The organism is Mucilaginibacter pocheonensis, assembly GCF_031456535.1.
GTDB lineage: Bacteria > Bacteroidota > Bacteroidia > Sphingobacteriales > Sphingobacteriaceae > Mucilaginibacter > Mucilaginibacter pocheonensis.
The window spans coordinates 1,094,109-1,151,779 of sequence record NZ_JAVDUU010000003.1 but is presented as its reverse complement, the minus strand read 5'-3'; the positions used below and the strand labels follow the sequence as shown (position 1 = coordinate 1,151,779).

General features: G+C 42.7%; 31 protein-coding genes (1 of these 31 only partly in view). 28 read left to right on the top strand and 3 right to left on the bottom strand.

Annotated features, from left to right (window positions below; genetic code table 11):
* On the bottom strand, positions 1-908 hold the 5' portion of the coding sequence (locus J2W55_RS18105; protein WP_310098820.1) for a gluconokinase. It extends 619 nt beyond the left edge of the window; the window shows 908 of its 1,527 coding nt (coding positions 1-908); the start codon lies at positions 906-908; its stop codon lies beyond the left edge, outside the window.
* Complete coding sequence (locus J2W55_RS18100) at positions 905-1,798, bottom strand: AraC family transcriptional regulator (protein WP_310098817.1); 894 nt, start codon at positions 1,796-1,798, stop codon at positions 905-907. Before J2W55_RS18100 ends, J2W55_RS18105 begins: the two co-directional genes overlap by 4 nt.
* Before the next feature lie 245 nt (positions 1,799-2,043).
* Here J2W55_RS18100 and J2W55_RS18095 point away from each other — a divergent pair, with 245 nt between their 5' ends.
* The 12 genes from J2W55_RS18095 to J2W55_RS18040 all read left to right on the top strand — a co-directional run bounded on the left by J2W55_RS18095 (position 2,044) and on the right by J2W55_RS18040 (position 21,670).
* Positions 2,044-2,997 (top strand): RraA family protein, encoded by a 954-nt coding sequence (locus J2W55_RS18095; protein WP_310098814.1) that lies wholly within the window; start codon positions 2,044-2,046, stop codon positions 2,995-2,997.
* Between the two features lie 26 nt (positions 2,998-3,023).
* Positions 3,024-4,307, top strand: coding sequence for a mandelate racemase/muconate lactonizing enzyme family protein (locus J2W55_RS18090; protein ID WP_310098812.1), 1,284 nt, complete (start codon positions 3,024-3,026; stop codon positions 4,305-4,307).
* A gap of 13 nt (positions 4,308-4,320) precedes the next feature.
* On the top strand, positions 4,321-5,442 hold the full coding sequence (locus J2W55_RS18085; protein ID WP_310098809.1) for a bile acid:sodium symporter family protein: 1,122 nt from the start codon (positions 4,321-4,323) through the stop codon (positions 5,440-5,442).
* A 173-nt stretch (positions 5,443-5,615) separates the two neighbouring features.
* On the top strand, positions 5,616-6,452 hold the full coding sequence (locus tag J2W55_RS18080; RefSeq protein WP_310098805.1) for a fumarylacetoacetate hydrolase family protein: 837 nt from the start codon (positions 5,616-5,618) through the stop codon (positions 6,450-6,452).
* A 44-nt stretch (positions 6,453-6,496) separates the two neighbouring features.
* Positions 6,497-8,212 (top strand): IlvD/Edd family dehydratase, encoded by a 1,716-nt coding sequence (locus J2W55_RS18075; protein ID WP_310098803.1) that lies wholly within the window; start codon positions 6,497-6,499, stop codon positions 8,210-8,212.
* Positions 8,213-8,228: 16 nt separating this feature from the next.
* Positions 8,229-9,545: a gluconate:H+ symporter gene (locus J2W55_RS18070; RefSeq protein ID WP_310098800.1), complete on the top strand. Its 1,317-nt coding sequence runs from the start codon at positions 8,229-8,231 to the stop codon at positions 9,543-9,545.
* A gap of 184 nt (positions 9,546-9,729) precedes the next feature.
* Entirely contained in the window at positions 9,730-12,888 is a 3,159-nt protein-coding gene (locus tag J2W55_RS18065) for a SusC/RagA family TonB-linked outer membrane protein (RefSeq protein ID WP_310098797.1), read from the top strand.
* Positions 12,889-12,900: 12 nt separating this feature from the next.
* Positions 12,901-14,412, top strand: coding sequence for a SusD/RagB family nutrient-binding outer membrane lipoprotein (locus tag J2W55_RS18060; RefSeq protein WP_310098793.1), 1,512 nt, complete (start codon positions 12,901-12,903; stop codon positions 14,410-14,412).
* A gap of 357 nt (positions 14,413-14,769) precedes the next feature.
* The gene (locus tag J2W55_RS18055; protein WP_310098789.1) at positions 14,770-17,130 is read left to right on the top strand and encodes a beta-L-arabinofuranosidase domain-containing protein; all 2,361 of its coding nucleotides are present in this window, start codon (positions 14,770-14,772) and stop codon (positions 17,128-17,130) included.
* 279 nt (positions 17,131-17,409) lie between these two features.
* Positions 17,410-18,345: an alpha/beta fold hydrolase gene (locus tag J2W55_RS18050; protein ID WP_310098787.1), complete on the top strand. Its 936-nt coding sequence runs from the start codon at positions 17,410-17,412 to the stop codon at positions 18,343-18,345.
* A gap of 10 nt (positions 18,346-18,355) precedes the next feature.
* Positions 18,356-18,739: an ester cyclase gene (locus tag J2W55_RS18045; protein ID WP_310098785.1), complete on the top strand. Its 384-nt coding sequence runs from the start codon at positions 18,356-18,358 to the stop codon at positions 18,737-18,739.
* A gap of 489 nt (positions 18,740-19,228) precedes the next feature.
* On the top strand, positions 19,229-21,670 hold the full coding sequence (locus J2W55_RS18040) for a beta-sandwich domain-containing protein (RefSeq protein ID WP_310098783.1): 2,442 nt from the start codon (positions 19,229-19,231) through the stop codon (positions 21,668-21,670).
* Positions 21,671-22,028: 358 nt separating this feature from the next.
* On the opposite strand, the gene J2W55_RS18035 is transcribed toward J2W55_RS18040, so the two are convergent.
* Positions 22,029-25,685: an ABC transporter permease gene (locus tag J2W55_RS18035; protein WP_310098781.1), complete on the bottom strand. Its 3,657-nt coding sequence runs from the start codon at positions 25,683-25,685 to the stop codon at positions 22,029-22,031.
* Between the two features lie 840 nt (positions 25,686-26,525).
* On the opposite strand from J2W55_RS18035, the gene J2W55_RS18030 reads away from it, so the two are divergent.
* The 16 genes from J2W55_RS18030 (at position 26,526) to J2W55_RS17955 (ending at position 56,931) form a co-directional block, all read left to right on the top strand.
* Complete coding sequence (locus tag J2W55_RS18030; protein ID WP_310098779.1) at positions 26,526-30,725, top strand: two-component regulator propeller domain-containing protein; 4,200 nt, start codon at positions 26,526-26,528, stop codon at positions 30,723-30,725.
* Positions 30,726-31,283: 558 nt separating this feature from the next.
* The gene (locus J2W55_RS18025; protein ID WP_310098778.1) at positions 31,284-34,463 is read left to right on the top strand and encodes a SusC/RagA family TonB-linked outer membrane protein; all 3,180 of its coding nucleotides are present in this window, start codon (positions 31,284-31,286) and stop codon (positions 34,461-34,463) included.
* Positions 34,464-34,492: 29 nt separating this feature from the next.
* On the top strand, positions 34,493-36,085 hold the full coding sequence (locus J2W55_RS18020; protein ID WP_310098776.1) for a RagB/SusD family nutrient uptake outer membrane protein: 1,593 nt from the start codon (positions 34,493-34,495) through the stop codon (positions 36,083-36,085).
* Positions 36,086-36,107: 22 nt separating this feature from the next.
* Positions 36,108-37,631, top strand: coding sequence for a glycan-binding surface protein (locus J2W55_RS18015; RefSeq protein WP_310098773.1), 1,524 nt, complete (start codon positions 36,108-36,110; stop codon positions 37,629-37,631).
* A gap of 61 nt (positions 37,632-37,692) precedes the next feature.
* Complete coding sequence (locus J2W55_RS18010; protein ID WP_310098769.1) at positions 37,693-39,162, top strand: cellulase family glycosylhydrolase; 1,470 nt, start codon at positions 37,693-37,695, stop codon at positions 39,160-39,162.
* A 167-nt stretch (positions 39,163-39,329) separates the two neighbouring features.
* Positions 39,330-39,530 (top strand): hypothetical protein, encoded by a 201-nt coding sequence (locus J2W55_RS18005; RefSeq protein ID WP_310098765.1) that lies wholly within the window; start codon positions 39,330-39,332, stop codon positions 39,528-39,530.
* A gap of 237 nt (positions 39,531-39,767) precedes the next feature.
* Positions 39,768-41,372, top strand: coding sequence for a glycoside hydrolase family 43 protein (locus J2W55_RS18000; protein ID WP_310098762.1), 1,605 nt, complete (start codon positions 39,768-39,770; stop codon positions 41,370-41,372).
* A 122-nt stretch (positions 41,373-41,494) separates the two neighbouring features.
* The gene (locus J2W55_RS17995; protein ID WP_310098760.1) at positions 41,495-42,847 is read left to right on the top strand and encodes a glycoside hydrolase family 43 protein; all 1,353 of its coding nucleotides are present in this window, start codon (positions 41,495-41,497) and stop codon (positions 42,845-42,847) included.
* 211 nt (positions 42,848-43,058) lie between these two features.
* Entirely contained in the window at positions 43,059-44,591 is a 1,533-nt protein-coding gene (locus tag J2W55_RS17990) for a glycoside hydrolase family 43 protein (RefSeq protein ID WP_310098757.1), read from the top strand.
* Positions 44,592-44,919: 328 nt separating this feature from the next.
* Entirely contained in the window at positions 44,920-45,135 is a 216-nt protein-coding gene (locus J2W55_RS17985; RefSeq protein WP_310098754.1) for a hypothetical protein, read from the top strand.
* Positions 45,136-45,316: 181 nt separating this feature from the next.
* Entirely contained in the window at positions 45,317-47,473 is a 2,157-nt protein-coding gene (locus tag J2W55_RS17980; RefSeq protein ID WP_310098751.1) for a glycoside hydrolase family 3 C-terminal domain-containing protein, read from the top strand.
* Positions 47,474-47,565: 92 nt separating this feature from the next.
* Complete coding sequence (locus tag J2W55_RS17975; protein WP_310098748.1) at positions 47,566-49,683, top strand: alpha-L-arabinofuranosidase family protein; 2,118 nt, start codon at positions 47,566-47,568, stop codon at positions 49,681-49,683.
* A 70-nt stretch (positions 49,684-49,753) separates the two neighbouring features.
* Positions 49,754-51,184 (top strand): glycoside hydrolase family 43 protein, encoded by a 1,431-nt coding sequence (locus J2W55_RS17970; RefSeq protein WP_310098746.1) that lies wholly within the window; start codon positions 49,754-49,756, stop codon positions 51,182-51,184.
* Positions 51,112-51,327: a beta-xylosidase family glycoside hydrolase gene (locus J2W55_RS17965; RefSeq protein ID WP_310098744.1), complete on the top strand. Its 216-nt coding sequence runs from the start codon at positions 51,112-51,114 to the stop codon at positions 51,325-51,327. The genes J2W55_RS17970 and J2W55_RS17965 overlap by 73 nt, the downstream gene beginning before the upstream one ends.
* A 143-nt stretch (positions 51,328-51,470) precedes the next feature.
* A complete protein-coding gene (locus tag J2W55_RS17960; RefSeq protein WP_310098742.1) occupies positions 51,471-53,333 on the top strand; it encodes a sialate O-acetylesterase in 1,863 nt (620 codons plus the stop codon).
* A gap of 709 nt (positions 53,334-54,042) precedes the next feature.
* A complete protein-coding gene (locus J2W55_RS17955; RefSeq protein ID WP_310098740.1) occupies positions 54,043-56,931 on the top strand; it encodes a T9SS type B sorting domain-containing protein in 2,889 nt (962 codons plus the stop codon).
* Positions 56,932-57,671: the final 740 nt, after the last annotated feature.

Genomic DNA, 57,671 nt, shown 5'->3' with positions numbered 1-57,671 from the left:
ACGCCCCCGTTACTTGTAGGACCGCCAGTGATGATATGCTTCTCAGTAAGTAGGTAATTGAAAATTTGTTGCTTAGGGTCTTCTATTATTTTATCGCCAATGATCCGGAATGCGCCGCTATCTTCAATAGTAATTGTAGCCATACCATTGTCCCATACACCGGCGCCCAGTGTAGCCAGGCAACCATCGCTGGAACCAATCAGGATTTTAACAGTAGGCAATAATTTTAAAACCCTTTGATACTCTTTTTTTAGTGTAACGCCCGAATAGAAAACAGGGTGCAGATCGGGAAGTTCCGCAGGTGTAATTCCTGCAAACTCCAGTGCTGCCTGATCCCAGGATAGATTGTGGATGTTCATTAGCCCCGTTGCAGATGCTATACTATAATCTATTACACAGGCACCTGTAAGTTGTTGAATGATATAGGTTTTTATAGGCATGAATTTCCTCGCCAGACTGAACTTCTCCGGCTCATGATTTTTCATCCAGGCAATTTTTATTAGCGACGACATTGGGTGGATGGGCGTTCCCGTGGCTTTATAAATTTCCTCGCCAAGGTTGCTTTGTTTAAGTTCCGCAGCTTCTTTTTTGCCTCTGTTATCTGCCCAGGTTATAGCATTGCCCAAAGGTATGCCGTCTTTATCTACCGCCAGCAAACTATGCATAGACGAGCCAAAGCAAATACAGGTCACGATGTACTTTTTAGGATATATCTCTTCAATAAGCAGGTTTTTTAATATATAAAGCATGGTAATAAACATCTGCTCGGGATCCTGCTCGCTATGGTCGGGCTGTTCATGAAAGGTAGGGTAATGCCCCTTTGACGAACTGATTAAATTACCGGAAAGATCAAAGGCAAAAACCCGTACAGCGGCTGTGCCCATTTCTATAATGATGATACAATTCATGATGTATGTTGTTGATCTGATGTTTTGTTTTTTCTGAACTCGCTTGGGGTATACCCCGTAAGTTTTTTAAAGGTTGTAGAGAAATGCTGCGACGAATAAAAGCCCGTGTTTAGTGCTATATCTGTAACATTTGCCTGGTTTTTTTTAAGCAGTTTGGTAGCTTCAGTTATCCTGATGTTGATCAAATAGTTCAGGGGTGAAAAACCGGAATAGTTTTTAACCTTTTCAGTGAAAGCGGTAGTCCCCATGCCAATCAGTGCAGCCATTTCTTCCACCGTCCATTGATGGGCCAGGTTTTGTCGCAATGTTTGCTCCAGCTTTAAAAATGTTTGAGGGAAGTCTCTTCTGGAATTGTTTTGCCTGATTAATTGCCGGCTAATCAATACAAAAAGCTCATCGAGCAGCTGGTTTGTCCGGGTGTAAAAGCCTACTTCCTCATTTTGTAATTCTACTTGTAAGTTGTGTAATAGCACTTGCGCATCCTTCAGTTTTAAAACAAGCTGTTGCTTGTTTACCAGTAAAATTTGATTAACAGATAATTTTTCCTTTTTGGTGAGTCCGCTCCATTTGCCCAGTAAAAGCTTTCCGCAATCTTCCGTAGAAATTTTGATCCAAAATAAAGCCCCGATATTTAATATCCCGCTCTCCCCACCAATGCGTTGTCCTGGCAATACTACGGCAAAGTCGCCTGGATATAATGTATGTTCCTGCGAATCAATTATCCAGGTAAATTTTCCCTCTAAAATATAGTACAGGCAAATGCAGTCCATAACACTGCTGGTAAAGGAGTTAAGTTGTATAGTGTTGTTCTTTTTGTGGGCAAACTCCAGAATATGCGGAAAATACGCAAGTTCTTTAGATGCCCCCTGCTGAAGTATCAATTGATTCATTCAGTATAATAATTGGTCTGCGTTGCGCTCAATCCGTATTGCCACGGGTATCAGGGAAGCCCAAGACGTGTCCCTGAAAAGCAAGTTTACATAATATAAAACTAAATTTTGTATAAAAACCATCACTGTTTTTTAATGGTATTTTCCCGGTTTAATATTATCATACTTTGTATACATTATAACCAAGTCCAATAAAAAACCAAGCCGCTACATCCCCCTTATTAGTGCGCATATTAAAATTTATAATGAAAAAATGGTGTCTTCTTTCCCGCACAGCGGGTATTGCATTGCTGCAATGCTGTTTGTTTTTTCATAACGCTTTTGCACAACAAATTTCCAGGGACGAGTTGATATTCCTAACTCCGGAGTGGAAGGGTGAACGCTTTGCAGATGGCCGTCCCAAAGTATCAGATGCAATTTTGGCCCGCATGAAGCAGGTAAGTATTGAAGAAGCCTGGGCGGTTTTGAAAAACGCAGGCTATGGCTATCAGCTTGCCGAGAATTGGTTGGTAATAAACCCAGATAGCGTTCTGGTAGGCCGCGCTGTAACTGCAATTTTTATGCCTGCTCGCCCCGATGTATGGAAAGCGATCGATGACAGGGGAAAAAAAGAGGGCAGAAAAGGACAAAACACCTGGCCCGTTGACTTGCTGGTAAAAGGCGATGTATATGTGGCAGATCAGTTCGGAGCCCACAAAAACGGGCCTACTATTGGTGATAATGTGGGTAATGCTATCTACGCGAAGACCGGTAACGGCATAGTTTATAATGGTGCAATAAGGGATCTGCGCGGATTGAAAGAAATTGGAGGCTTCACATCCTTTGTGGAAAGCTACGATCCATCGTACCATAATCCCCCGGGGGATTTGAATACGATGATTGTAGGCATCAATCAGCCCACCAGAATAAAGCAAGTCACCGTCATGCCGGGAGATGTGGTACTGGGAGAGAATGGCGTAGTGATATTTATTCCGCCGCACCTGGCCGAAAAAGTGGTAACCACCTCTGAAGTTGTCAGGTTAAGGGATATGTTTGGTCACCTGCGGTTAAAAGAAGGTAAATACACTGCCGGGCAAATAGACGCCCGCTGGAGTGCTGATATTGAAAAAGATTTTTCAGCGTGGCTGAACACGCACATCAATGAATTGCCGGTACCCAAAGAGCAAATACAGAACATCCTTAAAAACCGGACCTGGTAAATAAATCTATCGCTAAAATATATAATATGTCAAACCATCAAAACAGGCGCAGTTTTCTTTCGAAAGCTGCAGTAGCCGGTGCCGCTATGCTGGCAACGCCATTAAATAAAACATTTGGGCAAGGGTTGATCGATGCCAAAGACCGTACATCGCGGGCATCGTCTCCATCCGACCTTAAAATTACGGAAGTCAAGTGCGCATATGCGGGCGGTGGACTTTTTGTGAAAATTTATACCAATCAGGATATCTGGGGTTCGGGCGAAGGTGTTGATGCCATAGCTGGAACTTATTACCTGGTTAAACGGCTTGAAAGGATGCTGAAAGGCCGTAGCCCGTTAAACCCAAACAGAATAGCCGAGGAGATCAGAAAAGCGAATTTTTTTGCCGGCGCGCAATCCGGTATGTTTGTTGCAGTGCTTACTGCGGTAGAAGCGGCCCTTTGGGATCTTACAGGCAAGGCATTGGGAGTGCCCGTATATCAGTTATTAGGTGGTAAATACCGCGATAAATGCCGTGTTTACTGCGATACGGAATTGTACACCGCCACAAACCCTAAGCCCGAAGATTATGCAAAGGCTGCCCGCGGCGCGATTGACCGGGGATATACGGCGGTAAAGTTTGATATAGACGATGCCCGCGACCCGAATAAGTTTGACCGCTATAACTGGACTGCCAGTAACGCCGAACTGGACCGAATGTATAATGCCATTGCTGCAGTTAGAAAAGAAGCCGGGCCAAACATTGATATATGCGTGGATATGCATGGCAGGTACGATGCTACAACCGGCCGCCGGGTTGCTAAGATGATGGAACCGCTTAATTTAATGTGGCTGGAAGAACCTATACCCGCAGATAATATTGATGTATATAAAACAATAACTCAGGAAACAAGTACGCCAATTTGTGCCGGAGAGAATTTTTATCTGGCCTATGGTTATACAAGGCTGCTTTCGGAAGCCGGGATCGACATTGTGATGCCCGATCTTCAAAAATGTGGCGGGTTGGGCGAGGGGCAACGGATAGCGAACCTTGCCAATTTATATTACGTGCCGTTTTCGCCGCATATGGTAGGATCTTTCCTGGGCGCTATGGCAACTGCGCATGTTTGTGCCTCGGTACCCAATTTCCATATCATGGAGTGGCAAACACTAAGCGATACTGAGCCCAAATGGAAGGAAATAGTACACTATGATAAACCTTTTATCGAAAAAGGCTTCCTGGTACTGTCTGATAAGCCCGGCGTAGGGGTTGAGATCAACGAGGAAGGATTGAAAAAGTACGCAATGCCCGGGGTTCCTTTTTTTGCTTAATCAGCTACCATGTATGAACATTTTTTATAAAGCCACAACCACACTCACCATTGCTGCATTTGCCGCTGTATTCATCATGCTTTCTAAAGGTTTGTCGCATACAGGGCCTTATGTGCTTGCATTTTTTGTATTGCTGGCCATAAGCCTTTGTGCGTCCTCCAAAACTAAAAGCTTTGCCTATACGGCGCTAATTTTCGGAGCGGCAGCCATGGCGCTATATTATCCGGCGCTTTTTATCAGTTATGGTAATTTCAAATACGCCACGCTTATTATTCCGCTTATACAGCTTATTATGTTTGGTATGGGTACTTCCATGCATTATCACGATTTCCTGGGTGTATTAAAATCGCCCAGGGGAATAATTATAGGAGTGGTGAGCCATTTTATGATTATGCCCTTACTTGGCTTTAGTATTGCTACACTTAGCGTAAAGCTAACCGGGATGCCTGCCGAGGTAGCAGCTGGCATTGTGCTGATAGGCTGTTGCCCAAATGGTATGGCATCTAATGTAATATCCTATCTGGCCAGGGCCAACCTCGCGTTATCTGTTACTATAACCAGTATTTCCACAATGCTTTCACCGGTATTAACCCCCTTTTTAATGAATTTACTTGCCGGGCCGCTCATGAAGATAGACCCCTGGCTTATGGTGGCAGATATTTTTAAAATGGTCATGATACCTATTGCTTTGGGCGTGCTGTTTTCGTCAATAGCAAATGAACGTAGCGGTTGGCTAAAAAGGGTAATGCCTATTATATCAATGGGTGGCATCATCTGTATCATCATTATTATAACTGCCGCCGGCAGAGAAAGCTTGCTTAAAGTTGGCTTGTTGCTGGCAGTATTGGTACTGCTGCATAATATTGGCGGCTATTTACTTGGTTTTTGGTCGGCAAAAGCGTTTGGGATGGAAGAACGGGACTGCCGTACCATTGCTATAGAAGTGGGGATGCAGAACGGCGGCATGGCCGCGGGGCTTGCTAAAGGAATGGGCAAAATTGCTACGCTGGGCCTTGCCCCAGTCATCTTTTCAACTTTTATGAATATTACAGGCTCGTTATTGGCCTCTTACTGGCATAAAAAAACACCCGCTGTGGCTCCTAAGGCTACCTTACCGGATTCAGCCGGGCAGTGAAGTGGCGGCGGTGTTTTGTCCAAAGTTTTTTTGTGCAAAAATCAACGCTGTGTTTTTTTGGAAGCTTAAGCGATTTGCTTTAACATTCTTTGTATATAACCAAGTAACCGATTTGTTACACTTTTTTGATAACGGAATAACTGCCGCATAAACGCGGGCAGCAATAAATAGCTATGCATATATTTAAGACTAACGATAAAGTTATTGTAAAATACGCCGGCCTGTTATACAGTTCGCCGGATTGGGACTGGGACAGTTTTATTAACCGCGAAGCGTTGCATCGTGAGGTTTTGAACGACATCCAAAGTATCACAACCGATCCTTTGCTGGCCAATGATCTGGAAAACATAATTGCGCCTATTGGCAATCAGGAGATCTGGGCATCAGGCGTCACCTATATGCGCAGCAAAGATGCCCGCATGGAAGAGTCAAAGGATGCCGGCGGAGGCGATTTCTATGCAAGGGTTTATAGCGCAAAACGCCCTGAACTTTTTTTTAAATCTTCGGCATATCGTGCAGTTGGGCCTGGCGGTACCGTTCGTATCCGGAAAGATTCGGAATGGAATGTTCCGGAGCCGGAATTGGTGTTGTTCATTTGCAGCGCAGGCACCATTGAGGGATATATGATCGGCAATGATATGTCGTCAAGAGATATTGAAGGCGAAAACCCTTTATATCTTCCTCAGGCGAAGTCATACGACGGTGCAGCCGCCGTTGGCCCATGTCTTTACGCGCCGGCCGAACCTATTTCGCCGGATACAGAAATTCAAATTGAAATATGGAGAGGTGATGTTAAAGTGTTTGCTGATGCCATTTTGATCAGCAGGATGAAGCGCACACATCAGGAGCTTGCCCATTATCTTTTTATGGAGATGTCATTCCCGACAGGAGCATACCTCATGACTGGTACCGGTATCGTGCCGCCTGATTCTTTCACACTTAGTTATGGCGACGTGATAAATATTACTATAGGTAGTATAGGAACACTTACAAGCGGGGTAGGCAAATAATTGAAACACGGCAACGATATAAATTAAATATAAAAGAAAATAAAATGTCACAGTTCAGAAGTTCTGATTGGTTTGGGAAAACAGGTAAAATGGGTTTTTTGTACAGGAGTTGGATGAAAAACCAGGGCATGCCGACCGACCTTTTCGACGGAAGGCCGGTTATCGGAATTTGCAACACATGGTCGGAGCTAACCCCTTGCAATGCACATTTACGCGACTTGGCGGAAGCTGTTAAACGCGGTGTGTATGAGGCCGGTGGTTTCCCGGTGGAGTTTCCCATCATGTCGTTAGGCGAAACTTTGCTTAAACCTACCGCTATGCTTTTCAGGAACCTGGCCAGTATGGATGCCGAGGAATCCATACGCGGCAATCCGATAGACGGGGTTGTATTACTAACCGGCTGCGACAAAACTACACCATCTACCATGATGGGAGCTGCCAGCGTAGGCTTGCCTACAATTGTAGTTCCGGGCGGGCCGATGTTAAACGGTAAATATCGAGGTACTGATATCGGATCGGGAACGGCAGTATGGAAATTAACTGATGACCTGAAAACCGGTAAAATAACCAACGACGAATACCTCGCTGCAGAAAGTTGCATGTCACGAAGCGCGGGCCATTGTATGACGATGGGTACCGCCTCAACCATGGCGTGTATGGTCGAGTCGCTTGGTATGTGCCTTTCACAGGCCGCGGCCACACCGGCGGTTGATTCGAGAAAAAAGGTGTTAGCGCAGTTATCAGGCAGGCGTATTGTAGAAATGGTGAAAGAAGGGTTAACGATATCAAAAATACTTACCCGCGACGCTTTCGAAAACGCTATTAAGGTAAACGCCGCGATCGGCGGTTCTACCAACTTCATTATACATCTTACGGCAATTGCCGGGCGCGTAGGGGTAGACCTATGCCTGGACGATTTCGACAGGCTGGGTAGCAAAATACCCTTGCTGCTCAATCTCATGCCTTCGGGGAAATACCTGATGGAAGACTTTTACTATGCAGGCGGGTTACCGGTTATACTAAAAGAACTAAGCCAGGAATTGGCTATGGATGCTATAACTGTGACCGGTAAATCACATGCAGAAAACATAAAGGACGAAGGTATTTGCTATAATAATGAGGTTATAGCAAGTTATAACAACCCTATTATCCCCGAGGCAGGCATAGTTGTTTTAAAAGGCAACCTGGCTGTTAATGGAGCGGTCATCAAGCCTTCGGCAGCAACACCATCACTGATGCAGCATACGGGCAAGGCAGTGGTTTTTGAAACCATTGAAGATTATCACACCAGGGTTGATGAACCGGAGCTTGATATTGATGAGACCTGCGTGATGGTGCTGAAAAACGTTGGCCCGGTAGGGTATCCCGGTATGCCCGAAGTTGGCAACATGGTGCTGCCAAAAAAACTGCTGGAGAAAGGCATTACGGATATGGTAAGGATATCTGACGGGCGGATGAGCGGCACCGCCTATGGTACCGTTGTGCTCCATGTATCACCGGAATCTGCCATCGGCGGTAACCTGGCACTTGTAAAAAACGGAGATCTGATACACCTCGATGTATCCGCGAGAAGGATAGACCTGCTTGTAGATGAGGTCGAACTGGAAAGACGGCGGCTGTTATGGGAAAAACCAGCTTATCATACAGACAGGGGCTACGTATCTATGTACCAGCGCCATGTGCAGCAGGCTGATAAAGGGGCAGATCTCGATTTTCTTGTGGGGAATTCCGGATCTGTTGTAACCCGCGATTCGCATTAATTAACTGGGGATAACGATGACAATACTTGTATTGATCTTTTGTATTTTACTGCTCATAGCGCTGATCACCTGGGCAAAGGTTAATGCGTTTCTTGCCTTTCTTATCGTAGCGCTGCTGGCAGGCTGCTTCTTCGGCATGCCTTTTACTACAGTTATCGCATCTGTAAATAAAGGGCTGGGTGATACATTAGGGTCAGTAGCAATCATTATTGTATTGGGAGCAATGTTGGGCAAGCTGGTTGCTGAAAGCGGTGCCGCTCAGCGCATAGCCCACTTCATGCACGGGTTGTTTGGTGCCAAATATGTAACCTATGCCATGGCTATAACCGGCTTTATAGTTGGTATTCCCTTATATTATAATGTGGGGTTCATATTGTTAGTGCCCATCATTTTTTCGGTTGCCTCCAGCTACCGGTTGCCGTTGTTATATGTGGGTATGCCCATGCTTACCGCCTTATCGGTAATGCACGGCTTTTTACCCCCGCATCCTTCACCAATGACGCTCATCAGCGTTTTTCATGCAGATGTTGTAAAAACATTTGGCTATGGGCTGATAATCGCTATCCCTGCTATCATTATAGCTGGACCGGTGTTTTCGACTACCCTCAAAAAAATAGGGCCCAACGGTTTGCAATTTGCCGGTAGTTCGGCCGCGTTGCCGGCTAATGAGTTACCGGGTATTATTAACAGCATACTATCATCTCTTTTACCGGTTGTACTGATTTGTCTTGCTCATTTACCGTCTGTGTTTTTTGGGCAAGTTCCCTTTATAAAAAACTTAGCGTCTTGGTTCGCTGAACCCGTTATAGCCATGCTGCTCACCTTAATTATAAGCACCTATACACTTGGTTTGCATAAAGGCAGGCCATTGGCAAAAATAATGGATAGTTATGTGTGTGCCGTAAAAGACATAGCAATGGTGTTGATCATTATTGGCAGCGCAGGAGCACTGAAGCAAATATTTGTAGATAGCCACCTGGGCGATGTGCTGGCCGGTATGCTGGTCAATAGCACCATGCATCCCCTGTTGTTTGCATGGCTGGCAACAGCTTGTTTGCGACTTTGCCTGGGCTCAGCCACGGTGGCGGGTGTAACTGCCGCAGGAGTATTGTTTCCAATCGCCCATCATTCGGGTGTTAACACCAACTTGCTGGTGCTGGCGATCGGGGCGGGTAGCCTGTTTGGCTCGCATGTAAATGATACGGCTTTTTGGCTATGCAAAGAATATTTCGGGTTATCGGTTAAAGAAACACTCCGTTCATGGACGGTAATGGAAAGCCTGGTATCTGTAATAGGGCTTGCAGGCGTCTTATCATTAGATTATTTACTATAAATAGACCTATATCCATAAATGCATATAATCAATTTCAAACAAAAAACCTGCGTAAAATGAAAAAAAAACTACACTAAAACAAAACAACGGCCCTCAAAGTGCCACCTGCAAGAAGCTCTTTCGCAATTACCAATTTTGAGAAAGAGGTTAAATGAAGATTATCAACAGAATTAAACCTAAAATCATGGAAAAAAAAATCAAAGCATCCGGGATGATGTTGTCCATTACAATAAGTGTTCTTTTTACACTTATGTTTGTGGCGGATGTACAGGCGCGGAAAGCCGTCATCGTTAGCGCCAGCACCGAAGCGAGTGTACAAACAGTTACCGGCAAAGTGCTCGACGAAAAAGGTAGTCCCCTTACGGGCGTTAGCGTAAGCGAAAAAGGGACTAAAAACGGCGTTATGACCGACGCAAATGGAAATTACAGGATACAGGTGTCCTCGGATAACGCGGTATTATTATTCAGCTACGTAGGATACCAGTCCAAAACCGAGTCGCTCAACGGGCGCGTTACCCTGAATGTTACGCTGGAGCCAAAATCAAATGCCCTTAGCGAAATAATAGTAACGGCTTTAGGCATAAAGCGCGAATCAAAAAAATTGGGTTACGCAGCTGAAAATGTACGGGTGGGTGAGATAACCACCAACCGTTCAACAAACTTTGTTAACTCACTTGAGGGAAAGGTTGCCGGTTTGGATATATCGCCGCCGGCAAGCGGCCCTGGCGGTAGTACCAAGATCAGGTTGCGCGGGCAGTCTGCATTTCAGGGCGATAATGCTCCGTTAATTGTGTTAAACGGCCTTCCTTTATCGCAAAGCCCATCGAGCACCAACGGTTACACCCAGTCTGTTGATCTTGGCGACAACATGCAGCAGATAAACCCAGATGATATTGAGTCGATGACTGTATTAAAAGGAGCCACAGCTGCGGCGCTTTACGGTTCACGGGCAAGCAACGGCGCGTTAATTATCACTACTAAAAGCGGTAATAAAAATGCAGGTATTGGTATTGAGTTTACCTCCAACTTTACCCAAAATCAGGCACTTGACTTTACTGACTTTCAATATGAGTATGGACAGGGCGAAAATAACGTGCGCCCCAAAACGCAGGGTGAGGCACAAAGTTCAGGCGCATGGAGTTTTGGAGAAAAATTTGATAATGCTCCTACCTATCAGTTTGATGGAGTACAACGTCCCTACGCGCCGGAGAAAAACCGGATCAGTAAATTCTTCAGACTTGCCAATGCATGGACAAATACCATCGCGTTCTCCGGCGGTAATGACAAAGGAAGTTTTAGATTCTCTTATTCAAACCAGGACGCGCAGGGCATAGTACCTAACAACGATTATCACAAAAAAATATTCAATCTTGGCTTGAATTATAACTTTACCCCTAAGTTGTCCGCACAAATCTATGTGAATTATGACCACGAGAATAACAACAATCCGCCGGTAATTGGTATTCAGGGATCATCGGTTACTAATTATATCTACCGTTACTCAAACTCGGTTAGTTTAGATGTATTAAAAGCAGCCGCGGTTGATGCTAATGGCAACGAAACCCCCACATCTCGTTTCACTACCCTTACCAATCCATATTGGATCATGAACAAGCAATTCACAAGACAAACCAGAGACCACCTTTTAGGTACTGCAACCCTGCGCTACCAGTTTTTTGATTGGTTTTATCTGCAGGGTCGTGTGAATATGGAATATAGCACATCGTTTTACGAACAAAACGCGCCAACCGGCACGTTGGCAAATGCTGCTGCGCCTGTTGGCCTTTATAATGGTAGTTATAATTCAAACGACAATAGCTACCGCGCTCTAAATGCCGACTTTTTATTAGGAGGTGGTCACAAATGGGGAGATTTTTCTTTTGACGCTACTATAGGTGGAAATACTTTCCCATCATCATCGCAAGGATATACCGTTACCGCGACAAACTTCTATGTAAGAGATTTTTATACCCTTGGAAATGGCGTAACCAACACCTCGGCCTTTGCAGTGTCTAAATCTACAGTAAACTCCTTGTATGGAACTGCTGAGTTTGGTTATAAATCTTATTTGTTTTTAAATCTAACTGGTCGTAACGACTGGTTTTCGGTTTTAAGTCCCGAACATAACCATTATTTTTATCCCTCTGTAAGTGGTAGCTTTGTTTTTTCGGAATTTTTAAAGAACCCTCCTTCGTGGCTGTCCTTCGGAAAAATCAGGGCGACATATGCTAATGTGGGCAGTGCAAATGGTATTAACCCCTATAGCAATTCGCTAACCTTTACCGTTTCACAAAATGCATTCAATGGCTTTCCACTTGGAAGCATCAGCAATGTTACCACCCCGAATCAGGCAATCAAACCTTACAGCGTAAAAGAGAAGGAGATTGGCTTGGAATTGCGAATGTTCAACAGTCGGGTGAATCTGGATGTGGCTGCATACGACAAGCACACCACAAACCAGATCTTAAGTGTGGCTATTTCCAACGCGTCAGGCTATACCGGTACTATTGTAAACCTCGGCGAGCTGCAAAACCGCGGGATGGAATTTTTGCTTGAGTTAATAGCTATTAGAAAACCGAATTTTACCTGGCGATCCGCGTTTAATACTGCCATAAATTCTTCAAAAGTATTAGCGCTGGCTAACGGTCAAAATCAACTAACCCTTGGTGCAGGGGAATTCTTTGGTTCCATTGTTGACCAGGTAGGCCTCCCCTTAAACCAGATACAGGGTTCAACTTACCGCAGAGATGCCAACGGGAAGATCATCGTATCAGGGGGTAAACCAATGGCCAGTACATCTCCCGCGCTTTTTGGCAGTGCATTACCTAAAGCTACCGGTGGTTGGGTAAATACATTTACTTATAAAAGGTTCACCCTGATGACACACATCGATTATAAAGTTGGCGGTAAGATATTGTCAAGCTCAAACCTTAACTTCCTGAGAGAAGGTTTATCCAAAGAATCGCTGGTTGGGAGGGAAGGCGGTGTTAAGTTTGATGGCGTAAATGCTGACGGCACACCTAACACTACGGCCGTTAATGCCGAGGACTTTTATGCCAATTATCGTTCACAGGGCATCCTGGATCCCTTTATTTATAAGTCAGACTTCATCAAGTTAAGAAACGTTTCTGTAAGCTATGATTTTTCTAAGATGATGAAAGCCAAGTTTATCAAAGGGCTTGTGCTTTCTGCAGTTTGCCACAATGTGCTAATCATCAAGAAGTATACACCTAATATTGATCCGGAAGCAATTTCTTCAAGTGGTGATATCTTAACCGGGTACGAGCAAAGTTCACTGCCCACAACCCGCACTTATGGATTTAACCTTAATGTCAAATTTTAAAAGAGTACGATCATGAAAAATTATATAAAGATCATATTATGTGCTGTCTGCCTGTGTTCGGCAGCAGGTTGCGACAAAGGGTTCAGGGAGTTAAATGTTAATCCAAATAACACAACCAGCCTCGACCCCATGTTCTTGTTTTCCAACGCTGAGCTTTTAACATATTCATCGTTAATGGAAACCGAAGCAACAGTTGTTCAGCAGTTCATCGATCCTTTTGGCGGTGTTACCTCTGCATTCAACTTCAACGTGTTAAATCAAACATATACTGTAATGCGTTGGAATAATGCGTATCCAAACAGTATAAAATTCCTGGAACATATTTTATCGGAAACCAAAAGTGATGCGGCCCGCACTAACCTATACAATGAAGCGAGAATATGGAGGGCATACAATTATATGATGTTGGTGGATACTTATGGAGATGTGCCTTACACCCAGGCCGGACAAGCCTATCTGAACTCGGTTTTTTTGCCTAAATATGATAAGCAACAGGATATTTATAATGATTTAGTGAAGGAACTTACTACAGCAACGGCAGCTTTAGACGCTGCCAGGGATGTTGTAAAAGGGGATGTTTTTTTTGGAGGAGATATTCCGCAATGGAAACGGCTGGGCTATTCACTGTTGCTGCGTATAGGGATGCGTTACTCTAAAATAGATGCTGGCAAGGCAAAAATAATTGTGCAGGCAGCTGTTGCCGGAGGCGTAATGCAATCCAATGCCGACAATTGTTACCTGAAATATAACAATGCTTATCCTAATCCTGTTACACAGCAAATTCAACAGTTAACCAATACTTATTATCTCGCCGAGCCATTTGTGACACAATTAAAATCTACCGGCGATCCGAGGCTGAAGTACATTTCAGCAATGTATGCCGACCCTGGGAAAGCATTATCACTCGTGCCGGATACAATATCTGCCAACCAGTTTGGTTTGCCTATAGGTTACGACAGCGGTACGCTGCCAACCGCTCCAGGATTTCGCGGAGTGAGTGGTTCAGGTTTCAAATATTCGCAGGTTAATTACAGCGTATTTGGTAAAGTGACCGCACCACAATATTTTGTAACGTATGCCCAAACACAACTCTTACTGGCCGAAGCCGCTTTCAGAGGTTATATCAGCGGCACAGCAAGTACTTATTATAACAATGGTGTAAAGGCGGCTATGGATCAATTTGCCAGTTATGATGCTACAGCTGTTATCAGCAGCGATGCACAAAATGCCTATTTAAATAACCCGGTAAATGCATATTCCGATGCCAACGCTTTGAAACTAATTAATACCCAGTATTGGATAACTTCGTTTGGAAACGGTGCGGAAGCCTGGGCCAATTTCAGAAGAAGCGGTTTCCCGGCATTATCGCCCAATACATATCCCGGCAAGCAAATAAAGGGGAACTTTGTACGCAGGTATACTTACCCGCAAACAGAATCGGCCATTAATGCCGACAACTATAGAGCGGCAGTAGCCAGTATGGGAGCAGACGACTTAGATACTCCAGTTTTTTGGGATAAATAAACCGTAGTTTATATGCTATACCCCGGTATTGATTTAATGCCGGGGTTTTTTATTAACCGATCTACATAAGGCGGTTATGATAGTATGACCACGCCGCTCCCAAATTTGATTTTGAGCGAACATTTATCATAAAATATAAATATTTGACCTTGATAGAACCTTCCAATTATCTATATTTGCCTGCAATCAATTATAAGTGTTTTTTTAACAATTAATCGCATTTTCGAAAAGTGGTTATGTACTGGTGCCTTATTGAGCAGATCACTAACTCGGGGATCAGGCTACGCTAATGACATTGCATTGAACCGCAGATTTATAACCTTAAAAGTTTTTTCGGGAGGGAACGTAAAACTATACATGAAAAATAAAACTATTGCAACCATTAAAATACTTACTGTTTTAATATTATCGGGGTCGTCACTGTATGGCCAACAAAGCAAAATGCAGTTATTTAAGTTAGGTAATGTGCGCTTATTGGAAAGCCCGTTTAAGCAGGCCGAACAGGTTGATTTAAATTATATTTTGAAAATGGAACCCGATAGGTTGCTGGCTCCATATCTGCGCGAAGCAGGGCTTGTCCCCAAAGCCAAAAGCTATAGCAATTGGGAAAATTCAGGTTTGGATGGCCATACCGGTGGACACTACTTAACCGCCCTCGCGCAAATGTATGCATCGATCGGCAATATGGAATGTAAGCGCCGACTGGATTATATGGTAAATGAACTGGCCCGCTGCCAAGAAAGCAACGGTAACGGTTACGTGGGCGGTGTTCCGGGAGGTAACAAAATGTGGGCGCAGGTAAAAACAGGTGACCTGAGTGACTTTAATAAAAAATGGGTGCCCTGGTACAATTTGCACAAGCTATACGCCGGTTTACGCGACGCCTATTTGCTTGGAGGCAATGCAAAGGCGAAAGAGGTTTTCATTAAATTATGCGATTGGGCCGATGGAGAAGTAGCCGGGCTGAACACCGACCAGATGCAACGTATGCTGGACACTGAGCATGGCGGCGTGAATGAAGTTTTCGCAGACGCCTATGCCATTACCGGTGATAAGAAATACCTTACACTGGCCGAGAAATTTTCTCACAAGGCTATACTGGCACCGCTGGAGCAACACGAGGATAAGTTGAGCGGGTTGCATGCCAATACGCAAATACCCAAGGTTATTGGCTTTGAGCGTATAGCCGAACTGGGTAACGATACCAGTTTCAGTTCCGCTGCTAAGTTTTTTTGGAATACCGTGGTAAATAAGCGTACCATATCTATTGGCGGCAACAGTGTGCGCGAACATTTTAATCCCGTTAATAATTTTGCTACAATGTTAGAGTCGGAGCAGGGGCCCGAAACTTGCAACAGCAATAATATGCTTAAACTGAGCAAAATGCTTTTTGTTGATGATACACGGCTTGCCTACATTGATTTTTACGAGCGTTTGCTGTATAACCATATTCTGTCATCGCAGCACCCGGTAACCGGTGGTTTTGTTTATTTCACGCCTATACACCCACAGCATTACCGTGTTTACTCAACTGCCGACCAAAGTTTTTGGTGCTGTGTAGGAACAGGTATTGAAAACCATGGGAAGTACGGCGAACTGATCTATTCGCATAAAGGTGACGATCTGTATGTAAACCTTTTTATCCCATCTGTACTTAACTGGAAAGAGAAAGGTATCGAGGTAACCCAGCGCACAAAGTTCCCGGAAGCCGAGAATACTTCCTTGTCGCTTAAATTAAGCCGTCCGGGTAAATTCGCCATCTATATCCGCAAACCCGAATGGCTAAGACACCGTGGCTTTGCTATTACAATAAACAACCAGTCTGTTACATTCAGCGAGAGTGCCGAAGGTTACGTAAAGTTGATGCACGCCTGGAAGACGGGCGACCGTATAACTGTCTCCTTACCAATGAAAAATAGTGTCGAGTACTTGCCCGATAACTCCGCCTGGGTATCATTTCTACATGGACCTATAGTACTCGCCGCACCAACAGACACTACTCAACTTACCGGCTTATTTGCAGACGATAGCCGCTGGGGGCACATAGCAGGAGGGCCGCTGTATCCGTTGCCAAGTTCGCCATTGCTGGCCAGCAACAGCAGGGACTTGGGTACCGCAATTAAAGCGACCGCCGGCACAGGTCCTTTAACTTACCAGATAAGCGATCTGATTGTTCAACCAAATTTTAAAAGCCTTAAACTGATCCCATTCTATAAAGTGCATGACAGCCGGTACATGTTGTATTGGCCGGTAGCAAAACCCGATAGTATACAACAAAAAGAGCAGGAACTGGCCTCGCTTGATGAGCGTTATATAAAGTTGGCCGCTCGCTCGGTCGATGCGGTAGCACCTGGCGAACAGCAGCCGGAGAACGACCATGGCATGATAGCCGAAAAATCTGAAACCGGTATATTCAGAAACATGCATTGGCGCAGCTCGGCCGGGTTCTTCAGTTATCGAATGCGTTCAAATCCCACTGTTAAAACCCTGGGCATAACTTATTATGGCAAGGAAAGTGGCGGGGAGTTTGATATTTACCTGAACGATTTTAAGTTGACGCATGTTTCGCTTGACGGCACTGGACCCGATACGTTTATAACCAAAGAATATACGATATCTGAAAGTGTCAAGGCCAATGCAGGGAGTATTCTGGTGAAGTTTGTAGCTACCCCAGGTAATAAAACTGCTGCTATTTATGGCGTACGCCTGATGCGCTAAAATAAATCTCGTAACGGTATAATTCATTTGCTGATGCCGGCGACGCATGTCTGAAAATGACGATGGTCTTAAAAGAATTGCTCCAGTTAGAAAAGAAAAATGCCGGCCATGAGCTCAGTCTTTATCACACCATAAGAACTTGAAAGAGAAAAATGCTTTCCATAACCCGTTTTAAATAATCAAAAGGAAATCGGAAGATTTCCTATGATGTGCTGCTTACTGTATTTTTGTGTTGTATATTGAAACAGTGGATTGTGTTATGCTATTAAGCTTTTTATTATGACAGCAACAGATCACGATTTTCAGGTTCAACACCATGTTAAGTTTGTTAATACCGATATGCTTCGGATCGCCTACACCGAAAATGGTACTGCAGACGGATGGCCGGTTTTACTCTCCCATGGATTTCCTTACGACGTCCATGCGTTCGATGAAGTGGTAAGCATACTGGCGCGATCTGGAGCAAAAGTCATTACGCCGTTTATCCGGGGATTTGGTCCTACACGGTTTGCTTCCGATCAAGTAATGCGAAGCGGGCAGCAGGCTGCCCGCGGTTTAGATATTCTTCAGTTAATAAATGCTTTGCGTTTGGACCGCCCTATAATAGGCGGTTTTGACTGGGGCGCGAACGCGTCCTGCGTAGCGGCAGCACTTTGGCCGGAACAGATCGGCGGTTTGGTATCTTATGCCAGTTACGATATCATTGATATACAGGAACAGACACATGCATTTGCGCCCTCACTTGAACGTATCTGCTGGTATCAGCACCTTTTCCAAAGTAAACGCGGATACGAGTGCCTGACCAAAAGTCGCCGGGAGCTATGCCGGATACTGTGGAACGAATGGTCACCGGACTGGAAGTTCGATGAGGCCACCTATAACAGGTCGGCCGCTGCTTTCGAAAACCCTGACTTTGTAGATGTAGTCATACATAATTACAGACATATGCTTGGAAATGAAGCAGGAGATCCGGCGTTACAGCACTTTGAGGACATCCTGGTTCAAAAGCCAAAAATCACCATACCTTCGGTAACGCTTGACGGCACAACTGACCCGCTCAAACCTGGTGGTACGAAGGCGCATGCTCCCTTGTTCTCGGGGCGGCACGAACATCTGACCGTAACTTCAGGGCATAACCTGCCACAGGAAGCACCGCATGTATTTGCCGAAGCGGTGCTAAAAGTTCATGAATGGCTGAGCAAAAAGGATATTTAAAATAAAGACCATGGATCTGTCGGAGAACTATCACAACTACATTACATGCATTAATGCCCGGGAACTGCACCGTCTTGGTGAGTTCGTTAGCGAGGACGTGGTTCATAATGGCCGTTCAATTGGATTGGATGGTTATCGCGATATGCTTGCGGGCAATTACCATGATATACCCGATCTCCGTTTTGAAGTCGAACTTTTGGTCGCAGAAACCTCTGTCGTCGCGAGCCGGTTATATTTTAACTGTAAGCCAAAAGCGAAATTTAAGGGCCTTCAGATCAACGGGCAACAGGTCGAGTTTCATGAAAACGTTTTCTACAGGTACAAGGATGGAAAGATCGCAGAGGTTTGGTCGGTGATAGACAAAGCAGAGATCGAAAAGCAACTGGTACCCTGATAAAATAAAGGACTCCAAATAACCGCTATGGGGGACTTTCAAGCTAAACTTATCACAATTAACCGGCGATTGCCGGGCATAATGCACGCAATACAAAATTTATACTTTCATTTTAGCGCTCTTCACTTTGTCGATAGTTCATTTGATTTACCGTCGACAGTGATTTCATATAAATTAACCTATTGTCATCACCTTGATTTTGGGTTGTTAGAAAGAATAATAACCCAAAGCTTTTTTATACCATTTTTCACGATTTAAAAGGTTAATAAGAATACTCATATAACTCAACGCAAATAAGATTTTATGTGTTGTAATACCGGCTGTTAACCGCTACAATCCTCTCTTAAATTTTTGTTTCACTGTAACTTATTAGTTATTGGAAGTGTCATAGTACTATGCATAGCATGGTATTATAATAATGCATACCTCGTTGCGAAGTATAACCCGGTCAATAAACTTCTTTTTCAATTAAATTTTAAATAAAAAGGCATGAAACTAAAATTTATACTCATCATAATCTTCTTTTCAATCGCGATCATCCCGGTCTTCGCACAGACAGTGCCGGTATTGTTTGGAGTTAAAGGAATTACAATTGACTCTGTGTCAAGGAAACCGGTCGGCTACATAACAGTTAATTTGCGCAATACAGCTAAACAGCTTGTGCGCACTGCGGCAACAAAGACAGACGGAATATTCAATTTTGAGAAGCTGCCGCCAGGAAAATACCTGATCTCAATTGTGAGTGTTGGGTATAATTCAGAATCAGTACCTGTTGATCTTACAGATAATACAAAACCTACAATAAACCTGGGAACTATCACTATCAGCGAGCGAATCACGCAGCTCAAAGCAGTGTCTATTACTGCCGATAAGCCAATTATAAAACAGGAAGTTGATAAACTCACTTATGACCTTAAGGCAGACCCCGACAGTAAAAGCAACAGTGTGTTGGAGATGATGAGAAAAGTTCCTCTGTTATCTGTAGATGCCGAAGATAATATCCTTTTAAGGGGGCAAGGTGGTTATAAGATCCTGGTTAATGGGAAACCTTCCAGCATGATGGAAAGAGACGCTAAAAATATCCTGAAAAGCATGCCTGCCTCAACCATCCAGAGCATCGAAGTGATTACCAATCCTTCCTCAAAATATGATGCGGAAGGTATTGGCGGTATCATCAACATTGTAACCAATAAAAAAGTGGATAACGGGTACAATGGCTCCATAAATGTAAGTCATGTATTTCCTGTGGGCGGCCCCAGGGCAGGCGGATCATTCTCTTCCAAACAGGGCAAGTTAGAAGTGTCCGGATTTTTTGGTGCTAATATTGCAAATTCGCCAGTGGTAAGAAATTCAATAGTGAGATTAACTACCGGCAACAACCCTACTAACCTGAGCCAGAATAACGCGCTTGAGTTTAATGGCAAAAACGGTTATATCGAAACAGGGCTTAGCTATGAAATAGATAGCCTCAACCTCATCTCCGGTCAGTTTAACCTCAACGGCAATAACCAGGATGGCACAAACCTACAGAATTCTATCCTGAACGGGACGGGCGGCGTTATCCAACGGTATGATCTGTTTAATAATAATGAGGCTAATGGCAGGGGTATAAATGCCAGTTTAAATTACCAGCTGGGTTTTAAAAGCAGCAAGCAAAGGCTGCTCACTTTCTCCTACCAGTATTTTACATTCAACAACAGGCAAAATGCAGACCTGACCGCATCAAATCGAGTGAACTATACTACGCCTGATTATCGCCAGCAAAACGAAGGGGAGTCTTCTGAACACACTTTCCAGATCGACTATGTGCATCCTGTAAAAAAATTGAATATAGAAGGGGGGATTAAAGCAATTATAAGGGATAATAACAGCGATTTTCAATATCAGTCGTATAATTCAGTTACTGGTAATTTCGAAATTGACCCGGTACGGAGCAATAAGTTCGATAATAATCAAAATGTATTCGGCGCATATAACAGCTATACCTACACCTTAAAAAGTTGGGCCTTTAAGGCAGGCGCACGAATTGAAGAGACTATTATTGACGCTGATTTCATTTCAACGGCGTCGCAATTGAACAAAAACTTCTTAAATATAATTCCTTCTGTAAGTATTAATAAGAAATTTAAGAACATGAGCGCCATCAACTTTGGATTCTCGCAAAGAATCCAGCGCCCGGGCATCTATCAGCTTAACCCCTTTGTTGACCGGTCGAATCCAAATTTTGAATCATCGGGAAATCCAAATCTCAGGCCCGCGGTATCAAATAATGTGCAGTTGGGATACAGCAGATCAAAAAGAGCTTCTCTGAACATAATGCTTGGTTATAATTATTTTAACGACCTCATTATGCCTGTTGTGGTTTTTAATCCGGCCACTAATATTACACGCAGCAGTTTTGACAATACAGGCAAAGCCCGGTTGTTTACCTTCAATGCCAATATCAGTTACCCGATCACCCAAAGATGGAGTTCATCTTTTAACGGAAGAATAGCGCATGGCCGGGTGCAGGGATTGGTAAATGGCGTGCTCGTGAAGAACCAGGGGATTATGTACGGCGCATCTTTAAACAGTGCCTATAATTTTGAAAAAGGCTGGCGCATTAGTGTTAATGCATTTTTAAATGGACCCAACCTGTCTATACAGGGGACTTCAAATCCGTATGCCAGTACATCATTAAGCCTTAATAAAGACATTGTGAAGGATAAGCTTTCGTTTTCTGCGACAGTTAATAACCCTTTCACAAAATACAGGCATAATATCAGAGAATCATTCGGTCCCGATTTCATGCAGACAAATAACAACATCGCCTACTTCAGGGGATTTACTACTAGCCTTAACTACCGCTTCGGTAAATTAAAAGAGGCTATAAAGAAAAACAAAAGAGGTATCAGTAATGATGATGTTCAGAGCACTGGCGCCGGAAATTAACCTCTTATATAGAATTCAGGTCAACATTAACCAGTTTAAATGATAATATAGAAACAACCTGCGTGGAGTGGGGGTGCAAATGAGCTGATCATTATATCTCAACATCCGATTGGGATTGCTGCCAAACATTATCTTAACTTTCTCTATCAAAATTTCTTGGATGGAATTTAGCACATTGACGATCCATTCCATGGCATTTTGATATCTTTTGATCTTTTTTTAACCCGCGGGCTTCCTGTTCTGTATATGAGCATAGCCTCCGTCAATTAAGGCAGCTTTGGCAAATCCGGGTAAAAAACCTGAAACCGGAACGATAAAGGTTTGCATCTTATGAGAAAAACAGATGTATAATATTACCTTATTCACTCCTCAAGCTCTTTGCCGGGTTAGTCAGTGCTGTTTTGATGCCTTGATAGCTCACTGTAAATAAAGTAACAACCAAAGCGCCGATGCCGGTGATTACAAATACCCACCATGATATTGGTGTACGGTATTGATAACCCTGAAGCCATTTCACCATAAAATACCAAGCCATGGGCGCTGCAATTAAAAGCGAGATAATAACCAGCGTCACAAAGTCTTTTGATAATAATCGCCACAATGTAAATACTGTTGCGCCCAATACCTTTCGCACGCCTATTTCTTTGGTGCGTTGCTCAGCCATGAACATCGCCATGCCGAACAGCCCCAGGCAACTGATGAAAATAGCAAGGCCCGAGAAGAACCTTGTCAGCTTGCCAATTTGTTCTTCGGCTGTGAATTTCTTGGCGTATTCTTCATCTGCAAAACTATAGGTAAATGAAACGGAGGGGACGATCTTTTTGAAAACACCCGCTATTTTGGGTAACGCGCTGCTAACGCTTATCTGCGGGTTGATCCTGATAAATATCCAATTCGGATTGCCTCCCAAACGGAAAACGACAGGCTTAACAGCATTGTATGGCGATTCCATCACCATATCTTTTATTACACCAATAATCCTGAAATCTTTATCGACATTATTCCATTTACTTTTCCAATGTATGGTTTCGTTTATCGGGTTTTGCAAGCCCATGTATTTTGCCGCAGCCTCGTTTATGACAAAACTTGCTGAATCAGCACTGAAGTCTTTTGAAAAATCGCGGCCATTCTCAAATTGCCAGCCGACTGTTTTTCCATATTCAGCTGTTACGGTTAGTGTTCCGAATCTTTCTTCTGTACCGGCGGCCTTGCCTTTCCAGGTAAAGCCACCATTATTGGAGGATACTCCGGTAACCGGGCTTTCTGATTCAGCTACTTCGACCACCGCTCCGGTACTTTTCAGCTCGTTACGAAGGACATCCTGTTTTCCCTGGTAGTCTATTGACTGCATTGGTACAATAACCAACCCATCACGGGAGTATCCAACGGGACGGCTTTTAGCAAAAATCAGCTGGTTATACACGATAACAGTGCAAATGATCAATACCATGGAGACTGTGAATTGCACCACTACCAGTACTTTGCGCGGCACTGAAGCCATGCGGCCTGCCCTGAACGAGCCTTTTAAAACTTTTACAGGCCTGAAAGATGACAAATACAAAGCGGGGTAAATTCCGGCCAGCAAACCTGTAAATAAGATAAAACTAAGGCAAGCAAGCCAAAACCATATATTGCTGAACGGTATGTCAATCTGCTTTGCTGACAGATCGTTTAACAATGGCAAAGTAAGTATGGCAAATAACAGTGCGATTGTAAATGCTACAAGAGCCATAAGTAATGATTCACTAAAAAACTGGCTGATTAGTTGCGATCTGGTTGAGCCTATGGCTTTACGTATGCCTACTTCAGATGCTCTTTTTTCGGAACGCGCAGTACTCAAATTCATGAAGTTGATGCAAGCCAATAACAATACAAAGCCACCTATTATACCAACTATCCACACAAACTGAACAGGGCCTTTATCGACAACGCCATCCTTAGTGTTCGAATACAGGTGCCAATTCTTCATGGGATTTAGCAATATTTCCGGGTTCGCAACCACCTCTTGTTTCATATTGTCCATGTGCCTGATCACTTTAAGTTCAGCATCTCTAATATGAGCTGATACTTTGTCAAGGTCAACACCGGGCAGGATCTCGGCATAGATCAAAAAACGATGATCATCCCATGCCATGGTACTTAGACGCTTATCAGCCGTGGCATACAGATCCCAGGGCAAAAAAAACTGCGTTGTGTGAAATCTGGTGTTTTGCGGCAGGTCTTCATATATCCCTGTTACTTTCAAATCAACGGTGGTATGTACGTCCCAGGTGCCACTTACTTTCATCGTTTTATCCAAAGGGTCGGTATCGCCGAAAAGCTTTTTTGCCACAGATGCTGAAAGCAGAACGGAGTGCGGATCACTAAGTGCAGCCCATGTTCCACTGAGCATTTTCAACGTCAGCATTTCGGGGCCAGTGGCTTCAATGTATTGCCCTGTTTGCACTATTTTATGTTCACCCTGAGACAGGTAGAAATTATCGGCCTCCGTGGCGGTTACTATATGTTTAAAATCTTTATGATAATTGGTTTTAAGCACATTAACCAGCGGGTAAGGCATATGGTCCCATACATTGATATTGCCGAGAGACTTTTCCTTTTGCATCACTTGTATAATGCGGTCATAGTTCTGATGGTATCTATTAAATGATAATTCATCCCAAATCCATAAGCCGATGAGCATCGCTACTGCCATGCCCACGGCAAGGCCACAGATGTTAATGAACGATGAGGCCTTGTTTTTAATGAGGTTCCTCCAGGCGATTTTGAGATAATTTCTTAACATATAATTGTGGTTTATTTGTCCAGAATACCACTTTGGCATGGTTTCATTGTTCGAAATTACCACAGCAAATTGAGGATTACGCCTCAAGTTATAGGATGAGACCTCTTTTTTCAGATGAGTTTTATATTCTATGGGACTTCCTCCTGTCATTTGCTTGAATATGCGATTAAAGGTTGCTTTAGAATTGAATCCTGATTCATAAGCAATGCCCAGCAGGGTGATGTGGTCATAAGTTGAATTCTGCATTTTCGCTATTACATCCCTTACCCGGTATTCATTAATAAAGTCACTAAAGCTTTTTTTGAGCGCCACATTGATGATCCGGGATAGTTCGTGGACGGGTATCTTCAGTTTTTCAGCAAGTGAGGGCAGGTTTAATTCCGGATCAAGGTAATAGCTATTCTCTTTAACGGCTTTCCTTAGCAAAATGCTTTTTTGTTTTAGCGCTGCTGCGGCTATTGGTTTTAAAAAAGCCGGCGTATCCGCCGCTACGTTGATTTCTGATCTTAAAAAAGCAATGACTGCCATCCAGATGACCATGACCGCAAAAAGAAAATACAAAGGGAAATAAGCCTGAATGCCTAACCGGTTGTTGTAATAAAAATAGTCCACAGCTATAAAGGGTATCCACAAAAGGCCTAATAAACCAAAACCTGTCAATAAATTACGCAACCAGCGCAATTGGTGCCGGTAGCGGTCGCTCAACTCATTAAATTTTAGCTGCCGGTAAAAGCGATTTATCAGCTTGTGGGATTGGTACAGATAGGTAACGACCGAAACAAAAGCCAGCAACTGTAATACCGGATTAAGTTGCTGAAAGATCCGTGTATCATAAGTGGCCCCACCCGTCCTGAAACCCTCCTTAACCTCCAAAATGTGAACACCAAGTTCCAACAATAACGGGCTGAAATGCAGCATGTTTTTAAACCGGAATTTGTACTCCGGCCGGGTTATTTTAAGCACATAAAAGAAAATCAACGGCCCGAGTGCCAATGAGAACCGGAACGGTACCCAGCTCCAATGCGGAAGATAGGTCCCCAACCGAATGTTAATACCCAATACGCTGATCATCCACAAAACCGTGACGACCAGGGCCAGGCTAATAAATCGGTTTGCTTGCTGGTTGCTCCTTTTGGTGAACCAAAGGAGCAGGGCAAAATTTAGCCCGCTAAATATCGTTCCCAGGAAGGCTAAGTCATACAGATTAATATGAAATGTATATGAATTCAAGTTACCTTATTGCTTCAATCTCTGTTCCAAGTATTTAACTTCCTGATTTATAGTAAGCAATGAATTGTTGACACCAATTCTTGTAACGAAACCGAACATCAGGTCGTCCGGTTTTGAATTCCGATCGAGCGGTCCGGAAATAGCTATGCCGATAAGATTTACCAGTTATGTTATGCAAATTTTCTCAAAGCAATGTGGGGTCGATTTATTTGCGAGTTAATCAGTTTCATTTTCCTGGTTTCGCTATTTTTTTTCTTTTTTAAAGATTCCCGCATGAAGATCATTACCTGCTGATCCCGGGATACAGCGTTTGGGCATTAAGATGTAAGCAAGCTGCCAATAGGATGATTATGGATGAAAATTTTAATTTGTTCATTTCATTAGTTTTAAATTGCCCTAATTACCATGTGCGATTTTTGCTTTATGATATAAACTTACGTGAGCTAATTATCTATACCAATTCATTTAAAATTCAATTTTTTTCAATTTTTATCATATTGATATTCAGTAATATAATGTTCGAAAACTCATTTTAATTATTGAAGGCCAAAGAGGAAACCTGTCAATCTGGCGAAGAGGGGCTGAAATTTTGAGCTAACTGGTCTACAATAAGACCAGAGTTTCAAGTTAGAGTATATACAGGCGAATCTGGTGAAGAGTTGAATTTAAATGGATAAACCACCCTAAGAGGTAGTCAACTTTGATTGCCTATAGTGGGAGGACGAAGGAATCGATACTTTTATGTCTTTAATTATGAATTTATTTTACTTTTATGCTATCTAGGTGTACTGGCTTGCTAAGCGTCAGGCTACTGATTTCGAAGATCTCAACTAAATTTTAATGCGTATAAAACTTTATATTGTCGTTTCAGTGTTGCTTTTTGCTTACACCAACAATTTTGCGCAAAACAGCCAATACCAATTTTCACGGCTCAATATAAGTAACGGGCTGTCACACAACCAAGTCACCTGTATTTTTAAGGATTCTGAAGGCTTCATGTGGTTTGGTACTTCTTCTGGTCTCAACCGTTATGACGGTTATACTTTTAAAGTATTCAAGCACGACGTAAATAATACAAACTCGGTTAATGATGATTACATAACTAATATTTTTGAAGGGCCTGACAAAAAATTATGGATAACAACCCCGGCCGGATATTCTATTTATGATCCCGAAACGGAACAGTTTAACAATGATGTATCGTCAGTACTTTATTCTCTTAAACTTCCGGGGTATCCGTCCGTTTCCAAGATACTTCACAACGGCAAAGGCGACTTTTGGTTTCTGTATCCCGATTCAGGCATTTACAGGTATAATGAATTGAAAAAAACTACCACACATTATTATCATTACCATAGTTCAAGCCCGTCATTATATTCAAGTTTTGTTACAGACATTGTGCAGGATACAACCGGCAACGTATGGCTTGCTTATGACGACGGCGTAATAGAGCTATTTGATGTAAAACGCAATGCAATTACTTATCATACAGATATTTTTAAAAAGGCTGCCGATAATAAAGGTAGGAATTACTCGCTAACCATTGACAGTGAAGGCGATCTCTGGGTGTTTAGCCCCAACATGGATTCCGGCGTCTATTATTACAGTCGCCGTACGGGACGGTTTCGGTACATCACAAAAGAATCGGCAGAAACGCCGCTTACATCGAACAACATCACTAATATTATTCAAGCCGACGACGGCCTTATATGGATATCTACCGATCATGGCGGAATAAATTTATTGGATAAAAAAAGGAAAAAAATTACTTATTTACTAAATAGGGAAGATGACCCAAAATCGTTGGGACAGAACACTGTAGCGCTTTACAAAGACAACAAAGGTATTATGTGGGCCCGTACGCTCAGAGAGGGGATAAGTTATTATCATAAAAATATTATCAGGTTCCCGCTATACAGGCACTTTGCTTCAGCCCCCGCTAGCCTTAAGTTTGAAGACGTCAATAAATTTGTCGAAGATAAAAACGGTAACTTATGGATCGGGACCAATGGAGGCGGCTTAGTTTATTTTGATCGCAAAACAGGCAAGTTTACCCAGTATAAACATGATCCGGGAAATCCGAATAGCCTCACCAGTGATATTATTGTTAGTTTGTGTATTGACCAGGATCAGCAACTATGGATAGGTACATATTTTGGCGGACTGGATCATTTTGACGGAAGAAAGTTTATTCATTACAAACATAATGACAAGGTACCCACGAGCATTGCTGATGATCGGGTGTGGAATATCCTGGAAGATTCATCAAACCGGTTATGGATAGGCACGTTTGCGGCGGGGTTGCAAATGTTTGACAGGGACAAAAAAATATTTTCCTCTCCCTTTAAGCAAACAGATATCAGATCGCCTTATATATCCGCACTCATTGAGGACACCAGAGGGAATCTCTGGGTAGGAGGATATTTGGGGGTAGATGAAATATTAAAGAACGGAGGTGGTGTTATACATTATAATAAAAAGAAAAACGACCCTAACAGTTTAATCAATGATGACATTCATAATATCACGCAGGACAGCCGCGGCCTGATGTGGATAGCGACAAGGGACGGACTAAGCATATTGAACCCCGAAACCAACCGTTTTATCTCGCTAACGAAAAAGGAAGGGCTGCCCGACAACCAGGTTTTGAATGTATTGGAAGATAACAGAGGGGCCATGTGGCTAAGTACATCAAACGGGCTGGGACGGATAATATTGGCACCAGGCAATGGTACCTATAAGTTTCATTTTGAAAGCTTTGATGAAACAGATGGCCTGCAAGGCAGAGAGTTCACTGTAAATGCAGCTTTAAAAACAAATAAAGGGGAATTGGTATTTGGCGGCTCGCACGGCTTTAACATTTTCGACCCGCTGAACATACATCCGAATATAGATGAGCCTAAATTAGTTTTCACCGGTTTTCAATTATTCAACAAAAGCATAGCAGCCAATGAAGCAGTTGACGGCCATGTGGTATTATCTAAAGCAATTTCAGCCACACAGGAGATAACGCTGAACCATAGCGAAAATGTGTTTACAATTGAATTTGCCGCCTTAAATTTCTTTAACACTAATAAAATAACGCATCAGTATATGATGGAGGGTTTTGATAAAGGGTGGCTTACCGCAAACAATGCTATCCGAAAAGCAACCTATACCAACCTTGACGGAGGCGATTATACGTTTAAGGTACGGGCTATTAGCCGGGACGGAAAATGGAGACCCAGCTATATAAAATTAAAAATTAAGGTATTGCCCCCCTTCTGGAAATCTACTTTAGCTTACGTCATTTACTTGTTGCTCATAACCGGAACACTTTTTTTGATACGCCGGCGTGGAATACAAAAAATAAGGAGACAATTCATAGCAGAGAAAGAAAAATTCATAGCAGAGAAAGAAAAGCAGGAAGCAAAGCTGTTAATTGAACAGGAGCGGCAGGAGGTTAAGCGAATGCAAGATCTTGATCAACTGAAAACTAAATTTTTGACCAACGTAAGCCACGAGTTCAGGACACCGATTTCGCTGATCATGGCACCAGTCGAAAAAATGCTTATCAGTGCTGATCAGGAACAGAAACAACAGTTGGGCATGATAGGAAAAAACGCCAGGCGATTGTTGAACATGGTAAACCAATTACTTGATTTTAGGAAGATGGAAGTACAAGAGTTGAAACTGCATAGCAAGCCCGGGGATATGGTGAAGTTCATCAACGAGATATACCTTTCATTTACTGATATCGCTGAACAAAAAGAGATTAATTTTATTTTTGATACCACGATTGATTCGCTGTTTACTGATTTTGACCATGATAAAATAGAAAGGATATTGTTTAACCTACTATCAAATGCCTTTAAATTTACACTGCCTGGCGGCCAGGTAAGCGTCTTGCTTAACGTAGATACCGAAACTACTGATGCCCCGCTTGAAATTAAGGTGATTGATACGGGTATTGGTATTCCGCTTGAAAAACAAGACAAAATTTTCGAGCGGTTCTTTCAACACGATATTCCGGCGTCGATGATTAACCAGGGCAGCGGCATCGGCCTCGCAATTACCTATGAGTTTGTGAAGATGCATGGGGGAGAATTAACAGTTGAGAGTGAGCCTGAGCACGGCAGTTGTTTTACCGTTAAACTGCCGTTTGTTATCTATAACGGTGGGGAAACGGACCTGCCATCTGACGATGACATCGATAGCGTAAACGAAATTACTCATAACGAAAGTAAAACTATCGTTAAACAGCCGCGATCAAATAAAAAACAGGTAGTTCTTTTGGTTGAGGATAATGATGACTTTCGCTTTTACCTGAAAGATAATTTAAAAGATGTATTTTTTTTAATCGAAGCTTCAAACGGGAGGGAAGGCTGGCAAAAAGCCCTATCGCAACATCCTGATATTATTGTAAGTGATATCAGCATGCCCGAGATGACAGGAATTGAGTTGTGCAAAAAGCTAAAGAAGGACAAACGTACCTCACACATTCCCGTTGTTCTGCTAACGGCCTTATTGGGTGACGAAGAACAGATAAAGGGCCTGGAAATTGGCGCTAATGATTACATGACAAAACCATTTAATTTTGAAATACTTCTTTCAAAAATCAAAAATATCTTAACCCTTCGGGATACCTATAAACGCACGTACAAAAAGCAGATTGATGTGCAATTGCAGGAAACCCCTTTAGAAAACGAAGATGAAAAACTGCTAAGGTGTATTGTTGAATATATAGAATCGAATATATTAAACGAAAGCCTTTCGGTAGAAGAATTGAGCCGCAAGATGAATATGAGCCGGGTATCGCTTTATAAAAAAGTTTTAATGCTTACAGATAAGTCGCCTGTTGACTTTATTCGTTCTATTAGACTTAAAAAATCGGTGTATCTACTCGAGACCAGCCAAATGACAATCAGTCAGATTGGCTACGAAGTTGGCTTTAATTCGCCTAAATATTTTACAAAAGCATTTAAGGATGAGTATAACACCACTCCCTCCAACTATCTCAGTTCAATTCGCCAACAGAAACTGAATGAAAAGAACAGTTAATTAAATTTAACCGATTATCGCTAACCTCTTCTTGTCCGCGTCATGACAACCAATTAGTTTCGATTTGTTGTGATTTAAGTCAATATTTTGAAAAAAAAATAAAAAAGACGTGAACGTGGAGTGTTTTTTGCAATGTAAAGTGCTGATTTTTATACAGTTACAAAATGGTTAACATTTTAACCCCCATTCATTATCAAATTCGGTAGTCCTTTCTTTTTAACAATCATAGTTTCATCGTCGGGAATATAAGTGTAATGCAATGTATTTAAAGATGTTGCTTTTAAACAATGTTCCACCAATAACCAATAGTACCAACAGTTAACTTTTTTGAATTAGTAAACATGCGTCTGACTGCACCTGAGGTTTTTTAACTGATTGTTCGGGTAGCCGTTTCATGTGAAGAAACTAACAGTAGAGTAGTTTTCAAAGGTTGTTTTTGGGTATTGGGCTATCTAAAAAGATATGATAACAAAACAAATTATGAATGAAAGAAAAACCAATTAATTACTAACCAAACACCAATGAACCAATTATCAAACCTTAAAATCCTTTTAAAAGATGGATAAAAATTTACAAAAGAGAGTGAAATACCAGATTTCATTAATTATTGCGGGTATATTTCTTTATATATCTGCCCATGCACAAACCGTAAGTATTACGGGGAAAATAACAAGCGCCGACGATGGTCAGCCGATGTCAGGCGTAAGCATTAAGATTAAAGGGACAGGCCTGGGCACCGTGTCCAGCATTGATGGTAGCTATAATATAGCCGCTGAGCCGGGCAAAGTGCTCGTTTTTAGCTTTTTAGGATTTGTATCTCAGGAAATAACGGTAAAACAAGCTGGCGCAATTAATGTCAAGCTCAATTCAACATCCAGCCACTTAAGCGAAGTTGTGGTTGTCGGTTATGGTACTGCGAAAAGACGAGATGCTACCGGCTCAATAAGTTCAATAAAGGGAGATGACCTACGCCAAACACAACCAACCACCTTTGACCAGGCCCTGCAGGGAAAAGTTGCAGGAGTTGTGGTTCAACAGGTGTCGGGCCAACCTGGTGGCGGCGTATCTATTCAAATACATGGCGTGTCTTCTATAACTGGCTCAAATTCGCCATTATATGTAATTGATGGTATTGTTATCCCGCCGGTTGGCGACCCTGGTAATGGCTCCAATCCATTAAATACTATTAATCCTGCTGAAATAGAATCGATAGATGTATTGAAAGATGCGTCGGCAACAGCTATATACGGTTCGCAGGCAACCAACGGCGTTGTTGTTATTACTACAAAAAGAGGTAAAGCAGGGGTGCCACAGGTCGCTTATGATTTCTATGCCGGTTACCAGGAGTTGCCAAAAGCACTCCCTACAATGAAATTGCAGCAGTTTGCTACTTTCATTAATGCCAGGGCACAGGCGTGGGGCTTCGATACAAGGGACGAATTTGCCAATCCCCAATATTTAGGTACCGGTACCGACTGGCAAAAAGAATTATTCCGAAAAGCTCCGATGAACAGTAATTCAGTTAGAGTAAGCGGCGGCGATGATAGGACCCAATATTCACTTTCAGGCTCTTATTTTAACCAGCAAGGAATAGCTATTGGGTCTGCATTTAAAAGATCATCAGTACGGTTGAACCTTGACAATAAAACCACTAAATGGCTAAAAATAGGGACCAGCCTTCAATTAGCTCACGTTTATGAAAACCAAAATTCTACTGCATCTGCTGTAATTGGCAGTGCGCTATACCTTACACCCGATGTTCCTGTAAAAAACGCAGATGGCTCCTGGGGTGGGGTTACCAACACGGCCGGTTATGTGACTCAAGTTCCCAACCCTGTGGCGTTAGCCCAACTTAACAAAAACGTTAGCAAGAGAAATCAAGTGTTTGGCAACGCGTATGCCGAAATACAGATTACTAAAGATTTATCATTACGCAATGAAGTATCCGGTAATTTCGATTTTAGTACCCGGGATTATTTTTATCCAACTTTTGCTTTTGGTAAATATGTTAAAGGCACTAACGATGGTGGCTCAAACACGTACCAAAACTTTTATACGGTATTACGCAATTACCTAACTTATAGCCATTATTTCAGTAAATTTAATTTCAAAGTTTTAGCAGGGCACGAAGCGCAGTCAAACTCTTTCGAAAATGTTGGCGGCTCACGGAATAATTTCCCTTCAAACAATGTGCAGACCCTCAATGCCGGCGATGCTATCTCGGCCAAAAACTCAGGCGATAATGGTCTCGGCAATGCATCGGAAGCCTATTTCGGTCGGGTTGATTTAAACTTTTATGATAAGTATCTGATCACCGGTAATATACGAGGCGATGGCTCTTCAAATTTTCCAACCAACAATCAGTGGGCTACTACCTATTCAGGGGCATTTGCCTGGAAAATCAATCATGAGTCATTTTTGAAAAGTGTAAATGCTATAAATGAATTGACACTGAGACTTGGTTATGGCCTTACCAACAATCAAAACATACCAGGCAATACTTTTGCAACCCAACTTAATACGGTGGTTAATGGCTTATCGGGTATAGCACAGTTTCAAGGTAATTTAGCAAATCCTTACATAACATGGGAAAAAACAAAGGATTTCAATGCCAGCCTTGACGGGACGTTTTTTAATGGGCGCTTAAGTTTTTCATTTGGTGTTTATAACCGCTTAACAAACGGACTATTATTAAGAGTTCCACTTCCTTTATATAGTGGTGCTTCCCAGCAGGGCGAGGGATCCATGCAAGCGCCTTATGCCAATGTGGGTTCTATGAGCAATAAAGGGCTTGATTTAAGAATCAGTACTACCAATATTAGTTCTAAAGCTTTTACATGGAAAACTGATTTTACCGTATCGCGGAATATTAATAAAGTGCTCAGTTTAGGTGCGGGCGGAGCTGATGCTAACTTAAGCCAGACAGCCTATGTAGGTAACTCACAAATCGTAGTCGAAAAAACGATAGTGGGGCAGCCCATTGGCGAATTTTATGGCTATGTATTCGATGGCATATTTTCAAAGGCAAGTGATTTTCAAACACATGCCTTGCCTGTTGACCAAAGCGGTAAACTTCTTCCAATTTCGGCATCAGGTGGAGGTATTTGGTACGGCGACCGTATGTTCAGGGATCTGAATGGCGATGGTGTTATCGACTCAAAAGACCAAACCTTTTTGGGTTCCCCGATCCCCAAATTTCAGGGTGGGATTAACAATACAGTTACCTTCAAAAATTTCGACCTGAATATATTCTTCAGTGGCAACTATGGCAACAAAGTATTTAATCAATTGGCTGTAACACAAACCAATTCGCAAAACAATACTAACTATTTTTCATCGGTATTAAATTACGCGAGATTGGCTTTAATAAATCCTGCCGGCTCTGCATCTGATGTTAACAATGTATACGTTACCAACCCAAATACCACTATTGTAGGTTTGAGACAGGATAATACCAACGATAATAATCGTTCTTCCACTTTGTTTTTCGAAGATGGTTCATTCCTGAAGTGCAAAAACATCACATTAGGTTATAAGTTGCCACAAAATATTTTATCAAAAATACACGTGAGTGCTTTTAGAATATACGGTACTGTGACCAATGTGTTTACAATTACAAAATACTCGGGCATGGATCCTGAAATTGGCTCATGGAATCCACTTCAGGCTGGGTGGGACAATGGTTATTATCCTCAGCCACGCGTATTTACTATTGGTGCAAACATAACCTTTAACTAATAGATCAATCACCATTTTAATAAGGTATTATGAAATCAATTAATAAAATTATATTTATTTTGCTATTTGCGGCAGCAATTGCCGGATGCAAAAAGGCTTTTTTGGACCGTCCATCTACCTCGCAGATAAGTTCTAATAATTTTTACAAAACCACCTCCGATTTGCGGCTGGCTACAGCAAGCTTATATGGCGGTACGGCGTGGTCGCAATGGCATAATGGGGCTTTGCTACAACTTGGTGACATATTGAGCGGAACTGCTAATCGCCAATGGATTGGCGACTGGAGTCAGCTTTATACACGCGCAATTACAGCGAATAACGGCGTAGTGTCAAGCGGTTGGACGGGCCTGTATAATGTTATAGGACAATGTAATGGGGTTATTAATGCCATACAGCAACAAGCCTCTGCTTCTATCTCGGCAGCAGACAAAAATGCCGCCATTGCCGAAGCAAAGTTTATTCGTGCCGTAGCTTATTATCATTTGGCTATTTATTGGGGTGCAGTGCCTATTATTGAGGATAACAGCAAGCTGATAAAGGAACCATTGCTTCCGCGTAATATTGTTTCGGATGTCTACAAATTCGTTGCTAAAGACCTTACTTATGCAGTGCAAAATCTTCCAATCAAAGGTGAAACAGGTAGGGTAACCACATGGTCGGCGCAAGGAATGCTGGCTAAAGTATATTTAACAATGGCAGGTTTGGGCAAAAGTGGCACGCGCGACCAGGCATTGTTGGATAGCGCCAAAAAATACGCGGGCAATGTGTGCAAAAGCGCGTTAACGCTTCTTGGGCAAGATGATTCGCAGCATCTCGGTTATTATAATCTTTTCAGGTCGCAATACAATGATAACCCTGAATCATTATTTGCCCTTCAATGGGCGCCAGGCGTAACTTGGGGAAATGGCAACCGTAATTTAAACTATTCGCCAAGCAACGATATAAATCCTCAAAAGTCAGGCGCATATGCTGCATTATATCCAAGCTACGACTTATATAAGATGTACACAACCCAGGATTCAGTAAGGCGCAAAGCCACTATTATGCTGACCGGGGATACGTATCCCGAATTAAATGCAGCCGGTGGTGGCTATAAGGCAGACCAGGTTTGTATGAAAAAACACATTATTGGTAACGAAAAAGATAACAATGCGCCAACAATGGACCCTACGTCATCCCCTGAACACAATGCAATCCTTAGGTTGGCCGATGTGTATTTGGTATATGCCGAAGCTATTTTGGGTAACAATGGCACTACGAGCGATGGTGACGCTCTAACTTATTTTAATAAAGTGCGGTCAAGGGCCGGTGTGGCCCCTGTGCTTTTTTTGGACGCTGCCACAATACTGAAGGAAAGAAGAATTGAATTTGCTTTTGAAGGACAATATTGGATGGACCTGGTACGGTGGTCTTATTACCAACCGCAACAAGCTGTTGATTGGATCAATAAACAAGATCGGGCCGCATTTAGTTATGATGCTACTACCCATATAGCTAAAAGGGATACGACTGCCCCTGCACCTACTCTTCCGGCAACTATCAGTTCATTTACAATACAAATTCCGGGATCGGAGCTAACAATGAACCCTAAATTGGCAGCCCCACCAGTGCCTTATTATTAATTAACATTTAAAAATAAATTATATGAAAAAGATTTTAAATGCCCGCTTGTGTTTATTGCTGCTTTTATTAATGATAGTAGCTTTACTGCCTGCTTGCAAGAAGATCAACGATAGCAGCAATGCTGGTGCTCCTAGTATTACAAGCGTAAGATTGTATCATCCGTCACCTCAGGATACGCTTATAGGTACTGGTAATCTTAATACTGATACTTCCTTTACCGGACACTCAGGAAAATATGTGGTTATAATTGGGCATAATTTGCAAAATGCAACCAATATTACATTTAATGGGGTTCCTACCAGTTTTAACACTGCTTTATTTGCGCCGAACAGTGCAGTGGTGAGTATACCTTACATTGAGTTTTCAACAATTGATACTGCTAAACTCTATACTATACAGTATAGTACACTGGCAGGTTCAACAACGTTCGCTTTTAAATTAGGCCCTGCGGCGCCAATTATTAGCGCAGTATCCGATGTGTTTGCCGCCCCGGGCGATTCGGTTTATCTCTATGGTTCAAATTTGGTATTGGTTCAACAGTTAACATACGGCGGAACCAATATTCCCAGATTTAACTCAAATGTCAATGGCACCTCTCTTGGTTTTCTGATGCCGGCAACAACATCCGACAAGTTAATCATAGTAACTACTAAATCTGGTACTGCCCGGGATACCATAAATGCGAAGCCGATCATTTACGGCATTTCCAACTGTAATGCCAACGTTGGTGATTCGGTTTATGTTTATGGTGCTTACCTTAAGACTATTCAGTCAATTTCTTTTGGCGGTGCTAGTATTACAAATTTCACCGAAGGTCCACATGGCGTTTATGTTAAGTTTGCGGCTCCAGCTTCGAACAGCTACGCTAGTGGACCAGTGACCATTGTTACCAGTTATGGAACGGTTTCTACTGTTTATAAAGTAAATACTCAAAATATCGATAAAGTAGGTCTTTTAGGAGATATGGAGTGGGGTGATAATTTTGGTTTTGGCTGGGGCGCAAGTGAACATTTAACTTATGCCCAAGCTGATTTTAATGGTTCGATGGGAACAAATAATAGTCAGTTTATGTATATTGATAATCCTGTTTTAGCTGGCGGTGCAAGTGTGTACATCCCATTGGGTAATTCTAATACGGGTAATCACTGGTTGCCTGTGGCAAATATTATAGATCCTCCTGCAAACTGGGCTCTTCAATTTGACATAAGTGTGGCTAAACCATGGAATGGAGGTACGCTTTATATTAGAACTGAATTTGCAGGCGACAGTTATGTTGCGCGTTATGAGCCATGGAAAATTCCTGGTTCAAATGTTACCAAAGCTTTTATAACGAAAGGTTGGGAAACCGTAATTATTCCTTTATCTGCCTTCAAATCAACAGTTAACGAATTAGGGGATGGTGCATCAATTAGTCAAATAAGCCAATTATTAGGGCCTACTGGTGCAAATAGTTATAACATGACCCTTAAAAATTTCGATACTTCGCCAACTGCAACTGGTTTTTATGTCGCTATTGACAATATTAGGTGTGTGAAAATCAAATAGTCTACAGCCCTGCGGCAGCATATCGCCGTGGGGCTTTTTAACTAATTAAAATAAAATCAAAATGAAAGTTAACTATTCTTTTACAATATTGATATCGCTTATTGCAGTGATATTTTTATTGTCCTGTAAAAAAACAAACCCAGCCCCGCAACTAACAGTTAGTGCATCCACAATAACTTTTACAGGTGATGGGGGTACCGAGGACGTAACCGTTGCAGGTAATGCCGATTGGAGCATCGACAATCCTGCTTTTTCGTGGTTGCAAGTAAGTACAACATCAGGCAAAAGCGGCAGTACTGTTATTCATTTAGCAACATTATCGCCAAATGGCACAGCGGCAACCCGCTCTGGTATTTTATACATAAGTTCTTCCAATGGCCAGGGAAGAAGGTTGATAGTTTCTCAGGCCCCCACCTTATACCCCAATTATAATACATCGCCCAAAGCGCCAGACATGACTGGAATGACCAGTAACGCCGTGCAACTGGCGGCAAAAATGCGTACGGGAATGGGAATAAATTTTGGCAATACTATGGAATCGCCAAACGAAGCCGACTGGGTTAATAGTAAAGTTACCGAATCGTATATAAAATATATAAAAAGCTTAGGCTTCAATTCTGTACGGCTTCCCTGTAACTGGGTTTGGACCCATTTAAGCGATAGGAGCAAGGCAAAAATTGACCCTGCATGGCTTGCGCGGGTGAAAGAAGTGGTTGGATGGTGTGTGGCTAATGATGTGTATGTGATACTGAACGCTCACGCGGATGGTGGTTGGCTGCAAGATAATATCAATGCGTTCAAGAAAGATTCCGTTAATGCAATGCAAAAGGCGATTTGGGAGCAGATCGCTACAACCATGCGTGATTTTGATGAACACCTTATATTTGCCGGCGCGAATGAACCTTCGGCTGACAATGCCGGGCAGATGGCCATACTTAATGGTTATCACGAAACATTCATCAAGGCAGTTCGCTCTACCGGGGGCAGAAACAGTAACCGGGTGCTGGTTGTGCAGGGGCCTCACACTAATACTTCTCTAACCGCTACTTTGATGACTACTATGCCTCACGACCCGACACCTAATCGTATGATGCTTGAGGTGCATGACTACACGCCTGCTACTTTTACGATATTAACGGATGGAGATGTAAGCTGGGGCAAAATGGTTTACTACTGGGGAGCTGGGAATCATTCTATTATTGAACCAGATCGCAACGCCACCGATGGAGAGGAGGGCGTGATCGCTGCTGAATACCAAAAGATGAAACAGAATTTTGTTGATAAAGGTATCCCTGTGATACTGGGTGAATATGCAGTCTGGAGGCGGGCTCCTGGCCTCGATAAGCCTACTCCTAAGGATCAGGACATGCACAACAAGTCGGTGGATTACTGGACAACTTTTACGACCAAAACTATGAGAGCGAATGGCCTTTTGCCATTCTGGTGGGAGATAGGTTTTATGTTAGATAGAGCTAATAATGTGGTAAAGGACCAGCGTATGTATGATGCCCTTAAGGAAGGATATAAGTAAAAAGTAACATTCAATTTTAAGCTTTCCCATGAATAAGGGTGTTGTTAACACTCGTTATCAAAGCCATTAAATTCTGTGATCCTAATGGATCACAGAATTTTTAAAAGTTTAGTTTGACGTATATGTAGGTATTGATTGTGAAAAGACAAATTTAGCAAAATGAAAATATGATAAAGTTGTTTTTGAGCCGGAAGGCCACCTGGGGAGAAGAGGATGCGATTATTTCTGAATTCAAAAAGATGAAAGAGAAGTTTGTTGATAAAGGTGTTCCAGTAGTGCTGGCTGAATATGCAACCTTTAGGCAGACCGCCAGTAGCAAATTTGTTCCCAAGGATTTAGATATGCACAATAAATCTATGGATTACTGAACAACTGATATAACCAAACAGGCTAAAGCACATGGTATTCTGCCATTCTATTGGGAGGTGGTAATGCTTTAGACAGAGGTAATAATGTGGTAAAGGACCAGCGTATAATAGATGCCCTTGTTTAGGGAGGTAAATAAAAGATTCAGGAGTGAAACAGGTTCTATAGAATATCCATCAATTCTTTTCGACCGTCTCCATATAAAAATAACAGTTATCACAAATATCCATTTTTAAATAATGATCAAAACTTTTTTATTCTGCGTTGCGCTTTCGAGTTGCCTGTTTTTTTCAAATACTGTTCATGCACAACAAGCAAGCAATCCAATCATTTTTGCTGATGTCCCCGATATGTCGATGATCAGGGTTGGTAAAAATTATTATATGAGCAGCACAACGATGCATATGAACCCGGGTGTTCCCATTATGAAATCTACAGATCTTGTTAATTGGAAAATCATCAACTATGCCTACGATATTTTGGCAGACTTGCCGGCGCTAAATTTGACAGACGGAAAAAACATCTATAGCAGAGGTTCATGGGCAAGTAGTTTGCGCTACCACAAGGGTATGTATTATGTAACCACTTTTGCACAGGACATACCCGGTGAAACCTATATTTTTAAAACAAAAGATATAGAAAAGGGAAATTGGCAAAGAGTTTCTTTTAAGCCATCCCTCCATGACCATTCCTTGTTTTTTGATGATGATGGCAAGGTATATTTAATTTATGGCGCAGACCGGCTTAAAATTGTTGAATTAAATGATGATCTAACAGGAATTAAACAAGGCGTTACGGAGAGAGTTCTCATCGAAAACGCCAGTGCGCCAACAGGAAAAGAAGTAGGCCTAGGAGCTGAAGGATCTCAATTATTTAAAGTGAAGGGGAAATATTATCTATTTAATATTTGTGCGCCACGCGGTGGAATGCGAACTGTAATTATACATAGGGCAGATAATATCAACGGTCCTTGGGAAGGAAAAGTTGGCTTACAGGATAGAGGAATTGCTCAAGGAGGATTGATAAATACTCCCGATGGACGTTGGTTCTCTTATCTTTTCCGCGATTTTGGTGCTGTTGGCCGCGTTCCTTATCTCGTTCCTGTCAAGTGGGAAGACGGTTGGCCTGTATTAGGAGAAAACGGCAAAGTCCCGGAAACATTAGACCTGCTAGCCAGCAAAGGTTTGATTCCGAATTTGGTTGCTTCTGATGAATTCAACCGAAAAAAAGGACAAGCAGCGCTTCCTTTAGTATGGCAATGGAATCATAATCCGGATAATGCGCTGTGGTCTGTAACTGAAAGAAAAGGATTCCTGCGGCTCAAAACAGGAAGAATCGACAATGATCTTCTTCAGGCCAGAAACACACTTACACAACGCACTATTGGTCCAACCAGCTCAGCTTCTGTTGCCCTGGATGTTTCCAAAATGAAAGACGGCGATTTTGCCGGATTCTCAGCTTTCCAAAAAGAGTATGGATCAGTGGGGGTTAAAATTGACGCGGGTCAAAAGTCGATAGTAATGATCACTACTGATAATGATAAGCCTGTCGAAATAAAGCGAATTCCACTGGATCAAGATCAAATTTACTTTAGAATTGATTGCGATTTTACCGGCATGAACGATGAAGCTAATAACTTGTATGCTCTTAATGGGAAAGATGAAGCTAGTTTCTTTTACAGTCTTGATGGAAAAGTTTGGAAACCGATAGGTCGGCCTTTGAAGATGAGATATAGCATTCCGCATTTTATGGGCTATCGTTTTGGCTTGTTTAATTATGCAACAAAAGAAATAGGCGGTTATGCTGATTTTGATTTCTTTCATATTACGGATACGATTCAATGATAAGATCCAACGCCTGACAGGGTGAATGAAAGTATTGTGTGCTTTTAAATTTTAAACACAAACTCAGATTAAATTTAGTACAGGGGTTTTCACAGTATCACGCACGCACATTTAGCACAACAATGAATTTTAGAAAGATAGTATTGCAGGTAACAGCTCTTTTTGCTGTAGCGGGTGCACAGGCTCAAAACCCGATTATACAAACCATTTATACAGCCGATCCGGCGCCGATGGTATACAAAGACACCGTTTACTTGTACACTGGGCATGATGAAGATAAATCAAATACGTTTATCATGAAAGACTGGCGCTGTTTCTCGTCTACCGATATGGTGAACTGGACAGACCGCGGGTCGCCCCTATCGGTTAAAACCTTCAGCTGGGCGAAGCAAGATGCCTGGGCCGGGCAATGCATTGCCCGGAATGGGAAGTTTTACTGGTATGTACCTATGACCCATGAAACGATGGGAATGTCAATCGGGGTGGCTGTTTCTGATAGCCCTACCGGCCGGTTTAAAGATGCACTTGGAAAACCACTGGTTCACATCAGTTACGGGGATATTGATCCCACGGTATTTGTTGATGACGATGGTCAGGCATATCTCTATTGGGGCAACCCTTATCTTAAGTACGTAAAGTTGAACCAGGATATGATCTCTTACACTGGAGAGGCAGTTACAGTGCCTTTGAGTAAAGAAGGGTTTAATGTACGATATAAAGACGTTGATAAAAGACCTTCAGCATACGAAGAAGCGCCTTGGTTTTACAAACGCAAAAGCCTGTACTATATGCATTATGCTGCAGGAGGTGTTCCGGAACATTTGGCTTATTCGACCAGCGCAAGTCCTACCGGACCATGGGTTTACCGCGATACCATTATGCGGATAATTGAAAAGGGAGGCGCTTTTACCAATCACCCAGGTGTGATCGATTATAAAGGGAAATCGTATTTGTTCTATCATAACGGTGCATTGCCAGGTGGCGGAGGTTTTACCCGCTCCGTTTGTGTGGAGGAGTTCCGCTATAGTAAAGATGGGAGCATTCCACGGATAACTCCAACAGCCGAAGGTGTAAAACCTGTTGAACATTTAAATCCATTCATCCGCCAGGAAGCGGAAACCATAGCCTGGGGGGAGGGAATTGAAACCGAATGCAGCACCAACGCCGGAGTTTATGTAACGGAAATCAGCAATGGTGATTTTATCAAAGTCCGAAGTGTTGATTTTAAGAAAGGAGCAGGATCATTTCAGGCTAATGTTGCATCTGCCTCAGGTGGTTTTATCGAAATACATGTGGATAGTCACGAAGGAGAACTATTAGGGTTCTGTGAGGTGAAAAATACAGGAGGCTTGCAAAGTTGGACCACCGTTTCAACTAAAGTAAATAAGTTAAAGGGGGTTCGCGATCTGTACTTTGTTTTTAAAGGCAGTCAAGGCGATCTGTTCAATTTCAACTGGTGGAAGTTCGATAAATAATATCTTCCAGAATCATTCATCCTCTTAATTAAAAATTTAGAACAACAATGAATATCAAAAAGATAATATTACAGGCAATAGCTGCCCCCATAGAGCGACTGGTTTACTATTTGGGGGTAGGTGCCACTCTACTATTGACCCGATCGTAATCCAAACCGAGAAGAGAAAAATGAAATATCATGGTTATACGGCCCAATAAAATAAAAAAAGTATGATTAAAAAAAAAGTGTTGTTAATTACGGTTCTTGCTATCTCTTTTTTGGGATATGAAAAAGATGTAAAAGCTCAGACTAATGCGCATAAACCGAAAGGGATTAATGAAAAACTGGAAGAAAAATTCGCAAATGTTTCGCCGAAACTTACCTCCAGTAATGCGAATCCTTTATTAGATTTTATGTTTACGGCCGACCCGACAGCTATAGAATACGATGGCAGAATTTATGTGTATGCCACGAATGATCATGAACAGTATGAGCATGTAGGAAAGGATGGGAAAAATTCATACGAGCATATCCGTTCACTGGTCATGATGTCTTCTGATGATATGGTTAATTGGACTTATCATGGTCTCATAAATACAGCAAAGCTAGCACCATGGAGTCAGAATTCCTGGGCACCTTCCATTACATCAAGACTGGAAGCAGATGGTAAGACACACTTCTATTTGTATTACTCCAATAGCGGTGCTGGCTCAGCCGTGCTTACTTCTACCTCTCCCGTTGGTCCCTGGAAAGACCCATTAGGAAAGAACATAGTCGACCACTCTGTACCCGGTGTGGATGTCGGTGCTCCATTCGATCCCGGAGTTGTGATTGACGACCGAGGTACAGGCTGGCTGGTTTTTGGAGCAGGAACGCCTAAAACAAAATATATGCCGGATAATGCCAGAATCGTCAAATTAGGAGCAGATATGATCAGTTTGGCCAGCAATTTTTCTAAGATACCCGCTCCCTATTTTAATGAGGCCAGTGACCTTAATTTTATCAATGGAACCTGGGTTTATAGTTATTGTACGAGTTGGGATGAACGCACTGAATGGCCTTATAGCAGTATTGCTAAACCAACCGCATGCAACATATCTTATATGACGAGTAAAACACCCTTAAATCAGGATAGTTGGAAGTATCGCGATAACTATTTTAAGAATACTGGCGACGTTAACGTGGGGCCTTTAACAAACAATCACACTCACTTGTTCAAGTTTAAAGGGAAATATTATCTTGCTTACCATGCTATGTATTTGCAGGATCATTTTGGCACTAAAGGTGGTTTTCGTAATGTGGATATCGAAGAAGCATCGGTGGATGAAGGGAATGACGTGAATATCCCAATGGTCAACGCAACTTTTAAAGGTCCGTCACAACTTAACCCATTAAATCCATTCGTTCTTCAGCAAGCAGAAACCACCGCAGGCACTTCCGGACAGGTTCAGTTCGAAGCCGATGGTAATGAGGGTAATATGGTTGCCATAGGAAAAATAGATAAACAATGCCTCATGGTCCGGGGAGCTGATTTTAGCAAACAGATTCCTGCCAAATTCCAAGCCCGGGTGAAGGGAAAAGGTAAAATTGATGTTTACGTAAATAATCTTAAAGGCCCAGCTCTTGTTTCCCTTACATGTGATGAGAAGGAATGGACTACGCTCTCAAAGAAAATAGAACTGAACATAAATAAAGGAGTAGGGAACATCTATTTCATATTTAATGGAGAGGGCTTTTTGTTTGATGAATGGAAATTTTATTAAGTCCGGTTGCTGGTTTATTGATGCTATTTATAGTAGATGTTCGATCAAAACGAGCTGTTACTGCCGATTCTGTAAAACCCTTAAGCCTTCCTTTTGGGAGCCGGGTAAGGTGCCTGATCAGCGTGTGATGGATGCCCTATCAAAAGTGATGAAAATTAAATAAGCGAGAGTTTTAGTTGTTTATAAGTAGATGCCAGGGGCCTTTACCGAGAGGTCCCGGCATTTTTAACCATAACAATTCTGCTTTCAACATAACGGAAATCAACAGTGATCTATTGAACGCATGACAATTGCCGCGGCAATTGTCACCTGGTTAAAAAAAGAGAACATGGAAAATCAAATTGTTTCAAAAGCGCCGGAATTAGATGAAAGTGAAATTAAAGCTTTGATAGAGAATTTTGATACGATTGGTCTGTTGCTTAAAGAGCACCTCGTTATCTTCAGTAACCCGATCTTAACACCTACATCAAGAAAAATGTGTAACGAGGGCTTGGTTCTTATTAAGAAGTTCACTCAAAAATGTTTAGAGCATTACGGGATGTAATTTTTAAAATAAGATTTCAATTGCACTTATGTTGATATGGGCAGGCCCGCCCAGTTAAACAGGCAACAGATTGAAAAATTAAAACAAGAAAATGGTTCGCCTGGCTGGCCTTAAAGCAAGGCCCGGTTAAATTACAGCGGCAGGCAAATAGCATCGACAAGAAAAAGAGAACTAATAATTTATGAAATATATCATTGCCTGTTTTATGGCATTTTTTGTGGCCGGCGGAGTTTCGGCACAAAACAAAAGTGAGGCTGCGCTTAATGCGAAGATCAACCGGATAGTCAGCAAAATGACGCTGGAAGAAAAAATAGAAATGCTTCACGGCAACGCGTTATTTTCTTCGGGAGGCGTAAAACGTTTAGATATCCCGGAACTAACGTGCGATGATGGCCCGTTGGGTGTACGCGAAGAAATAAAGCGTTTTGATTGGGCATCGGCTAACTGGACAACAGATTCTGCCACGTTTTTGCCAAACGGCTCGGCAATAGCGGCTACCTGGAACCCCATAATGGCAAACGGGTATGGCGTAGTTATTGGAGAGGAAGCAAACGCGCGCAAAAAAAATGTAATGCTTGCTCCGGCATTTAATATTTGCCGGATGCCGCTTTGTGGCCGTACCTATGAATATTATTCGGAGGATCCTTATTTGAACAGTCAATTGGCTGTTCAGTCTGTAAAAGGCATTCAAAGCCAGCATGTGGCTGCTTGTATAAAACATTTTGCCGCAAATAACCAGGAATTTAACCGCGATAGCGTAAACACCATAGTTGATGAAAGGGTATTGCGTGAAATTTATTTCCCGGCGTTTAAAGCAGCCATACAGCAAGGGAATGCTTATACCATTATGTCGGCCTACAATAAGCTGAACGGTTATTGGTGTTCCGAGAATGATTTTTTATTGAATAAGGTGCTGAAAAACGAATGGGGTTTTAAAGGAGTGGTCATATCAGATTGGTCCGGGACGCACCATACCGTTGCTGCCGCCAACAATGGGCTGGACATTGAAATGGGATCAAGCGGGCCGTATGATCAGTGGTATTTTGCCCAGCCGTTACTTAAAGCTGTTCGGGAAGGCAGAGTTCCGGTAAAAACAATTGACGATAAGGTGCGCAGGATTTTGTGGGTGATGTGTCATACCTCTATGAGCGCCAATCATCCAAATGGATCTATCGCTACATCGGCGCATGCCAAGGCCGCCTATGCTATTGCCTCAGAATCCATCGTTTTGCTAAAAAACGACAACCATTTGCTGCCTTTAAAAGCGGGTAGTATTAAAAGTATTGTCGTTATTGGCGATAATGCCATCCGCACATTTGCCTTAGGGGGATATGGCGCCGGTGTAAAAGCGCAACATGAGATAACAGCATTAGACGGTATAAAATCGAGGTTCGGTAAAACGGTCAAAATCAGTTTTTCCAGGGGCTATAAAGCAAACTACCTGGCAAGTAATAGTGATGAACAAAATCGTGGCTATGACCAACCCGATCAAAAACTGATTGATGAGGCTGTAGCGCTTGCGAAAACCAGCGATGTCGCCATTTTATGTATCGGTTCAAATCGGGAATATGAGAGTGAAGCCCACGATCGTAAAACCCTGGAACTGCCTTTCGGAGAGCAGGCATTGGTTAACGCGGTTACGGCGGTTAATGCCAATACTGTTATTGTAATAATGGCCGGCGCACCGTATGATCTGAATGAAATTAAAAAATCCAACCACGCAATTGTTTGGTCGTGGTTTAACGGTTCAGAAGCCGGCAATGCACTGGCCGACGTATTAAAAGGTGTCATCAATCCGTCGGGAAAGCTGCCGTTTACTTTTCCCGTATCGTTAAAAGATTCTCCTGCTTTCGCTTTAAATACTTATCCAGGCAAAGGCCTCACGGCAGAATATAAAGAAGGCATACTGGTTGGATATCGCTGGTACGATACTAAAAAGATTCAACCGGAATATCCTTTTGGTTATGGGCTTTCCTATACTGATTTTTCTATCAGCAACTTTTCGGCTGATAAATTAAGCTACGGGAAAAATGAAACCATCCGTGCAAAATTCACCATCAAAAATACAGGTAGCCGTTATGGCGCCGAGGTTGTGCAATTATATGTAAGCGATCCGGTTTGTTCTGTTTTGCGCCCGGAAAAAGAGCTTAAAGGTTTTGAAAAGATATTTTTAAAGCCCGGTGAAACAAAAACAGTAGAAATGCAGGTGAAAATTGCTGACCTGGCATTTTATGACGAAACAAAAAAAGCATGGAATGCCGAAGCCGGTGAATACATCCTTCAATTAGGTAATTCATCACGCAGTATCATTCAGAAAGTGAAAATATCAGTTAAATAAGCTCAATAAACTCAGAAATAATTTCCAATGTAAATGCCCCGTTGGCTTTTATAAAATAAGTGTAAAAAACACAATAAATAATATTAAATTTCATGATGAAAAAGTTATTACCCATTTTAAGTTTGTGCCTGTTCCTGTTCACTGCAACAAGCTTAAAAGCGCAAAACCCTAAGCTTACGCTTGATTTAACTAAACCCGGCGCAAATGTAAGTCCGCAACTGTATGGGTTGATGACCGAAGAGATTAACCATTCGTACGATGGAGGTTTGTATGCCGAGCTGATCAGGAACAGGATATTTAAGGACAATCCAAATACGCCGGAAGCCTGGAGCATAATCAAAGAAGGTAGTGCGAAGGCCACAATTCAATTAGTTGCCCCAAACCCTAACTATGTACCCGTTGATCAGCGGCGCCATGCAATTAATGGCGCGTTAACTACTTGTTTAAGACTGTTGGTGGATACCGGCGGCGGCCGGGCCGGTATTGCAAATGAAGGTTATTGGGGCATACCTGTTTTGCCTAATACAACATATAACGCCTCTTTTTATATGAAGGGTACGGAAGGCAAGCCATTGCCTAACGAGTCATGGGCTCCCAAATCTACAGTTGCTGTTCCGGTAATTGCTGATAACACCGCCGGGCCTATCACCGTAAGTATAGAAAGCAATGAGGGTAAAACGGTATATGCTTCGGGGATTATTAATTTGGTAAAAAGCGCCTTTTGGAAAAAATATGAACTTAAATTAACAACAAGGGCCGATGTTAAACCAACATCTGCCGCCCGTTTTGTTATTTCAACAAACCGTACCGGGGTTTATTATTTTAACCTCGTCTCTTTATTTCCGCCAACTTATCATAACCGCCCGAATGGGAACCGGGTAGATATCATGAAGTTATTGGCTGATATGAAACCGCGTTTTTTACGTTTTCCCGGTGGTAATTTCCTTGAAGGTCCGAAATTGACCGATGCATTTCCGTGGAAAACTACTTTGGGACCGCTTGAGCGGCGCCCGGGCCATACCGGTTCATGGGGTTACCGCCCCACTGACGGAATGGGCTTACTTGAATTTTTAGAATGGTGCGAAGACCTTAAAATGGAACCGCTGCTTGCCGTTCATGCCGGCTATTCACTCGATGGCGACCATGTGGACGCAGGCCCGCTTTTAAAGCCATATGTAGACGATGCGCTTGATGAAATAGAATATGTTACGGGCGACGTACACACCTACTGGGGCGCCAAGCGTGCGGCAGACGGGCACCCGGCACCCTTTAAACTCAGCTATGTAGAGATTGGTAACGAAGACGGGTTTGACGCGTCTGGCAGTTACGACGGGCGTTTCGCCCAGTTTTATGATGGCATTAAAGCCAAATACCCAAACCTTCACTGTATCGCAACCATCGGCGGTAAGGACTGGCTTGGGACCAGGAGTAAATTAACCATTCGCAAGCCCGAAATTGTGGATGAACATTATTACCGCAATGCCTGGGAAATGGAAGAGGATGCAGCACGTTATGATAAGTACGACCGCAAAGGATATAAAGTGTTTGTAGGTGAGTGGGCAACGCGTGAAGGCGAACCAACCACCAATATGAACGCCGCCCTGGGCGATGCCGCCTGGATGACGGGCATGGAACGAAATTCAGACCTGGTTATCTTGTCATGCTACGCGCCATTATTTGTAAACATAAATAAAGCCACGGCAACTGCGCCAAAGGCCTGGCAATGGGACTCGGACCTGATAGGTTACGATGCTCTAAAAAGCTTTGGTTCACCTTCGTACTATGTACAAGTAATGTTTAACAGCTATATCGGCAATAAAGTGGTGCCTGTAGCGGCCGCCAATATCCCCACCCAAATCAGGCCTGCCACCAAGCAGGACAGCGCGGCGAACAAAATGCCCCAACCTATACCAGGCATGTTTTATGTGGCTACCCAGGACACCAAAACGGGAAAACTGTTTCTTAAAGTGGTAAATGCAACAGGAAAGCCGCAGCAGGTTGATATCGATTTAAAGGGGGCCGGAAAGCTTTCTCCGGAGGGTATTATTGTGGTCATAAAAGGCGATAAACCCGAAGATACCAACACGATCAGCGATCCGGTCAAAATAGTTCCGGTTACCTCCAAAATAAAAGTGCCCGGCGCTAAATTTACAAGAACATTCGATCCATATTCAGTAAGCGTGCTTCAAATAAATACATTAAATAAATAATTAAAGCCAGGTAAGAAACTAAATAAATAAAACCAGGTAAGAATGCCAGGACAAAAAAACAAATGTCAATATGAGAAATGCGATTTACAGGTTATGGGCAACGGCCTTAATTATCACGCTTATAGTGCCGTGTTTATACGCGCAAAAAGCCACTAATCCCATTATTTATGCAGATGTACCGGATATATCGATAGAACGCGTAGGCGATAGCTATTACATGAGCAGTACAACCATGCATATGAGTCCCGGTGTACCGATTATGAAGTCGAACGACCTGGTGACCTGGAAGACGGTGGGTTATGCATATGATACTTTAGCAAATGTTGATGCAACAAATCTCACAAATGGCAAAAATATGTATGGGGAGGGTTCGTGGGCAAGTTCTATCCGTTTCCATAATGGCACTTATTATGTAAGCACATTTGCGTCAACCACAGGCAAAACTCACATCTATTCTACAAAGGATATCGAAAAAGGCCCGTGGAAAGCAAGGTCATTTACCCCCCTAATGGGCGATAACTCCTTGTTTTTTGATGATGACGGCAAGGTTTATATGATTAGCGGGGGTGGAAAGTTGAGGTTGGTTGAACTGAAAGAAGATCTTTCGGGCATAAAACCGGGCGGAACTGATGAAACCATTATTGAAAATGCAAGCTTGCCATCAGGCGGTACCGGTCTTGCCGCCGAAGGCTCCCAACTTTTTAAGATCCGCGGTAAATATTACCTTTTCAATATTACCTGGCCAAAGGGCAACGTACGCACTGTTATCATACACCGGGCAGATAAAATCACCGGCCCGTACGAAGGACGAATCGGCCTCCAGGACCTGGGTGTGGCGCAGGGCGGATTGGTTGAAGCGCCAAACGGGGCCTGGTATTCTTATTTGTTCCGTGATTATGGCTCGGTGGGCCGCATTCCCTATTTGGTGCCCGTAAAGTGGGTGGATGGATGGCCTGTTTTGGGCACTGACGGCAAAGTGACCGAAACACTCGATCTGCCGGCCGGCAAAGGTTTGATCCCGGGCATCGTCGCCTCGGATGAATTTACCCGCAAAAAAGACGAACGGGTATTACCACTGGTTTGGCAATGGAACCATAACCCGGATAATAGCTTGTGGTCTGTAACGGCGCGGAAAGGGTATTTACGACTCACCACCGGCAGGATTGACACCAATTTCCTGATGGCGCGAAATTCACTGACACAACGCACTATCGGCCCGGTATGCTCCGGGGTAATTTCGCTCGATGTTTCTAATATGAAAGATGGTGATTTTGCGGGTTTAGGCCTTTTGCAAAAAAATTACGGATTGGCTGGTGTAAAAATAACCGGGGATAGCAAAGCTATCGTAATGATCAATGCAAGCACCGGAAAACCTGAGGAAGCACAAAAAATCCCCCTGGATCAAAAGGTAGTATACTTTAAGGCGGAATGCAATTTTACGAACAGAAAGACGTGGCCGATTTTTTTTACAGCCTGGACGGGAAAACGTGGATGCCATTAGGCACACAATTAAAAATGGCCTATACCTTCCCGCATTTTATGGGCTATCGTTTTGCTTTGTTTAATTATGCCACAAAAAATATAGGAGGGGCGGCTGACTTTGATTTTTTTCATATAACAAGTTCCATTTCGTCGAAAAAATAAAGCATATTAAATTAATGAAAGCAAATCAGAGTTCACGCTATTCGAATAAAGCAATGAAAATAAACAAATGGACATTATTGGTGTTTTTCACACTATTCCACTTTTTTCAAACATCCGGTTATGCCCAGGTAACTTTGCCAAAAGTGTTTGGCGATAATATGGTTTTGCAAAGAAGTATAAATATACCTGTTTGGGGTAACGCAACTCCGGGTTCTTTGATTGTTGCAACGCTTGGTAAGGTAAGTACAAATGCAAAAACCGATAAAGACGGCAAATGGATATTGTATTTTTCGAAGTTTGGCGCAGGTGGCCCTTATGATCTCAAAATTTCTGAGTCAGGAAAGCCCTACTCCGCAATCAAATTAACGGGAATTCTTATCGGAGATGTATGGCTGGCTTCGGGTCAATCCAATATGGAATGGCAGGTACAGCAGGCGCGGGATGCTCCGAATGAAATTGCCAAAGCAGATTTTCCCCAAATCCGCTTTCTTATGGTAGAACATGATATTAAACTTACTCCTCAATCTGATTTTTTAGCGGGTAAGTGGAAACTATGCGACACAAATAATGTAAAGCAGTTCTCTGCCGTGGCCTATTATTTTGCCCGTAAAATACATAAAGAACAAAACGTACCAATCGGTATCATTCAAAGTACCTGGGGTGGAACACCGATAGAATCGTGGACAAGCCGGGAAATGCAGCTTTCATCGCCTGCTACCAAGGCAAAAATACTTGCCAACGATACGCTGGTTAGAAATGATTTTGCAAAGGATAGCTTGAATATGATACGGTTTTGGGACATCGTTTATCATCCCCAGGGTAATGCTGATAAAACTGTTCCCTTACCGGATTATGACGATTCTGGTTGGCCGGCGGTTGAGATGCCCCGTGTGATTAAAGATTTTGGAATTGGAAAATATGAAGGGATGATGTGGTTGCGTAAAAGAATTGTGTTACCGCGATCCTTTGCAGGGAAAAATTTGGTGTTGAATATTGGTCACCCTGAAATGAATTACTCCCTTTATTTTAATGGTGTCGAAATATGCAAAACAATTTGGAATAGCAATCCAAAACAATCTTATACCATTCCTGCCGGCCTGGTTAAGAACGGAGAAAATACCGTTGCTATCAGAATGGCTATGTTGTGGGGCGGTGGCGGATTGAACCCTCCAGCCGAAAATATTTATATTGGTGATGAAAACACTAAGATTTCTTTAGCAGGAAAATGGTTGTATAAAACAAATGTTGAACCGGCCATTCCTAAAATCCACAATTATCAAAATTATCCTGCGATGCTGTTTAATGCCATGATTAATCCGTTAATTCCTTTTGGGGTCAAAGGGTTTATCTGGTACCAGGGAGAGGCAAATGATACGGAGGCTTACCTTTATAGGGAATTATTTCCTATGCTGATCAACGACTGGCGAATACACTGGCATCATGGTAATCTTCCTTTTTTATATGTTCAGTTGGCAAACTTCAAAAAAGAAGATCCGCTTCCTTCTGAAAGCGAATGGGCTGAACTGAGAGAAGCGCAAACACTAACATTGTCACAACCCAATACAGGTATGGCTTGCATTATAGATATCGGCGATGCAAACAGTATTCATCCAACGAATAAGCAGGAGGTAGGACGCAGGCTGGCGCTGACAGCGGAAAAAAAAGCTTATGGGAAAAATGTTAATGCCTCGGGACCAATGTATAAAAACTTCGTTGTCAAGGGCAAAGATATAATCATAAGCTTTACCGAGACCGGTTTGGGACTTGCTATCCGCAATTCAGCTTCCCTAAAAGGATTTTCAATTGCCGGAGATGATAAAAAATTTTATTGGGCATCGGCCAGGATCAAAGGTGATAAAGTAATAGTTAGTTCGGATAAAGTAAATGTACCGATAGCCGTACGTTACGCATGGGCCGACAACCCCGTTTGTAACCTTGTTAACAAAGAAGGGCTGCCAGCCGTGCCATTTAGAACAGATGGATGGAAAGGAATTACCCAAAAGTGATTTGGTTTACAAACCCCAAAATAACGGGATGAGGAAAACAGTAAAAGCAATCAATAGCATTATAGTAAAAATGCATAAGACCTAATAAAATGCAAAATCCATTACAAGCGGAACCAGGAAAATAAAAAGATCAAATACATTGCAGATTCAATGACGCTACGAATGGTTTACTATTTTTGTGTTTTTACGGTATTCAAAAATGAAAAACCCCTTAATTATTGAAATTAAGGGGTTTTTCATTTTTAAAAGTTAGGTTCGGGAGATTTACGCTCATAAAAAAAGCTCTGTAAATGCTTGATTACAGGGCTTTATATTTTAAGCAGAGAGCTAAGGATTTGTAATTTCATCAAATTCTATACTCTCGCCTCAATACGATGGTTTTTATAAAAGTGGTCTCTCGTAGTACCCTCTCAAATCGATTCAAGTTACTCAAACTGATAAACGAAAACAAGAATTATTTCTTTGTTAATGATAACGGAAAAGGTTTACAAAGGCTTACTTTTAACTTATCCTCTGCAAGAGGTTCGCTGATCTGACCGGCGGCTTTGCTTTGATAGCCAAGACGGAATCCGTCTGCGTGCTGGCTGAGCCTGCGAAAAATAAAAGCACGATGGATATGGATTTGAACAGCGTAAAAATAGAATTTAAATAAACCCGGCCAGGAAATTTCGTTGTCTTATTTATTTAACTTTGCATGTAAAACCTTATCATGCGTTTTTTTCGTTTGTTGCTGTTATCCCTGATTCTTGTTTGTGCCTATGCTGCCCGCGGGCAGGACGTGGATTTTCATTTGAACGGGACGTTCCTGCCCGGCAAAAATATCCTGAAGGTAAAGCGTGATTTTAAGGATCCGTACTTATGGATCCTGGCGCAGAATCAGGAGGTTTACCGGATCAACAGCATCACCAGAGCTGTCGATAATTACAGTACTTATTTTAATGAGTACCATAACCTGCAATTTATTGATATCGCCGGTGCAGACGGGAATACGGTATTCGTAGCCACTAATTCAAGCGATATCCTGGAGCTGAAGAACGGTATTATCAAAACCATTGGAGCGGCGAAAGGTGTACCGGGTAAGCTTCATTCTATAGGGATAGACTACACCGGGAGTTATTTCGGAGATAATACGAACGGAGCGGGCGGTCATCCGCAGGCAGACCATATTTTACTGATCGGTACAGACAATGGCCGTTGTAATTATGATTATGCGCAGGAGCTGATGATGCCGTTCCCCTCACATTCGCCCTCGCGAATCTTTGACGCGACTTATCGTTCGGAACTTTTCAGTAACCTTGAGTTTGGAAGCTATCCGGATGTCGTGCAGCAATATGCCGTGGTCGAATTGACGAACCTGACCGTATGGGGTGGTTTTTTATGGTACGGTAATAATAGTGTTTATGGGAACCAGATCAATACGGCTTATACCACGTTTGGCAATGTCATTGATTTGATGGACTATGGGCAGCTTTCCGGTTCCTTAATGAACCAGTTCTGGGGCACTGAAAATGGGTTCTTTCAAAACAGCAGGGCTTATTCTAACTACTCCGACAGAGGACATAATGAATATTTGCCGGGTATTAATGTCAACAAGATTGCTTCGATCTACGGATTACGATCTTTTGGCACCTCGCAGAACAATGGACTGATCAAAGAAAACATGCTGATCGGTACAGACCTGGGCTTTTACTACAGTAATTCAGGCTATGCTCATTATGATCTCTTTCATTATTCGCTGTTTCATTATAATCTGCTGGGTAATGTTAAGATCAATGACATTTGCGTAAATGCTACGTCTTATACTAGCCCGATCTGTGAGGATGGCGTGTGGGTAGCGGCAGTCAATGGGCTCTATTTACTCAAACCGGATTACGGGCCATATATCGATCCGGCTCAGCGGCTCAGCAGTATACAGTTTGAAAACGAGGCTTTCAATAAAAGTGAGCTGGAAATATGTGCCAATACGACGGTTAACGCGATCGTTCAGAACACTGCTTATTCCGGCAACGCCATGCAATGGTACAGGAATGGGCAGGAAATACCCAATGAAAGCAGCAGCAAGCTGACTATCCATGCGCCCGGAGATTATTATGTTGTATTATATGACCCCTGCTCACCCTTGCACCTGGAGAGCAACCACATGAAAGTGATGCAAATAGCCGCCCCGGTATTCGCCTTTAACTACTCTGATCAGCTGAAGTACTGCGAGGGCTCCGTAGCGAACCTTAAAACGGATGATAAGGCCGGTTATACCTACCGCTGGTATAAGGATGGTGTGCTGAACGGCAATACCGGCCCCGCGCTTGACATCAGCGAAAGCGGCAGGTATAAAGTGGAGGTAAGCGCCTGTACTAACAGTTGGGTGTCTTCCAAGGAAGTGCAGGTGAATTTTGTGCCCGTTCCCAAGCCGCTACTTCAGCAGGATAAGGCAGCTTATTGTGCCGGTGAACAGGCGTTGATCAGCAGCAAGGTGCCTATCGATGCTTCAGATATCATCAACTGGGCCCCTTATGCGTACCGTTGGTATACGGACGGGGTTTTAAACGGTCAGACAACGGCCAGCCTTAAGGTCAGCCAACCCGGGAAGTACAAAGTGGAAGTCCGGGGCTGCTCCAATAACTGGGTAGCTTCTGATGAACTGAATATTGATTTTATCCAGCTGAGGCCGCCGCTGATCAAGGCAGATAAACCTGGCTATTGCGCGGGAGAGATCGCCCATTTATCCACTGATTTTATTAATGACGGCAGTTATACCCTGAATTGGTTCCGGGATGGAAGTTTATTAGCCCAGGAACAGAACAAAAACAACATAGCAGCGAGCCAGCCCGGTAATTATAGGTTGGGCATCAGCAGCAATGCGACAGCCTGTAGTACACTTTCGGCGTCTTATGCCTTAAACTTTGACACTGTGCCCGATGTGAGCATCCAACAGGTCGTCAATACCAGTTTATGTGATGGAGAAACGGTCAGCCTGAAAGTTAGTTATTCCAACGGTACGGTTAAATGGCAAACCGGCGAAACGTCCGACGTGATCAATGTGACACACTCGGGAACCTATACGGCGACAGTGAGTACGCCGGGGGGCTGTATGGCATCGAAAAGCATGATGGTGAGCTTTTTACCCAAACCTTCCTTATCGGTCCGTGATGCCAGCATGTGCCCCTACAACAATGAAACCATTACGCTGACAGCGCCTCCGGGCTTTGTAAGCTATGAATGGAACGGGCGACCTGGCACAGCTGAATTCATCACGGGTACCTTGGGCGCTGTTAATCTGCGGGTGACTGACCATAATGGTTGCAGCGCCACGCAAACGATCCATATTACCAGCCACTGCGATGATATCCATATACCTAATACCTTTACCCCGAATGGAGATGGCGTTAATGATAATTGGGTAATCAGCGGGCTTAATGAGACCGACAAGGTCAGTATCTATAACCGGTATGGCTCAATGGTCTTTCAATCCGTTGGTTATCCTGTACCCTGGAATGGCAGCTACAAAAGTAAAAGGCTGGCTCCCGGAGTTTATTATTACCTGATCAATAGCTTAGGTTCCAAACAGATACATAGCGGTTCGGTGACTATTATTTATTGAGCAACAAATAAAATCTGATTTATTTATTTATTTGGGGGGACAGCAGCTGCCGCGATATAGGTTGTCTTTGTACTGCCTTCTCTGATAATAAGACCTGGCGGTGGACTTGGTTTGGTTGGCATGATCTTTTAGCTGGTATTTGATAGTGATTTCAAAAATAAGCCGCAATGATTTTCCGGTCCGACCCTGAGCGATGAACTTAAAAAAATAAAATGTAACGCGAAAACTTATACGCATGGCTCATCTGTCTGCAGTACCGTTGCTCAGGGCTTTGCTTTTTCAAAGAAAAGTTTATACAAACCGTTCTGATCATCGCTTTAACAATTAAATGTTAATAATAAAACATTTAGCGGTTTAGCGAGTCCTAAAATTAGGAGCCTGAAACAGGTCTTCGCAAGAGGTATCGATCAGATTGAGAAGCTTTGGGTTTGGATGGATTGCCTGTAAACAAGAAACGCCCCAAATCCTATGATTTGAGGCGTTTTACAAAAACTTTGTTCACTTGATGCGGAGAGCTAGGGTTCAGAACTATGTGCCTCTACGCACTGGAAACGTGGTTTTTAGTGTCTTTTTTTGAAAAGACTCTACGAATGACGCAGTTCCTTTTGTTCTATTCCCTCAACTCCAAACAGGGTTTTTGAACCTTGTTTTTATGTGCTGATAGTCAATATGTTGCATTTCTCAAGTGTTCCTTACTCTACGTATAACGCATTAGCAAGTTACTCTAATTGTTAAGTCTA

Coding starts and splice junctions, on each gene's coding strand:
- J2W55_RS18025 (WP_310098778.1), top strand. CDS start 31,284: ATGGATAAAAATTTACAAAAGAGAGTGAAATACCAGATTTCATTAATT.
- J2W55_RS18005 (WP_310098765.1), top strand. CDS start 39,330: ATGATAAAGTTGTTTTTGAGCCGGAAGGCCACCTGGGGAGAAGAGGAT.
- J2W55_RS18040 (WP_310098783.1), top strand. CDS start 19,229: ATGAAACTAAAATTTATACTCATCATAATCTTCTTTTCAATCGCGATC.
- J2W55_RS17995 (WP_310098760.1), top strand. CDS start 41,495: ATGAATTTTAGAAAGATAGTATTGCAGGTAACAGCTCTTTTTGCTGTA.
- J2W55_RS18030 (WP_310098779.1), top strand. CDS start 26,526: ATGCGTATAAAACTTTATATTGTCGTTTCAGTGTTGCTTTTTGCTTAC.
- J2W55_RS18100 (WP_310098817.1), bottom strand. CDS start 1,798: ATGAATCAATTGATACTTCAGCAGGGGGCATCTAAAGAACTTGCGTAT.
- J2W55_RS17965 (WP_310098744.1), top strand. CDS start 51,112: ATGCAATTTTACGAACAGAAAGACGTGGCCGATTTTTTTTACAGCCTG.
- J2W55_RS18085 (WP_310098809.1), top strand. CDS start 4,321: ATGAACATTTTTTATAAAGCCACAACCACACTCACCATTGCTGCATTT.
- J2W55_RS18050 (WP_310098787.1), top strand. CDS start 17,410: ATGACAGCAACAGATCACGATTTTCAGGTTCAACACCATGTTAAGTTT.
- J2W55_RS18020 (WP_310098776.1), top strand. CDS start 34,493: ATGAAATCAATTAATAAAATTATATTTATTTTGCTATTTGCGGCAGCA.
- J2W55_RS18010 (WP_310098769.1), top strand. CDS start 37,693: ATGAAAGTTAACTATTCTTTTACAATATTGATATCGCTTATTGCAGTG.
- J2W55_RS18070 (WP_310098800.1), top strand. CDS start 8,229: ATGACAATACTTGTATTGATCTTTTGTATTTTACTGCTCATAGCGCTG.
- J2W55_RS18000 (WP_310098762.1), top strand. CDS start 39,768: ATGATCAAAACTTTTTTATTCTGCGTTGCGCTTTCGAGTTGCCTGTTT.
- J2W55_RS18055 (WP_310098789.1), top strand. CDS start 14,770: ATGAAAAATAAAACTATTGCAACCATTAAAATACTTACTGTTTTAATA.
- J2W55_RS18060 (WP_310098793.1), top strand. CDS start 12,901: ATGAAAAATTATATAAAGATCATATTATGTGCTGTCTGCCTGTGTTCG.
- J2W55_RS17955 (WP_310098740.1), top strand. CDS start 54,043: ATGCGTTTTTTTCGTTTGTTGCTGTTATCCCTGATTCTTGTTTGTGCC.
- J2W55_RS17980 (WP_310098751.1), top strand. CDS start 45,317: ATGAAATATATCATTGCCTGTTTTATGGCATTTTTTGTGGCCGGCGGA.
- J2W55_RS17970 (WP_310098746.1), top strand. CDS start 49,754: ATGAGAAATGCGATTTACAGGTTATGGGCAACGGCCTTAATTATCACG.
- J2W55_RS17985 (WP_310098754.1), top strand. CDS start 44,920: ATGGAAAATCAAATTGTTTCAAAAGCGCCGGAATTAGATGAAAGTGAA.
- J2W55_RS18045 (WP_310098785.1), top strand. CDS start 18,356: ATGGATCTGTCGGAGAACTATCACAACTACATTACATGCATTAATGCC.
- J2W55_RS18065 (WP_310098797.1), top strand. CDS start 9,730: ATGGAAAAAAAAATCAAAGCATCCGGGATGATGTTGTCCATTACAATA.
- J2W55_RS17990 (WP_310098757.1), top strand. CDS start 43,059: ATGATTAAAAAAAAAGTGTTGTTAATTACGGTTCTTGCTATCTCTTTT.
- J2W55_RS18090 (WP_310098812.1), top strand. CDS start 3,024: ATGTCAAACCATCAAAACAGGCGCAGTTTTCTTTCGAAAGCTGCAGTA.
- J2W55_RS17975 (WP_310098748.1), top strand. CDS start 47,566: ATGATGAAAAAGTTATTACCCATTTTAAGTTTGTGCCTGTTCCTGTTC.
- J2W55_RS18080 (WP_310098805.1), top strand. CDS start 5,616: ATGCATATATTTAAGACTAACGATAAAGTTATTGTAAAATACGCCGGC.
- J2W55_RS18015 (WP_310098773.1), top strand. CDS start 36,108: ATGAAAAAGATTTTAAATGCCCGCTTGTGTTTATTGCTGCTTTTATTA.
- J2W55_RS18095 (WP_310098814.1), top strand. CDS start 2,044: ATGAAAAAATGGTGTCTTCTTTCCCGCACAGCGGGTATTGCATTGCTG.
- J2W55_RS18075 (WP_310098803.1), top strand. CDS start 6,497: ATGTCACAGTTCAGAAGTTCTGATTGGTTTGGGAAAACAGGTAAAATG.